The 45,612-nt window shown below is 35.8% G+C and carries 39 protein-coding genes and 26 tRNA genes; 11 read left to right on the top strand and 54 right to left on the bottom strand.

From position 1 onward, the window contains the following. Positions 1–115: 115 nt before the first annotated feature. The 12 genes from NXS11_RS09850 to hemE all read right to left on the bottom strand — a co-directional run bounded on the left by NXS11_RS09850 (position 116) and on the right by hemE (position 5,474). Positions 116–204: transfer RNA gene (locus tag NXS11_RS09850), tRNA-Ser, on the bottom strand. A 50-nt stretch (positions 205–254) separates the two neighbouring features. Continuing rightward, positions 255–326 (bottom strand) — tRNA-Glu (locus tag NXS11_RS09845). 1 nt (position 327) lies between these two features. Continuing rightward, positions 328–402, bottom strand: a tRNA-Asn gene (locus tag NXS11_RS09840). Positions 403–415: 13 nt separating this feature from the next. Continuing rightward, positions 416–486: transfer RNA gene (locus NXS11_RS09835), tRNA-Gly, on the bottom strand. A gap of 14 nt (positions 487–500) precedes the next feature. Next, positions 501–573, bottom strand: a tRNA-His gene (locus NXS11_RS09830). 14 nt (positions 574–587) lie between these two features. Continuing rightward, a tRNA-Phe gene (locus NXS11_RS09825) sits at positions 588–660 on the bottom strand. A 7-nt stretch (positions 661–667) separates the two neighbouring features. Then, a tRNA-Asp gene (locus NXS11_RS09820) sits at positions 668–744 on the bottom strand. Between the two features lie 11 nt (positions 745–755). Continuing rightward, positions 756–829, bottom strand: a tRNA-Met gene (locus NXS11_RS09815). 454 nt (positions 830–1,283) lie between these two features. Further along, positions 1,284–1,856: an RBBP9/YdeN family alpha/beta hydrolase gene (locus tag NXS11_RS09810; protein WP_259200830.1), complete on the bottom strand. Its 573-nt coding sequence runs from the start codon at positions 1,854–1,856 to the stop codon at positions 1,284–1,286. Positions 1,857–2,045: 189 nt separating this feature from the next. Next, complete coding sequence (gene hemY / locus NXS11_RS09805; RefSeq protein WP_259200829.1) at positions 2,046–3,449, bottom strand: protoporphyrinogen oxidase; 1,404 nt, start codon at positions 3,447–3,449, stop codon at positions 2,046–2,048. 15 nt (positions 3,450–3,464) lie between these two features. Then, a complete protein-coding gene (gene hemH / locus NXS11_RS09800) occupies positions 3,465–4,394 on the bottom strand; it encodes a ferrochelatase (RefSeq protein WP_259200828.1) in 930 nt (309 codons plus the stop codon). Between the two features lie 39 nt (positions 4,395–4,433). After that, entirely contained in the window at positions 4,434–5,474 is a 1,041-nt protein-coding gene (gene hemE, locus NXS11_RS09795; RefSeq protein ID WP_259200827.1) for a uroporphyrinogen decarboxylase, read from the bottom strand. A gap of 304 nt (positions 5,475–5,778) precedes the next feature. Here hemE and NXS11_RS09790 point away from each other — a divergent pair, with 304 nt between their 5' ends. Next, complete coding sequence (locus NXS11_RS09790) at positions 5,779–6,300, top strand: antibiotic biosynthesis monooxygenase (RefSeq protein ID WP_259200826.1); 522 nt, start codon at positions 5,779–5,781, stop codon at positions 6,298–6,300. A gap of 58 nt (positions 6,301–6,358) precedes the next feature. On the opposite strand, the gene ecsB is transcribed toward NXS11_RS09790, so the two are convergent. Both ecsB and ecsA read right to left on the bottom strand, forming a co-directional pair. Further along, on the bottom strand, positions 6,359–7,573 hold the full coding sequence (ecsB, locus tag NXS11_RS09785) for an ABC transporter permease EcsB (protein ID WP_259200825.1): 1,215 nt from the start codon (positions 7,571–7,573) through the stop codon (positions 6,359–6,361). After that, positions 7,570–8,304, bottom strand: a complete 735-nt coding sequence (gene ecsA / locus NXS11_RS09780; RefSeq protein WP_259200824.1) for an ABC transporter ATP-binding protein EcsA — start codon at positions 8,302–8,304, stop codon at positions 7,570–7,572. Before ecsA ends, ecsB begins: the two co-directional genes overlap by 4 nt. Before the next feature lie 135 nt (positions 8,305–8,439). Here ecsA and NXS11_RS09775 point away from each other — a divergent pair, with 135 nt between their 5' ends. The 6 genes from NXS11_RS09775 (at position 8,440) to NXS11_RS09750 (ending at position 11,683) form a co-directional block, all read left to right on the top strand. Further along, positions 8,440–8,865 carry an HIT family protein gene (locus NXS11_RS09775; RefSeq protein WP_259200823.1) on the top strand — a complete coding sequence of 142 codons (426 nt, stop codon included), beginning with the start codon at positions 8,440–8,442 and terminating at the stop codon, positions 8,863–8,865. Between the two features lie 72 nt (positions 8,866–8,937). Continuing rightward, positions 8,938–9,294, top strand: a complete 357-nt coding sequence (locus NXS11_RS09770; protein ID WP_259200822.1) for a YtxH domain-containing protein — start codon at positions 8,938–8,940, stop codon at positions 9,292–9,294. A 125-nt stretch (positions 9,295–9,419) separates the two neighbouring features. Then, entirely contained in the window at positions 9,420–9,548 is a 129-nt protein-coding gene (locus NXS11_RS09765; RefSeq protein WP_259200821.1) for a hypothetical protein, read from the top strand. Continuing rightward, positions 9,545–9,949 (top strand): MarR family transcriptional regulator, encoded by a 405-nt coding sequence (locus NXS11_RS09760; protein ID WP_259200820.1) that lies wholly within the window; start codon positions 9,545–9,547, stop codon positions 9,947–9,949. Before NXS11_RS09765 ends, NXS11_RS09760 begins: the two co-directional genes overlap by 4 nt. Before the next feature lie 51 nt (positions 9,950–10,000). Further along, the gene (locus tag NXS11_RS09755; protein ID WP_259200819.1) at positions 10,001–10,567 is read left to right on the top strand and encodes a DUF3267 domain-containing protein; all 567 of its coding nucleotides are present in this window, start codon (positions 10,001–10,003) and stop codon (positions 10,565–10,567) included. 150 nt (positions 10,568–10,717) lie between these two features. Further along, positions 10,718–11,683: a peptidylprolyl isomerase gene (locus NXS11_RS09750; protein ID WP_259200818.1), complete on the top strand. Its 966-nt coding sequence runs from the start codon at positions 10,718–10,720 to the stop codon at positions 11,681–11,683. A gap of 152 nt (positions 11,684–11,835) precedes the next feature. Here the strand turns inward: NXS11_RS09750 and yhaM are convergent, their stop codons facing one another. From yhaM to NXS11_RS09705, 9 genes are all read right to left on the bottom strand, one after another. Continuing rightward, positions 11,836–12,777, bottom strand: a complete 942-nt coding sequence (yhaM, locus tag NXS11_RS09745) for a 3'-5' exoribonuclease YhaM (RefSeq protein ID WP_259200817.1) — start codon at positions 12,775–12,777, stop codon at positions 11,836–11,838. Between the two features lie 22 nt (positions 12,778–12,799). Further along, the gene (locus NXS11_RS09740) at positions 12,800–15,724 is read right to left on the bottom strand and encodes an AAA family ATPase (protein WP_259200816.1); all 2,925 of its coding nucleotides are present in this window, start codon (positions 15,722–15,724) and stop codon (positions 12,800–12,802) included. Further along, positions 15,721–16,914 carry a metallophosphoesterase family protein gene (locus tag NXS11_RS09735; protein WP_259200815.1) on the bottom strand — a complete coding sequence of 398 codons (1,194 nt, stop codon included), beginning with the start codon at positions 16,912–16,914 and terminating at the stop codon, positions 15,721–15,723. The genes NXS11_RS09740 and NXS11_RS09735 overlap by 4 nt, the downstream gene beginning before the upstream one ends. A 195-nt stretch (positions 16,915–17,109) precedes the next feature. Next, positions 17,110–17,454, bottom strand: a complete 345-nt coding sequence (locus tag NXS11_RS09730) for a YlbF/YmcA family competence regulator (protein ID WP_259200813.1) — start codon at positions 17,452–17,454, stop codon at positions 17,110–17,112. Between the two features lie 86 nt (positions 17,455–17,540). Continuing rightward, positions 17,541–18,671, bottom strand: coding sequence for a DUF445 domain-containing protein (locus NXS11_RS09725; protein ID WP_259200831.1), 1,131 nt, complete (start codon positions 18,669–18,671; stop codon positions 17,541–17,543). Positions 18,672–18,863: 192 nt separating this feature from the next. After that, positions 18,864–19,328, bottom strand: a complete 465-nt coding sequence (gene xdrA, locus NXS11_RS09720) for an XRE family transcriptional regulator XdrA (RefSeq protein ID WP_259200811.1) — start codon at positions 19,326–19,328, stop codon at positions 18,864–18,866. A gap of 529 nt (positions 19,329–19,857) precedes the next feature. Next, a complete protein-coding gene (locus tag NXS11_RS09715) occupies positions 19,858–22,128 on the bottom strand; it encodes a bifunctional glycosyltransferase/CDP-glycerol:glycerophosphate glycerophosphotransferase (RefSeq protein WP_259200810.1) in 2,271 nt (756 codons plus the stop codon). Position 22,129: 1 nt separating this feature from the next. Further along, a complete protein-coding gene (locus tag NXS11_RS09710) occupies positions 22,130–23,458 on the bottom strand; it encodes a glycosyltransferase family 2 protein (protein WP_259200809.1) in 1,329 nt (442 codons plus the stop codon). 394 nt (positions 23,459–23,852) lie between these two features. Continuing rightward, positions 23,853–24,722, bottom strand: a complete 870-nt coding sequence (locus NXS11_RS09705; RefSeq protein ID WP_259200808.1) for a cation diffusion facilitator family transporter — start codon at positions 24,720–24,722, stop codon at positions 23,853–23,855. Between the two features lie 269 nt (positions 24,723–24,991). Between NXS11_RS09705 and NXS11_RS09700 the strand changes: the two genes are divergently transcribed. Beyond that, the gene (locus tag NXS11_RS09700; RefSeq protein WP_259200807.1) at positions 24,992–26,278 is read left to right on the top strand and encodes a dicarboxylate/amino acid:cation symporter; all 1,287 of its coding nucleotides are present in this window, start codon (positions 24,992–24,994) and stop codon (positions 26,276–26,278) included. Positions 26,279–26,349: 71 nt separating this feature from the next. Here the strand turns inward: NXS11_RS09700 and NXS11_RS09695 are convergent, their stop codons facing one another. Both NXS11_RS09695 and NXS11_RS09690 read right to left on the bottom strand, forming a co-directional pair. After that, positions 26,350–26,976, bottom strand: coding sequence for a response regulator (locus tag NXS11_RS09695; RefSeq protein ID WP_259200806.1), 627 nt, complete (start codon positions 26,974–26,976; stop codon positions 26,350–26,352). Positions 26,977–26,978: 2 nt separating this feature from the next. Next, positions 26,979–28,103, bottom strand: coding sequence for a GAF domain-containing sensor histidine kinase (locus NXS11_RS09690; RefSeq protein ID WP_259200805.1), 1,125 nt, complete (start codon positions 28,101–28,103; stop codon positions 26,979–26,981). A gap of 122 nt (positions 28,104–28,225) precedes the next feature. On the opposite strand from NXS11_RS09690, the gene NXS11_RS09685 reads away from it, so the two are divergent. After that, positions 28,226–29,053, top strand: a complete 828-nt coding sequence (locus NXS11_RS09685; RefSeq protein ID WP_259200804.1) for an RluA family pseudouridine synthase — start codon at positions 28,226–28,228, stop codon at positions 29,051–29,053. 52 nt (positions 29,054–29,105) lie between these two features. Here NXS11_RS09685 and NXS11_RS09680 read toward each other — a convergent pair whose 3' ends face one another. The 4 genes from NXS11_RS09680 to NXS11_RS09665 all read right to left on the bottom strand — a co-directional run bounded on the left by NXS11_RS09680 (position 29,106) and on the right by NXS11_RS09665 (position 35,254). Beyond that, a complete protein-coding gene (locus NXS11_RS09680; protein WP_259200803.1) occupies positions 29,106–31,274 on the bottom strand; it encodes an RNA degradosome polyphosphate kinase in 2,169 nt (722 codons plus the stop codon). A gap of 171 nt (positions 31,275–31,445) precedes the next feature. Further along, on the bottom strand, positions 31,446–32,978 hold the full coding sequence (gene ppx / locus NXS11_RS09675; protein ID WP_259200802.1) for an exopolyphosphatase: 1,533 nt from the start codon (positions 32,976–32,978) through the stop codon (positions 31,446–31,448). 21 nt (positions 32,979–32,999) lie between these two features. Continuing rightward, entirely contained in the window at positions 33,000–34,385 is a 1,386-nt protein-coding gene (fumC, locus tag NXS11_RS09670) for a class II fumarate hydratase (protein ID WP_259200800.1), read from the bottom strand. Positions 34,386–34,846: 461 nt separating this feature from the next. Continuing rightward, positions 34,847–35,254: a hypothetical protein gene (locus NXS11_RS09665; protein WP_259200799.1), complete on the bottom strand. Its 408-nt coding sequence runs from the start codon at positions 35,252–35,254 to the stop codon at positions 34,847–34,849. Between the two features lie 180 nt (positions 35,255–35,434). On the opposite strand from NXS11_RS09665, the gene NXS11_RS09660 reads away from it, so the two are divergent. Continuing rightward, on the top strand, positions 35,435–35,821 hold the full coding sequence (locus NXS11_RS09660; RefSeq protein ID WP_259200797.1) for a VOC family protein: 387 nt from the start codon (positions 35,435–35,437) through the stop codon (positions 35,819–35,821). A gap of 75 nt (positions 35,822–35,896) precedes the next feature. On the opposite strand, the gene NXS11_RS09655 is transcribed toward NXS11_RS09660, so the two are convergent. From NXS11_RS09655 to NXS11_RS09620, 8 genes are all read right to left on the bottom strand, one after another. Continuing rightward, positions 35,897–36,055, bottom strand: a complete 159-nt coding sequence (locus NXS11_RS09655; RefSeq protein ID WP_259200796.1) for an SAS053 family DNA gyrase inhibitor — start codon at positions 36,053–36,055, stop codon at positions 35,897–35,899. Between the two features lie 18 nt (positions 36,056–36,073). Then, positions 36,074–36,673 carry a 6-phosphogluconolactonase gene (locus NXS11_RS09650; protein WP_259200795.1) on the bottom strand — a complete coding sequence of 200 codons (600 nt, stop codon included), beginning with the start codon at positions 36,671–36,673 and terminating at the stop codon, positions 36,074–36,076. Between the two features lie 23 nt (positions 36,674–36,696). Beyond that, positions 36,697–37,875, bottom strand: coding sequence for an N-acetylglucosamine-6-phosphate deacetylase (nagA, locus tag NXS11_RS09645; protein ID WP_259200793.1), 1,179 nt, complete (start codon positions 37,873–37,875; stop codon positions 36,697–36,699). A gap of 20 nt (positions 37,876–37,895) precedes the next feature. Next, positions 37,896–38,366 carry a tRNA (uridine(34)/cytosine(34)/5-carboxymethylaminomethyluridine(34)-2'-O)-methyltransferase TrmL gene (gene trmL / locus NXS11_RS09640; RefSeq protein WP_259200791.1) on the bottom strand — a complete coding sequence of 157 codons (471 nt, stop codon included), beginning with the start codon at positions 38,364–38,366 and terminating at the stop codon, positions 37,896–37,898. Between the two features lie 2 nt (positions 38,367–38,368). Further along, positions 38,369–39,496, bottom strand: coding sequence for a tRNA epoxyqueuosine(34) reductase QueG (gene queG / locus NXS11_RS09635; RefSeq protein WP_259200788.1), 1,128 nt, complete (start codon positions 39,494–39,496; stop codon positions 38,369–38,371). A 154-nt stretch (positions 39,497–39,650) separates the two neighbouring features. Next, entirely contained in the window at positions 39,651–40,373 is a 723-nt protein-coding gene (locus NXS11_RS09630; protein WP_259200786.1) for an amino acid ABC transporter ATP-binding protein, read from the bottom strand. Continuing rightward, entirely contained in the window at positions 40,366–41,772 is a 1,407-nt protein-coding gene (locus tag NXS11_RS09625; RefSeq protein WP_373319404.1) for an ABC transporter substrate-binding protein/permease, read from the bottom strand. Before NXS11_RS09625 ends, NXS11_RS09630 begins: the two co-directional genes overlap by 8 nt. A 177-nt stretch (positions 41,773–41,949) precedes the next feature. Next, on the bottom strand, positions 41,950–43,008 hold the full coding sequence (locus NXS11_RS09620; RefSeq protein ID WP_259200783.1) for a PTS sugar transporter subunit IIC: 1,059 nt from the start codon (positions 43,006–43,008) through the stop codon (positions 41,950–41,952). A gap of 187 nt (positions 43,009–43,195) precedes the next feature. Here NXS11_RS09620 and NXS11_RS09615 point away from each other — a divergent pair. Then, positions 43,196–43,279 (top strand) — tRNA-Leu (locus NXS11_RS09615). Positions 43,280–44,053: 774 nt separating this feature from the next. Here the strand turns inward: NXS11_RS09615 and NXS11_RS09610 are convergent. From NXS11_RS09610 to NXS11_RS09530, 17 genes are all read right to left on the bottom strand, one after another. Next, positions 44,054–44,127 (bottom strand) — tRNA-Gly (locus NXS11_RS09610). 11 nt (positions 44,128–44,138) lie between these two features. Beyond that, positions 44,139–44,213: transfer RNA gene (locus tag NXS11_RS09605), tRNA-Cys, on the bottom strand. A gap of 7 nt (positions 44,214–44,220) precedes the next feature. Further along, positions 44,221–44,292 (bottom strand) — tRNA-Gln (locus NXS11_RS09600). Positions 44,293–44,309: 17 nt separating this feature from the next. Continuing rightward, positions 44,310–44,382 (bottom strand) — tRNA-His (locus tag NXS11_RS09595). A gap of 2 nt (positions 44,383–44,384) precedes the next feature. After that, a tRNA-Trp gene (locus NXS11_RS09590) sits at positions 44,385–44,458 on the bottom strand. Positions 44,459–44,465: 7 nt separating this feature from the next. Further along, positions 44,466–44,549, bottom strand: a tRNA-Tyr gene (locus tag NXS11_RS09585). A 6-nt stretch (positions 44,550–44,555) separates the two neighbouring features. After that, positions 44,556–44,631: transfer RNA gene (locus NXS11_RS09580), tRNA-Thr, on the bottom strand. A 12-nt stretch (positions 44,632–44,643) separates the two neighbouring features. Further along, positions 44,644–44,719, bottom strand: a tRNA-Phe gene (locus tag NXS11_RS09575). Between the two features lie 7 nt (positions 44,720–44,726). Next, positions 44,727–44,803: transfer RNA gene (locus tag NXS11_RS09570), tRNA-Asp, on the bottom strand. A gap of 12 nt (positions 44,804–44,815) precedes the next feature. Further along, positions 44,816–44,889 (bottom strand) — tRNA-Met (locus NXS11_RS09565). A gap of 20 nt (positions 44,890–44,909) precedes the next feature. Then, positions 44,910–45,002, bottom strand: a tRNA-Ser gene (locus NXS11_RS09560). A gap of 9 nt (positions 45,003–45,011) precedes the next feature. Continuing rightward, positions 45,012–45,085 (bottom strand) — tRNA-Ile (locus tag NXS11_RS09555). Between the two features lie 30 nt (positions 45,086–45,115). Next, positions 45,116–45,189 (bottom strand) — tRNA-Met (locus NXS11_RS09550). A gap of 28 nt (positions 45,190–45,217) precedes the next feature. After that, positions 45,218–45,293, bottom strand: a tRNA-Ala gene (locus NXS11_RS09545). Between the two features lie 21 nt (positions 45,294–45,314). Further along, positions 45,315–45,388 (bottom strand) — tRNA-Pro (locus tag NXS11_RS09540). 13 nt (positions 45,389–45,401) lie between these two features. Beyond that, positions 45,402–45,475 (bottom strand) — tRNA-Arg (locus NXS11_RS09535). An 11-nt stretch (positions 45,476–45,486) separates the two neighbouring features. Then, a tRNA-Leu gene (locus tag NXS11_RS09530) sits at positions 45,487–45,575 on the bottom strand. Positions 45,576–45,612 lie beyond the last annotated feature (37 nt).

Below are 45,612 nucleotides of genomic sequence, written 5' to 3'. Positions count from 1 at the left end.
GTTCCGCTCAAAATACGAGTTCCAGCGAAAAACAACAAAAGACAACAAAATGCCGTCATATCAACGTTTACGTTCACGAGATACAACGGCAGAACAACGAAAAACACCTAAATACCGGAAGATGAGGGATTCGAACCCTCGAGACGCTTATGGCGCCTACACACTTTCCAGGCGTGCTCCTTCGACCAACTCGGACAATCTTCCACTATAAAAAATAATAAAAAATCAGAAGCGATATTTCACTTCTGATTATATGACCCCTACGGGACTCGAACCCGTGTTACCGCCGTGAAAGGGCGGTGTCTTAACCGCTTGACCAAGGGGCCATGGCTCCACAGGTAGGACTCGAACCTACGACCGATCGGTTAACAGCCGATAGCTCTACCACTGAGCTACTGTGGAAAAACAAAAATTAAGCGGGTGATGGGAATCGAACCCACAACATCAGCTTGGAAGGCTGAGGTTTTGCCATTAAACTACACCCGCATTACAACGATATGGGCGGCTGATGGGAATCGAACCCACGAATGTCGGAACCACAATCCGATGCGTTAACCACTTCGCCACAACCGCCGTAATTTTAGAAGTGGTTCAGGACGGAATCGAACCGCCGACACAAGGATTTTCAGTCCTTTGCTCTACCGACTGAGCTACTGAACCATAAAAATGGCGGTCCCGACGGGAATCGAACCCGCGATCTCCTGCGTGACAGGCAGGCGTGTTAAACCGCTCCACTACGGGACCACTTAAAAATATTGCGGGAGGCGGATTTGAACCACCGACCTTCGGGTTATGAGCCCGACGAGCTACCGAACTGCTCCATCCCGCGACAATATTATTTAAAAACAACTACCTATTTATCATATCATCTCTAACAAGATATTGTCAATTGTTTTTTACATTTTTTAATTGATTACTTTAAATTCGTAAAAAACAGTAGTCATCTTTTCGTCACTTAACAATTTGTCCAAACGCTACTAAAATTGAGGACTTTGTTATTATATATTGGCTAAGGTCATTGGTCAACTCTATTTCTATTAAAAATAATATAATAAAACACCTTTATGGTAGATGAAAAATTATTGTCTATAAATAGTCCTTCATTATTGCCTATCCCTCACAGAAATGTAAAAACACTCAAGGCATTTGATGGAGGATAAATAAACCTTGAGTGTTTCGGAATCTTAAACATGATTAGGAGAATATCATTTTTAATCTTGATGGATAACCACCTATCATCATTATATTTAGGCGTACCTAAAAAATCAAGTGATAAGTACTGCTTAGTCAAAATTTCTTAAAACTTTTTGTTTCAACGTTAAAAATGTATCATAGCCATCTACACTACAGAAGTGACCTCCTGTTTCTTCTTCGTATAGTTTACAGCCTAATACTTCACATAGCTTTCTCGTGGCATCTATTGGCACAACATAGTCATCTTTTGCAGCAATACCAAACATATGGATCACTTTATTATTTATTTTGTTAAAATCTAGTTCCCACTTAAAAAAAGAGTCCAATACTTCTTGTGTAGGTAAGCGATCATCTTCTTGCAAATCACCTTTAAACCCTGACACCATTGCAAGACTTCCAACTTTTGGTACATCTAAGTCTTGTATAAATTTCAAAGTTGTTATAACACCTAGACTATGTGCAATGAAAATTGTATCTTTGTTAACGTTTTTAATATTATCTTGCATATATTGAATCCATTCATCCCCATTCGGATGCTCTGTATGAGGTAAATCTAACACTGTGACATCATGTCCTTCAATTTCTAAAGTCTTTTTTAACCATGGAAACCAATGATCACTACTTTTGGCTTGATAACCATGAACAATATATACATTTGTCATAATACTGCCTCCCAATAAACTCTATAGTTCATATCATATCACACTTTAAAGTACCACCCTATATTGATAGATTAAATGTACTTATTTTGTCGAATTTTCTTAATATTTAAACAAAAGTATTCGTCTATTTAAAAAGAGCAACACCTATTCATGAAATTGCTGAATAATGTTACTCTTTGTATGTGTATACTACAAAATACGTGCCAAAAGATTCTCTACAGCTTTGTGTGCTTGACTTATACAATCCGGTAAGCCAACTGCTTCAAATGGAGCACCTGTGATTTGTAGATGCTGGTAGTTATCTAAAATATGTTGTTGGATGCGCTTGATTTTATCGATATGACCCACATGATATTGCGGACTTGCGTATGGCATTTTATTCACAATTGTAAAATCTGGTTCACCTTTGAATGTCATCATTTGTGCTAAATCCCGTCGCGCAATTTTCACAAGATTATCGTCCGTCTGTTCATTTACAATATTATCACCTTGTTTACCAACGTACGCACGTATCAACACTTTACCTTCTGGTGTAGTATGTGGCCATTTCTTTGACGTCCATGTACACGCTGTAATATCAGTGTCGCTCGTTCTAGCAATAACAAAACCTGTCCCATCATACACATTCTCAATGTTTTTCTCATCGAACGCAAACACAATAGTTGCAACGGACGATGCCTCTAGCTGACTAAAATAGTCAAACATTGGGTCTGTGCAAAACCACTCACGAAATACCTGATGAGGCGTTGCAACAATGACACCATCATAAAAAGCTTCTGATTCATCTTCCAACACGACATAATAACCTTTTTGTGTTGACTTTAAATCTTTTACTTTTGTATTATATTGAATCGATACTTCATGCTGAATAAGCCATTGCTCTAGATGAATAATGAAATCATATAAGCCTCGTCGAAATTGCTTGAACTGACCTTGAGCGCTTTCTTGTTTGTAATCTTCTTTTTCTAGGCGCGCTTTTCTAACTTGTTGCATCCCTTTTATAATACTGCCATGCTTTTCTTCTAACGCCTTGAAATGCGGGAATGTACTCATCAAACTTAGCTCATCAATATCTGTACCGTATATCCCACTTAATAAAGGCTCAATCAAATTTTCTAACAGCTCATCACCTAATCTTTTTCTAAAAAAATGCCCCACCGAAATATCACTTTCAGGCATTTCTATCGGCTTCATTGTTAAATCTTTTAATGCACGTAATTTACCCTTCATTGAAATCAATTGTGTCGTCATAAACGGTTTGATATCGGTAGGAACACCTAAAATTGCTCCTCCTGGTATCGGATAAAGATGATCGTTCGCATAAATATACGATTGCCCTGTCTGATTTGTCACAATATCTTCATCGGCTATTCCTATATCCTTTGCAACATCAGTCATAATCGTTTTGCGCCCTAAATACGATTCAGGACCTAATTCAATAACATATCCATCTCGATAAGCGGTTTTAATCTTGCCTCCGGGTACATTTGATGCTTCATAGATTGTAACATCAACATTCGGATATTGTTTTTTTATAAAATATGCACTCGATAAACCAGTAATGCCCGCGCCTACAATCGCTATCTTCGTCATTTTTCTCACGCTTTCTTAAAAAATATTAGAAATTTCGTCAACAATTGCACCAATAAATAGTGGATGCGTATCTGGCATAGGTGGTCGATGATAGACTGCCCCCACTTCATCACAAACTACCTTGCATTCGTAGTCATTGTCATATAACACTTCTAAATGCTCTGCCACAAATCCAACTGGTGTGTAGATAAAATGCTTACTCTCTAATTCACTGTATACATCGCGTGTTAAGTCTTGAACATCCGGCGCTAACCATGGCGTTCCTGTATTCCCCGCTGATTGCCATCCTATCACCACATTGATTGATGGAATGTATTGCGCAATCAATTGAGCTGTTTTTGAAATTTGTTCAGGATAAGGATCCTTACTTTCAACAATCATTTTTTCAGGTAAGCTATGTGCCGAGACTACTAATGTTGTTTTTTCATATTCTTCATAAGGAATATTTTCTAACACTTCATTAATTCGCATTGCCCAGTATTCAATAAATTTAGGCTGTTCAAAATAACTATTCACATGATGTAAAGTGATGCCATAGAGATCTGCTGTTTCTTTTGCACGTTTATTGTAAGAAGCAACAGAAAACCTTGAATAATGGGGTGCTAAAACAACTGTCACCGCCTCTGTAATACCATCTTGATGCATTCGTTCTACTGTATCCTCAATAAATGGATGAATATGTTTTAAACCAATATAAAGTTTGAACTCTATATCATCATACAGACCACTGTCGTTTAGTGCTAAAACAAGCGCTTCTCCTTGGCGTTCCGTTGTTCCTGCTAGAGGAGATAATCCCCCAATCGCCTCATAGCGTTGTGTTAAATCATCCAATTCTTCTTGACTCGGCTTGCGTCCATGTCTGATATCTGTATAGTATGGCTCAATATCACTTTTTTTATAAGGTGTTCCGTATGCCATTACTAACAAACCCATTTTTGTTGTCATTTTTTACCCGTCCTTTATATACACATAATCAATATTTCATTAATGTTTAGTCGTATAGTCGTGAACAAATGCCGCAACTTTACGCAAAGTAGCAGGATCCACTTCAGGAAAAACACCATGCCCTAAATTAAAAATATGCCCCCCTGCATGTGCCATTCCTTGATCTAATATAGGCTTTAAGCGCGCTTCGATAACATCCCATGGTGCCAATAAAATACTTGGATCTAAATTGCCCTGTACGGTCTTAGTGACACCTTGTTTCTCCGCTTCTTGAATAGATGTACGCCAATCCAGTCCTAACACATCTATCGGCAGTTCATTCCAAGCGTCTATGAGATGACTCGCACCCACGCCAAATAGAATGACAGGGACACCTAATGCCTTGATACCCGACGCTAATTTAATCATGCAGGGACGAATATAATAGTAATAATCAGCTGCATTCAATGCCCCCACCCAAGAATCAAATATTTGAATTAATTGTGCACCTGCTTCTACTTGCCCTTTTACATATGTAATAGACATGTCTACAAGCGTGTCCATCAATTTGAACCATGTCGCTTCATCTCTATACATCATGGCCTTCGTCAAGTTGTAATTCTTAGAAGGCCCACCTTCTATCATATAACTTGCTAAAGTAAATGGCGCACCCGTAAATCCGATTAATGGAACATTTAGCTGTTCTTGTGTTAACAATTTAATTGTATCCAGCACATATGGAACATCTCGCTGAGGATCAATTTGACCTAAAGCGGTTACATCAGAATATTGACGAATTGGATTAGAAATAACAGGACCAATGCCTGACTTAATCTCAACATCTACACCAATTCCTTTTAACGGTGTCATGATATCCTTGTACAGCACAGCAGCATCTGTTTGGTATTGATCAACTGGTAACTTTGTGACATATGCACACAGTTCAGGTTGATGTGTTATTTCAAATAAAGAATATTTTTCTTTCAGCTTTCGATATTCTGGTTGAGAACGACCTGCTTGGCGCATAAACCACACAGGTGTATGTGTACATTTTTCCCCTTTAATCGCTCTCAAAATTGTGTCATTAAACGTATTATTCATGTGATTCTCCTTCATTGCAATCATTCTTTCCAAATATAGCACACTCACATTAAAGAACTCTGTGAAAAGCACCATTTTCACAAAAAATTAAAAAATTAGGTGTTGCGTCAACATTAATTGTGTTAATACATGCTGTGTTACCTTAAAATACGATACATTATTCAGTATATCATGCAGTCAAAATTTCAGCCTAAATAAGGGTTTAAAAAGATTGGTTTCTCTAAATAATTTAAGTTTCATTAAAAAAGGTATATGATATGATTAGAAAATGAGGATTCAATCCTTTTATTAAGGAGGAAAATAAATGAACTTTTATATTACTTATGGGACTTTGGGATTTTTAAAACAAATTCAAGACGCTCACCAAGAGAGAGACTTACATATCTTTTCAGGTGATAATCAATCAATTATTTTTGAAGAAACGCGTTCAAACACTGTTTTTCAACAACCTAATCAATACCGAGCATTGACGCGCATAGGTACCATTCAAGACACTGACTTCCAAGTATTGATTACAATTCCAACGACAGAAGACCATAAATATCAACTAGAAAATCAATTAGAAAATTTTATTCCAACATTAAATGAAAATGATGGCTTACACAGTTATCGTTTATTAAAATCAACACGCCAAAATGTCTATAAAGTATTACTTGGTTTTGACTCACGAAACAGCTATGACAATTATAAAAAGTCCTCCGCCTTTCGTGAAAACCTATCACAAGAGGCCACAAAGGCATTAGCAGGCGCTTCAGCCGTTCATTCATCTTACCTAGAAAAATATTTTTATCCAATTGATGAAACGATTGACACAGAAGAAGTGTAATATCTAAATCATAAAATCCTCTCTTTAAGCGTTAACTTTCAGAGAGGATTTTATTTGCTTAATCACGCAAAAGCGCTTCTTTATATTTCAATTTCTTTATAGTACGACGAATTGTAAAAAACGCTACAGCAAAGAAACATATGATTAAAAAGCCATGTGAAAAGTTAAAAGTTAAATATACAATGCTAAATAAAACACTAATGATTGTCGCTATTATATTAAGAAATTGCTTGTAGCCTTGAATCACTAATTCTTCAGATGCCGGCCATACTTGAGGCCACAAACCATAAGCTTCTTGTGTGTAAAACTGTGCCATTTGCAAAATTAATATATACATTGCTAAACTGCCAATGACAGCACTTATATATGGCTGGCTTAACCATATCATCAATAATACACTAATCAGCACCAATCGCATTGTAAGGTTGAATGCATCTTTGCCACGCAGAAAGTTACGCTTAAATAAATAAGGATACATTGTACCTTCATTAAACGATTTAGGTGTCGTTAATAAAAAGTCTAAATAACGTCTACGCACTGCACCTTCTTGTAAACCTTTAACATCTGTAAACATGCTTACGTATTTGTAATAATTGGCTTGCTGTTGACGTGCTTGCTTTATCAAGAATGCCCATGGTAAACGCTGCTGTTCGGACAATTTTCTCAAAAACAAGTAAAGTATCACTAATACGCAGATACTTCCAAAACTATGCATGTTTTGTGAAGATAGCATCACATAATAGCCAGATAAGTTAATCACAAACAAGACAACATTTAGTGACCATGTTTCTAAACCGAATTTAAACCAATGCCATTTAATCAATAACCCTAGCAATGGAAAAATAACAGCAAACACCGTCACAGTTATAAAAACAGTCGTTTTATTTGGTGCTAACGCATGAACTAAAGGATAAGCAATAACCAACAAGATAACTTGTAGTGGCATGCGTGTATAGTAACTTACCCAAATGCTTTGTCGAATATATGTTTTCATCTGTAATTCATACGGTAATAAAAATAAACTATCTGCTTCTTCTAAATACGTCTTTAGTGGAAAGTTAGAACTGATTGCTAAAATAGCACCAACAGCTAAAAAATAATCAATCCCCTGTGGAATATTACGCAACCATTCACCATAACCAAGAATAAAAGCCCCAATCAATATCACTAAAAATACAGTGAAATGACCATTAAAAATAAACTTGTTGTAGTACTGCTTTTCTTTGCGTTTAGCACGATGCCTATTTATAAAAAGTTGTTTAGCCGTCATCATCGACCGACTCCTTGTGTTGCATGAATATATATATCATCCAACATGGCATTCGGCATATCAAACTGCTTTCTCAATGCTTCTAGATCTCCAAGTCCAACTATTTCTCCTTGATCCAGAATAATGAAACGATCACAATAACGTTCAGCAGTTGCTAAAATATGCGTGCTCATCAAAACAATACGTCCTTCTCTTTTCTTGGCATCCATAAGATCCAACATTGATTGTATACCAAGTGGATCTAAGCCCAAAAACGGTTCATCAATAATATATAAGTCAGGGTCTACGATAAATGCACAAATAATCATCACTTTTTGTTTCATCCCTTTAGAGAAGTGACTCGGAAAGACTTCCAATTGAGTCTCTAATCGAAACGTTTCTAACAAAGGCTGTGCACGCTTCATCGCTGTCTCCTGATCAATACCATACGCCATTGCAGTCATATAAATATGTTCTTTTAGTGTAAGTGTTTCGTATATAACTGGCGATTCAGGTATATATGATAAATGCTTTCTATATGCATGTACATCTTCATTGATATCGATACCAGAAATTGACATCTTACCTGCTGTAGGTGTTAACAAACCTAAAATATGTTTAATTGTTGTACTTTTTCCTGCACCATTCAACCCAATTAATCCGACAATCTCACCCGGTTCGAGTGCAAAAGTAACATTTTTAATAACAGGTTTCCTACCATAACCACCTGTCAAATTCTCAACTTGTACAGTCATTCAATCTGCACCTCCATAAACAATATTGTACCAAATAGATATATGTTTATGCCATTCACGAGATAATCATTGTCTAGTTACACGTATCCTGCCACATGATATAATGATATTAAATGACAGAAGGGAGCGAATTTTATGTCTGAAACTATTTTTTCTAAAATCATTGCTGGAGAAATACCGAGTTATAAAGTTTATGAAAATGATTATGTCTATGCATTCTTAGATATTTCACAAGTATCTAAAGGTCATACGTTACTTATCCCTAAAAAAGCATCAGCCAATATTTTTGAAACAGATGCAGAAACAATGAAACACATTGGCGAAGCATTACCAATTGTTGCAAATGCAATCAAAACTGCCTTTAATCCTGATGGGCTTAATATTATTCAAAATAATGGGACGTATGCCTCACAATCTGTGTTCCATATTCATTTCCATCTAATTCCTCGTTATAAAAACGATATTGATGGATTCGACTATAAATGGGAAACACACGAAAATGAAATCAATGATGCAAAAAAGGCAGAAATCGCACAACAAATCGCGTCACATATTCAATAGAACATCAAATACTCTCACTTCAAAATGAGTATAATAAAAACGACAAGAATTAAATTGAGGAGGACTTTTTTTATGAATGCTGCAAAAATAACACTTGGCTTGGCAGTAGGTGTTGCAACAGGTGTTAGCCTTGTTCTGATGGAACGTCAGAATCAAACACTACAAGCACAAAACACTAACAAAAAATTACCAAGCGATATTTCAAATGAAGTAGACACTATTCAATCTCAAATTCATCAAATAAAAGACCATGCCCTAACAATTAAAAAAGATGGGACTGATTTTGCTAAATCAATTAGCGGAGAAATAAAAACTTCAATTGGTGAATTCAAAGCAGATATTACACCAAATATCCAAAGATTGCAGAAATATCTAGAAAATATCCAAAATCGTGGCGAAGAAATCACAAATTTTCCAACTAAAAAGTAATTTTTTAATATAAAAATTAAAGATATTTGATATTTTTAGTGAGTAATATACAATAATCAGATATACTATTATTAAGCATGATACATAAGTATCATGCTTTTATACAGTTGAAAGGAGATAGTCGCATGACCGATAAACAGAACCAAATTGAGAGTATGTTATACACGCATAAAGCCGCTATGCTAGCAAAAGTTATCTGGAAAAGTGCAGAAAATGACTGGCAAGCGTGGCTTAAAAATCCGGCATCACAATGAATGAACATTTGATTCTAATGACTATTTATGCATTTAAAAAAGTAACTATTTCTGATATTTCTCGTTACGGAGTGATACATGTATCAACTGCTTACAACTTTGCAAAACGTCTTGAGTCACAGGAATTACTTAAATTAGAAAAAGATACGAACGATAAACGTAATACTTTCATCGTTTTAACTGAAGAAGGTCATTCACTTGTAGAAAACATTTTCAATCAATACGATATAACAAATAATAGTATATATCGTGCTGCTCAAGATTATTATGAACAAATGTTTCATTTCCCAAGCTTTAGTGATGAACATTATCTCGTCTCACAATTACAAGGTAAAATGTTCTTAGATGGTATTAATCAATGTCACGATCACTTAAGAAAAAATTTACTTGACGCTGACTAGATTGAAGTAGATAATACGTAATATCAAACATCGCATTAAAGGAGTTTTTTGATGCTAAACTGTTCAAGATCAATCGATATTCATTCTCGATTTGGTATCCCACGTATTGCATTTATTAGCGTCGTTACTGTAATTATCACATTTCTGATTAGCTTTGAAGTATTTCGCTATTATTCAAATGTGCCATTTACCGACAAAAATTTTTTAATATTTATTGTCTTAATTTTGTGTTTATATCCATTACACAAACTCATTCATGTTTTGACCGTGTTGCCTTATTTACGTCATATCAAGATTTATAAGTTAATGCCTAAGAGCTGGGTACCTATATATAACATATTTTTAGATAAACCCGTGCGTAAGTATTACTTTTGTATATGTTTGATTGCACCATTGGTTACGATATCAACCATATGCATCTTGATTGCTAGTGCTTATCCACACTATGGTCATTACTTTATGTTTTTAATGGCACTCAATGCTGGATTTTCTGTGATGGATTTGCTTTATTTGAAAGTTATCTTCTTTTACAAACGTGGACAATTTGTAGAAGAACATATGAATGGATTCGTCCTCTTAGAAAAAAATTGTAAACCAGACCATATCTCTATTGGCTAACCTTTCGAGGCTTAGCCAATTTTTTTACTTCCATTGTTAATTTAGACGATTCGTCTCATACATTAGTCGTAGTTGCTAGGTATTTCGTTGGTTCAATAACACGATTGTGGTATATTATGTTTGTTACTTTTATGTAAAGGAGATTCCAATATGAAAACTAGCTTACAAAAATTGATTATCCCCTTATCTGCGAGTGCTTTACTGCTAGGTGCCTGTGGAAATAATGCGCCCTCTTCAAAAGATGAAACACTCATTTCTTCAAAAGCTGGAAATATTAAAGTTGAAGATGTCATGAAAGATATAGGAAGTAATCAAATCGCAAGTAGTTCCTTCAAGCTCTTACTAGGTAAAATCTTAGAAGATAAATACGGCGACAAAGTTGATGATAAAAAAATCAATAAAGAAATTGATAGTCAGATTGAAAAATATGGTGGTAAAGAGCAATTTGAAAGCTTACTCAAGCAACAAAATATCACTATGGACGAATATAAAGAGCAACGTAAACTAATCGAATATCAAAAACAATTATTAAATGAGAAAGTTAAAATTACAGATAAAGAAATTAAAGAACAGACGAAAAAAGCTTCTCATATTTTGATTAAAGTTAAACAAAATGATGACGATAAAGAAGGACTTTCCGACAAAGAAGCGAAAAAGAAAATTGAAGAAATAAAAAAACAACTTGATAAAAATCCAAATGACTTCGATAAAATCGCTAAAAAAGAGTCTATGGATTCAAGTAGCGAACAAAATGGTAGCCTTGGTTATGTTGTAAAAGGGCAAATGGTGGAAAAATTTGAAAAAGCACTCTTCAAATTAAAAGAAGGCGAAATTTCTGATATTGTAAAGACAGAATACGGTTATCACATCATTCGTGCTGATAAACAAACTGACTTCAATAAAGAAAAATCAAAGCTCAAAACAAAAATCATCCAAAATAAATTACAAGAAAATCCTAAAATTCTTACAGATGCCTATAAAGAATTGTTAGATGAATACAAAGTTGATTATAAAGATCGTGACATTAAAAATGCGATTGAAAACTCTATCTTAAACCCTGAAGCCCTTCAAAAAGCTTCTCAAAGTTCTCAAAGCACTCAAAATTTAGGCATTTAATCTATTAAAACAGCTGGAAAATAGAAAAGTGAGAAAAAGTTGTAAAAAGCAGGAGTGAAAATACGCTTTTTCACCCCTGCTCATACTTGTTGGGGAGAGACAAGAATCCTTTTAGAAAAATGAGATTCCTGTCCCTCCCCATGTTTTTTGGCTTAATCAAGCTTTTCTGGCTTATAAAAACGTCTGTTTTCTAAACCTCTGATTTTACCCGTCATCGTACCTTTCTCTGTCTGCTTTAATGCTTTGTCAAACATATTCATACGTGCATCGATATTATCGATAAAATGTAAGATTTCTGCTTCTTTAACTTGAGGTAACTTAGGTGATCCAAACTCTAACTTGCCGTGGTGCGCTAAAATTAAATGGCGCAACAACATCACTTCTTCACCTTCAATATTCAACTGACGTGCTGCCTCAGCAATCTCGTCACTTGCAATTGAAATATGACCTAATAAATTTCCTTCCAACGTATAAGTCGTAGCAACAGGTCCTGATAGCTCCACCACTTTGCCAATATCATGCAAAATAATACCACTATACAATAAGCTTTTGTTAATACTTGGGTATATTTCACACAGACTTTGAGCAACTTCTAGCATGGTAACAACATGATAGCTTAGCCCTCCCACAAAGTTGTGATGCATTGAACTCGCTGCAGGATAAACGAAAAATGCTTGCTCATATTTACTTAAAAGATGGCGTGTAATTCTTTGCAAATTTGCATTTTCAATTTCAAAAATATAGTCTCTCAACTTACTTTTAATCGTTTCTGAAGAGATCGGTGCACGTTCAATGAAATCACCAATGTTAACGCCATCTGATTCGGTCGCTACTCTGTATTGCGTCATTTTCAATTGTCGATTATTGCGATAGTTAATCACATCTCCTTTGACATGAATCACTAATTCAGGCTTTAAAATTTGCAGATCGTCTTTAGTTACAGTCCAAAACTTAGCTTCTATCTCACCGCTTTGATCTTGTAGCTTCAACGTCATATAATCTTTCCCTTGATTCGTTACACCTTGCGTCACTTGATGTACTAAAAAGAAGTGATCCACCTTATCTCCGGGCTTTAACGTCTCTACATGTCTCATCGTACAGCACCTTTCTTTAATATTATTTCTCTAATTTTTGTAACGTAACACTTTGTTTAGCTGACAGTGTCGTATCTTGATTACATGTGAAATACAATATTTGATAGTTTTCTGGCATTGATTTTAAATAATTCATCATACGTTTTTTACGCAATGCATCAAAGTGAACAAATGCATCATCAATGATAATTGGCAGTGAATAGTATGGCTTTAAGATTTTAATCAAACTAATGCGCAATGCAAAATAAAGCAATTCTTTCGTTGACTGACTTAACTCTACGGGATGATACATTTGACCATCTTTATGACGTACCATCACCTTTTCATTTTCATATGTCACTTGTACATAATCACCATTTGTTAACTGTTCATAGATTTGAGTCGCTTCTTGTACAACTTGAGGTAAACGCTTATCTTTAATCTGTTTAATATGTGCATCTACCAAAGCTTCTAGATAACTCAATGCTGCCCAATCTTCTGCTAGTTCATTCAGCTGAGTGCGCACGAGCTGATACTCGTGTTTTAGACGTCTCAATGTATCATCTGTTTCCATATGATTAATTTGTGCGGTCAAACCACTCACTTCACTTTGTAATGTTAGGAAACGTTCATTGTATTCATCAATCTGCGCTTCTAATTTTTGATATTCAGATTCTAATTGCACAGTTGTTTTTTCACTTAACTTAGAACTTTCTTCATAACCATAATCTTGATTTTCCAAAAACTGTGTCAAGTCATTAAAACGCGATAAAGACTGTTGATACTTTTTGAAATACTCATGATGCTTATAATAACTTTCTTCATCAATCGCTCCAATAAAGTCAAACAACTTCTTAATAACTGCTCGGTTGTCATTCAGTCTTTCATTTAAATGTTTCACTTCATTCGTAATCAATTGTAATTGCTCATCATTACGCTCATATTTTATCGTATCAGATTGAGCATGTTTTAACCATTCGCGCACGTCATGAAATAATGATATACGGTTAAAATGTGGTATGTGCGTCGTTAATTCTTGCTCTGCCTGTTCATAAAATGCCGTAAGCTTACTTTCTAAAGAAGATTGCTTCGCTTGCAGTTGTGTTAATCTAACATCTAGTCCCTTAATAGATTGAATCGTTTGTACCACATCTGTTAACAATTCATCTGACATTTTTGATGAAACATGTAAATCTTGACGAAGCTTATCAACTTTACCCTCATCTTCATGATACCGTGCTTCAGCAGCTGCCAACTGTTCTTGTAAGTGCTGTTGTTTTTGAGCTGAAATTGCTAAATTTTGCTTCCGTTGCGCAATTTGATCTCTCAATTGGTATTGATCCGACAAATCAAAGTTTAAGTCGTATGTTTCTTCTAACGCATTCACTTCAGATTCTAACTGCTCAATCTCTTCTGAAAAGCGTTCATTATGTCCCACTTCTTTAGTTTTCACCACAAAAGTAGCGATAATAAATAAACATGCCAATACAGTAAAAATGCTTCCATAAACAATTGTCTGTGACATAAATGCATATACAGCTACACCCGCTGATGCAAGCGCCATGATGATAAAAATGATACGCAACATATTTTGACGCTGTTGCTTTTGTTGCTGCTCAACCTCAAACGCCTCTTTCATTTTAACAAAAAGATTGCGTTTTTCATTCAACTCTAGCAAGCGTTTTTCATATACTTTTTTCTGTTCAAACGTTTCATTCGGAACTAAGCGTGCATTGAGCTGTTCTAATTCTGTTTCATGTGCTTGATGTTCAATCATATGCTCATCTAACAAATTGTGATATTGTTTCATATATTGCGCATTTTCACGTTTATCTTTCAATACATCACTTGTATAACTCTTTTGTGCATCGGAAGCGTCCACATTGTCATGCACCGTCTCCCAACCAATATTAGATTTCAAACCTTCAAGTTCACGTGTGACATCGTCAATATCACGCTCAACTTGCTTCAAATCATGCACTTGCTGTTTGATCTCTTCTTCTTGCTTAGCGATTGATTCAACCTTATTGACAATCTCTTTGTGAGGTACATCAAGCTTGTCATTTTCATTCTGCAACTGTTTAACCTTTTCTTCACGCAAACCAATATCTCTTTCAAGTTGTTGTGTTTGAATTTTGGCAGCTTCATAGCGATCAATACCTTGTTCAGGAAAAGTAATCGGTTCAATATTTAAGTCTGATTCCAATGCTTTCCACTCTTGTACTTGATCATGGAACGCCAACTCTTTTTGCTTATCCTCAAAAAATCCTGTAAGATGATCTAGATTTTGCTTCGTTGTTTCTAAATGTGCTGCTGTCTTCCCTCTCGTTTCTACCAATCGCTGATAAGTCTCAACTTGTGTAGAAGCATCACGAATTTGAAGCTCAATCTCTTTCAGCCTAGCAACTTTTTGATTAATCTCTGGCTGGTGTCCTGCTTTTTTATATAATGTTTGCTTTTTCTTATTGATTAAGTCACGCATTCCTATAAATTCTGTTGATCCTAAGGCACCTGCTTGCATTAAAAAGTTCTGAAGCTGGGTTTCTGACATATGTTTATGAATGTCTTGTAAGCCTAGTACATTGAATGAAAAAATATCTTGATACGTTTTTTTATTGATAAAATTGAGATGTTCTTTCAGCCATGCTTCATCTTTAATCGCACCGTTCGGCAAATAGACCTTAACGTCACCTTGCGCACTTCCTTTGACACGTTCAACATCTACTTCCGTATTGTCATCCATTATGAGGGTCACACGCCCACCATATTGATTTCCCATACGTGGCTCTAAACGTGGTTCATTTTCTTTTTTGGTAGGAAAACCAAATAAAATTGAATGGATGAATGCTTGTAACGTAGATTTTCCAGCCTCGTTCTCACCATATATTTGTGTGATATGCTGATTAAAAATAACTTTACGTTGAACAAATTGACCATAACCATAAATTTCAACTGATTTAATCTTCATCGTCTATTCGCTCCTTTCAACTCAGCATTAATCATTGCTTCTGCACGTTCCACCAAGGCTTGACGATCATGTTCTAGATAATGATCTAAGTATTTCGAGGCTTTCGGATTCATATATAAATCTTGTAATGCCTCTTCATAAATCTCATCTTGTGCTAATAATTCTGGCGCAAATTCTTTAAAAATAGATTGAGATTCCAAGTCGGTATAATAGATTTCTAATTCGTCAATTAACACAAAATGCTGTTCATTCTCTTCATAATCCAATATCATCGCTTTAACTTGTTCTAATACTTGTGGATTAATACGCTCATCACCAGAAACATTTAAGCGTAAACGATAAAATGCACGCCCGAGCCCTCGAACCTTCATCTTAAACGATTGAATCGCATCATAAAGTGCTTGTTGGGTAATCTGACTCACATCAATTTCAGCTGTTTCAAAACGTATAAATTGCGTCGGAACAAAACGCGTTGTCAATTTAACGTGATCTCCTTCAACGATCAAGCATCCTTTTTCACCTTGTTCTTTAAAATGACGCCCTTGAATGTTGCCAGGATAATGAATTTCTGGTAAGTCACTAAGCTGTTGGCGTTTATGAATATGTCCAAGCGCCCAATAATGATATAACTTATTATTTAAATCCTCTAAACGAAACTCCGTATAACGATCAGAAGCACCAGATTTGCTGTATGTGCCATGAAGAACACCGATATGTACAATATTGCGATCCTCATTCGTTGGATAATCATCAATTTTGTTCTCATAGCTTGCTGCAGTTTCATAACTAAATCCATGAAGATGAACTGTATCACCCGTTTTTGTGATTGCTTGATACGTTTCTACAGAATTTGAGAAAACCGTTACATTCTCTGGCCAATCATTTGTAATACGTTCCGATAATGGATCATGGTTACCATGTACGATATACACGAAGATTTGCTCTTTTTGTAATCGTTTAAACTCTTCTTTAAGAAACACTTCTGCTTTAAACGTTCTATTACGTTGATCAAATAAATCTCCGCTAATAATCATGAAGTCTACATTTTCACGTAACGCCACATCTATAATCTGCTTGAAGCTCTCATATGCACTATTCTCAACATCTCTTAAAATATTAGGACTGAGATGTTGTTTTGACATAAATGGACTATCAAGGTGTAAGTCTGCACAATGCAAAAATTTAACCATCACTGTTAGCTCCTTTTCCAGAAATTTAGTCTGCAATCATACAATAAAATCTTTGTTATGTATCTTTCTATTTTAGCATAATTCATATGTAAATGATGTTACAAATCCAAATACAATGCTCCCTTCAAAGTTATGGGCACTGCCATTCTTTAAAGGGAGCATTACATTGTGAGACTATATTAAAACATGACTTAATTAGTCTTGATAAATTTCATCTAAAGGTTTAACAATGATTTGATTGATTTCTTGGAATACTTGACTCATTTTTTGTTCAGCATTCATCAATTCAGCAATGTTGCTATCTTTTTCAATTTCTTGTGCTTGTTCTTGTGCTTTCTTGATTTCTTCTTCAGTTAACTGTTCGCCTTGCATTTGTTTTTGTTGGAATTTCAATTGTGTTTCACGGAATTCATCAAACAATTTTTTAGATTCTGCATTAGCATTTACTTTAGCATACGCATCTTTAATTGCTTTGTACTCATCACTTTCACGTAAAGCTTGTTCTAATTTGTTTGCATAATCATATAAATTTACAGCCATGATCATCGCTCCTTTTAATAGTCAATGTTAAGCCGGCATAGCCATGCCAACTTCTTTCCTTGCTTACGATACCATACTTTTAGAGATTATACAAAGATTGCAATAACTCCTTGTAAGATTCCAATTAATCCACCTAAAATAAACCCTAACAGCATAATTAATTTAAGTTCTTTGTTCGCAATTTCAAAAATAAGTTGTTCAATATAATCTAGTTCAAAACGATTAATTTGTTCTTCAATCAGACCACGAATATTAACTTGGCGCATGATAGATGATAATCTATTTGCCAACACATTAAGTATAAGTTGAGTAATTTTATCAATTCCTTCCTTATCCAAGTGTTCAAACAATTGAGGTGCCAGTCTGTGTAAAGGTTGATGCGCACGCTGCGACAACTTCAATTGATCTAATAGATAATCTGCCACTTGCCCACGTAAGTTTTCGATTTGATCGACTCCTACCAAAGTCTCTAATGTCATATTTTTAAACTTAACGTATTCTTGCTGTATTTGTGTAGCTAATATATTTTGTGCACGCTCATGATGTGTGAGACGAATTAACTCTTTCTGTATCCGTTCTGCCATTGCCTCAGTTGTCATGAACATTTGAAGCATTGAGACAATACCACCCTTTTCCACAAAGAATGTACTAACCATCTCCACAATATCTTGATAACCTTTGTCAGATTGCAAATAAGTACGTGCCTTCTCCAATAACATGCCGTCTAATTCTGCTACTTTTCGATCCAGTACAGTTATAATCTCTGCCGGTACTAATTCATCGAGCATATCCGTACGATGTGCTTCATACTTCTTTTGAAGCGTATCCGTTACAAACGTCCTAATCCATTCATTACTCGTGTTGACCACATCAATATTAAAATGTTCAGCCAGCTTTTGTATCGTCATATCATCTTGCTTTAAACGAATAACTTGATTTGTGACTGTCTGTTTAATTGTTTGCTGCATTTCAGGTGCATTCAATTTTTCACGCATCAGTGACTCTGTTAGCAAATGATCTTCAACCACTTGACCAATCTTAGTCGCAATCTCTTCTCTTCGTTTGGGAATTAACCCTGGGGTAAATGGAACACGTCTTCCAAATACATAATATGTTTTAAACGGATGGAATAACATTTTTACCGCAATCATATTGGTGACACCACCAATTACGGCACCGATAACCATCATAAAAAGTACTACAAGTAGTGCTTGCATCACATTTCGCCTCTCAGTCTATTAATCTTCCTCGATAATTATTCCACAAATTTCAATATTTAATCCAAGTTTCACATACAAACTTAATAAACATATATAAAAACGCAATATCAATTATATCGTTGCCTATTTTATTCTCCAAATAAAAAGGCTGCAACACATCATGTCACAGCACTTCCCATTTTTATTGTATTATGCACGAACAAGGTCTTCTTTCGCATAGCGTTGGAAGAATGTCTCTGCTTCTCTTAGTTTTGGTGAACCGAATAAAGGTTGCTTATTACCATCTAGCACACGATAAAGCTCGCTTACCTTATTAGCTTGTAAAATAAAGTTCCCTTTTGAAGCCAAAGTTTCCCAATAAATATCACTTACTGTTGAATATTTTGGATATGCCGCTTGATTTCGTGAAACTGTTTGTACAATTTCCAATGGATCACAACCAAATGTGCTATTCAAAACTTCAGAATCTCTAAACAATGCACAGATTGATACACATGTTGTCCAGTTGGGTAATACACGTTCTTTTTCAATTTGTACCAAAGTCTTTTTTGAAAGTCCAATTGTTTGGGCCATAGTATCTTGTGTATATCCCGCTTCAATACGAACCATCTTAAATTTTGCTTGAATTAAATCTGTAAAACTTTGTCTATCCATTTATTATTACGACCTTTCCTAAATAAAATTTTATCCGCACACAAGAAATTGAAAATCTACACATTTCTTGAAACACAAATTACATATTAATACATAAAGATGCAAATGAAAAGAGGCATTAGCATTATTTTTTCAAAACTTTAAAAGGCGAAATAGTCGAAAAAATCTAATATGCCATTTATTTCTTGCCTTAGTCTCTCTTGTTGTTTCTTTACTTTTTTTATGATTTAATACACCGATATTATTCTAGCATATTAGCCATGAATGTGCTATGAAAATATAATAAATGCTGAAAATTAGAACTAAGTAAAAAGGAAATATCAAGGCTTTGTGCCAAAACAAGTATCAAGTATTAAAAATTCTGCCTTCAAATTTTGTGAATTAAACCTTCCTACACAAAACATACTTTTATATGTTAATAGTATTTACACGTTCTCACTCGATCATCATATTTACAGTCATAATTGTTAAACATTAAAAAAAGGAAAATTAAGTAGCGCATAAATATCGCACTACTTAATTCTTCTTATTATTCATTTGAATTTTTTTCTATTAGATGCGCAATACGTTCATTAGCTTTTTCAATTTGTTCTATCCGATATTTTTCAGGTACTTTGAAGCTTTCAAATGTATTTGCTTTTATCTTTTTAGCCAAAGCTATTTCATCATTAGCAGTTAATTTTTGAATATCTTTATACATATCAGGATATAATCCTCTAGTTATATTAAATTTTGACAGATCCTTTAACAAGAAATAAAATGGCTTATTAATATGGATTGCATCAAAATAAATAGATGAGTAGTCTGTTACAATCAAATCAGATATAGCGATTAACTCTTGTGTCTCAACTCTGTCATTAACCGTATATACCTGTGAAATCCCAGTATTCCAAGAAGGTTGTGTGTCCATTGAGTGTGCTTTATTAATAATGCAATACTCATCTCCTAAATGGCTTAAAAGCTTTTTAAACTGCATGATATATTGCTTATCTTTTTTACTTTCAGGTTTTTTGTAATTATAGTCTCTCCACGTTGGCGCATAAAGAATAACTTTTTTGTTTAATGGAATATTATTCTTTATTTTAAGTTGTTCAATTAACAACTTATTTTTTTGATTCTCTTTTAACCACTGATTTCTCGGATACCCTGTCGTCACAAGGTTACTTTCTGCCACATCAAATGAAGTTTGAAACTTTTGTTTGGCAATCTCTGAATCCGCAATGAGATAATCCCAACGTGAAATATCATTCTTCATTTTTACCTTATGTCCCATGTTTAAGCTCAGCATAGTCGACTCATTAGAATCAAATAACATTTTCTTAAATGGTGTCCCATGCCACAATTGAATCCATGTTTGACCTTCTTTTTTTCTAAAAGCTGCTGGAATCCATGACTCAGCAATCACTACTTTAGCTGTATAAAAATAATCGAAAAACTGCTTACTTCTTGGTGCGATTCGATATTCCTCTGGCACTCTTATATCAAAAGTTACAAACTTTAAGTTTTCCGGGCTATAATGACTCATTAAATAATCAAATAAATACTTGGAATTTCCACGGTATTCATAATCGAACCCTAGCATAATAATATTACGAGGGTTGATAGTCAAATCAAGATAATTTTGAATTTCTTTTGCTTTTTTGTCATTTCTTCTTGCATGAACTTTACGCCTTGCGTTATAAATCAATGGTTTTAAATAGTAATTGTTATTAATTCTATTCTTCAATTTCTTTCTTCTGTTAGCTTTTTCAATTTCTCTCGTTTGATAAAAATTGATTTTATTTTTTCTATGCAATCTGAATAATTTTTTCATTTTTGTAACTTCTAAATTCTTTATGACACCTTTAGAAAAAGCGTACTGATATATTGGTATAACACCATGCGGAACCTTGATATTCGGGTTGTATGCATTAATAATCTTCATTATATCTCTAATAAATGCATTTCTCATTTTATTATTGTTCGGCAAACGTCTATCAGCATACATCAAGGCACGATATATAAAGTATTTGTTGACTTGATATGGCGTATACGGATCACGATATCCATCCAACATTTTAGCAGATGCATTTTCAACAGCCCTCAAGAATGAGTCTCTATGTTTAGTTCCCAAATAATCTGTCTTAGTTGTAGACTGACCGTGCACTCTAACTTTATACAAGATATTAGATATAACCGGAACTCGATACGCCTTTAATGCGCATGCAACATAAAATTCCAGATCTTCATAAATATAGCCTTCACCATAACGAATATGATGCTTCTGTAAGAATTCTTTTTTATAAAGTTTATTCACAGTAAAATAAGACGCACATGAGAGTAACATTTCTACGGTATTACGATATAATGCAAGTTTGAGATTATATCGTTCTTTATTAACATACTTTACTTGTCCAGTTTCAGGATAGTAGTATGCCCATTCAAATATGACAAAGTCGTTTTCTTTTGTACCACTTAACCTTTTATATGCAATTTCCAAAGTTTGCTTTTCAATAAAATCATCAGAATCTAAAAATAAGATGGCTTCTCCTCTAGCCATATCGATTCCCATATTTCGTCTAGCACCCTGTCCCTTATTTTCACCATCATCTAACACACTATAGTGAATATGTTTTTGGGTACTTTTAGCAATAAAATTGTTAATTAATTGAACAGATTGATCCTCTGAACCATCATTAATCAATAGAACCTCAAAATCGTCTTTGAATGTTTGATTTTCTACAGACTCTAATGTTTCAATAATGTATTCTTCGGCGTTAAATACAGGAATTACAACTGTAACTTTTATCTCTTTCTCCAATTTACTTCCTCCGGTGCTTTATTAATTTTTGCACATTTTTAACTACCCTACTTAAAATAGACGGGTTATAAATTTCATATTCAATTTCATTTTTAACAATTGTCATTTTACTTCTGATAAACAAATAAATCAATGGCAATTTTATTTTATAAATGTTTTTGCTAAAATCATTTGTAGGTTTACCTAGAATATTAAGCCTTCTAGTTTTCACTAAAGTAGCAAGTTTTAAATGATTACCAAAACAATTTAAATATACTTTTGAATCAATTGGTATCGTAGCGGTTGGATCAGAAAATGAAAATTTAATATTTCTTGTCAAGATGTTAAATGTGTGGATATGTATTTTAAAATTGTGCACTAATCTGCTTCTTTCAACTGATTTGCCTTTAAGATTTAACATATAATTAATATAAACATGATGGGTCCTTAAATTGTAAATTATCTCACTACTGATATTGCTAAATAAACGTTGAGAAGCTAATTCAAATCTGTCGACATTGAAATATGGATTTTCGATAATTCTTTCTTGATTGTGTTCTTTTAAATATTCACTATAATGAGTTGCAATAAGAAATTGAACATATGGAATGGTGTGATTAAATTTTTCATTTGATTTTCTGATTAAAAACATATAATTATTTTCAATCAGTGGTATGTAGCGCTCTTCTAAAAACCAAGCTGATTTACTCAATGAATTAGGGTTTTCACTATTATAAAAATATGCCGTATCACTTATCAGACCATATTTTTCAATATCTATTAAAATATTGTTAATGAATTTAGCATCCTCCCAAAATGTTAAATTCTCATCAAATCTATACTGTTGATTATCGAAAAGTCGTTTTCTAAATGCCATTCCGCCAATATGAAACTGTATATACTGATAATCATTATGTATGTCAACTATTTGTTTACCCGCATGAAATCTATAGTTCAAGCTGTGCTGCTGAAATATTCCATTTTTAGTACGTATAAGCGGCGTTGCAACTATATCAATATCTGCGTATGTATTAAAATAGTTATCAATCTTCAAAAAGAAATTCTTTGCTACCTTATCAGAATCATCTATAAATACAACATACTGTGCATATTGGCTCATAGCTTCAATACCTTGATTTCTAGCAGCACTTATTCCCTGATTACTTTGTTTTAATATCTTAAACCGTTTATCCTTTTTATATGGCTCAAGTAAAATAGCTGTATCATCTATACTTCCATCATCAACAACAATTATTTCAAAACGAAATCCTTCAAGACCCCGCTTAATATTCTCTAGTGTATTTAATATTTCTTTACTTCCATTGTATGTCGAGACTATAACTGAAAACATATTGTCACTCCTAATATCTAAATCTGTATTGGCTAGTGATATGTTGTACTATCAAAATCTCTTTAATGATTAATCTAATAAGGGAGAATTATTACTAAATATTAATTATAATATATAGAGATAGTTATTTAAAAGTATTCAAAAAAGCTTATTTTTATATTATACTATCAGTTCTTTTATTGGTAAATAGCAATAACCGATAGCAGAATTAATAATATTACAATCCTTTTTCAACAACATAATTATTAGATAAAAACAATGATTTTCATTTAAAATAATTAAAATGTAAAACGTATTATTATGTCCATCATCCTCATCAAAAAAACTGTATTTCTTATGACATAATCATTCAGTCTTAAGAAATACAGTTTTCATATGTAGCTAATCATTATTATTAGAATTCAAATGGTTCTATATGCACAATCGTTTCAACTTCTCCCAGACTCTCTTTCAATTTAGTTTCTACTTGATCTGAGATTTTATGGCTTTCAATAACTGTAAGGTTTGGGTTAACTGCAATTGTCACATCAATAAATGAAATCATACCGTGACTGCGTGCTTTAATATCTCTAATTTCATGAATATCACTGATTGAAGCAATGCATTCATAAATGTAAGAAAGCTCTTCTTCATCATAGCCGTCTGTTAATGTAATAGCTGTTTCTTTAAAAATGTCAATACTTGTTTTCATAATTAAGAGACCAATCACAATGGCTGACAGTGTGTCCAGCATAGGTACACCTAGATAAACACCCATAATACCTATAACAGTCCCTAAAGAAACAAGCGCATCGGAAAGATTATCATAACTTGCAGCTTTTAATGCACTACTTTTCACTTTACGTGCTAAGTTGCGATTATAGAGAAAAACAATAAACATTATAAAACTTGACACTAAACCGACAACAATAGCTGATTGACTCGGTTGATGAAAGTTCCCTTTATAGAAATGCTGCACGCCTGTCACAATCACTTGGATACTCACTGCAAACATAATAAAAGATGCGATAAGTGCTGCAATAAATTCTGATCTGTAATGACCATATGGATGATTCTTATCAACCGGCTTCATAGAAATATGTAATGCGATTAAAATGGCTATCGAACTGATAACATCAGTGGCGTTATTAATACCATCTGCCATCAAACCACGACTATCAGCTAACCAACCATACAACACCTTTAAAATTGTTAATAATGTATATGTAATAATACTAAGCCATGCCCCTTTTTTAGCTTGTATTATTTTATTATCCAATTGCATGAATTGTCACCTCAAATATAAGTGATGAAATGAATGTAAATAAGTTATACCATTTTACTATTATTTTATGAAAAAGTAAAAAAGCGATTAAAAATTACATTACAAGATTACCAATATTCAGATTATAATTGCTTTAAGGCTGATTTCTACAAACGAGATCATCCATAAAGAATGAGAACACATGTTTTATAAAAAATATCAAAGTTATGGGGCAAACATTGATATTTGTTACTAAACGGAATTGTGTTATTTATGAAGGGGATGAAAATATGAAATTCAAAGGGCTAACAGTTAAAATAATCGTCGCACTTATATTGGGGATCACAATTGGTTCCATCTTTAATTTTTATGAAGGCGCAAAATTTGTTACCTTCGCAGACCAATATATCTTTAACGTTATCGGTCAAATCTTTTTAAACTTAATATTTATGCTTGTTGTACCAGTTGTTTTTGTATCGATTGTACTAGGTGTCATTGGTGTAGGTGATCCTAAACTACTGGGCGGTATTGGACTGAAAACGATGGTCTTTTTCCTATCAACAACCGCTTTAGCTATCATATTGGCAACGTGTTTAGCATTAATCGTAAAACCAGGGGCTGGGCATTCAGATTTATTAAAAAGCGATGAAGTAACATCTTATCAAAAAAAATTGACAGAACAAAAAGAAGCTGAAGATTCACCTATGAACCAAACTTTTGATCAAACGGTGATTGATTTCTTCCCTAAAAATGCTGTTCAAGCAATGACTGAAGGAAACATGCTTCAAATTATTACATTCGCGATATTCATTGGTGTCGGTATTATGATGGTTGGTGAAAAAGCAAAGGTTGTACATAAATTTTTCGATCAATTCAATGAAGTTCTGATGTATATCATATCAATGATTATGAATAAATTTGCACCTATCGGAACTTTTGGGCTTGTTGCACACGCATTTACTGGTGCTGGATTTGGTGCCATTCGACAATTAGGTTTATATTTCATCGTCGTTCTCGCAGCACTTTTTATACACTTCTTTGTTGTATACGGAGGCGCTGTGAAGTTCTTAGCCAAACGCAGTCCAATGGAATTTTTTAAAGGATTTTTCCCAGCGATTACTGTAGGATTTGGTGGATCAAGTTCCAATGCGGCTTTACCCGTTTCAATGGAATGTACGAAAAAAATGGGTGTTAAACCTGAAATCGCCTCATTCGTTCAGCCACTAGGTGCAACAATTAACATGGATGGTACTGCCATCATGCAAGGTGTTGCAACAATCTTTATCGCACAGTTAATGGGTGCTGATTTAACAATTGTTCAACTCATCACTGTTGTATTAGTCGCTGTTATCGCATCAGTTGGGACTGCCGGTGTTCCAGGTGTAGGTCTTATCATGTTAGCAATGGTCTTAACAGCTGTTGATTTGAATCCAGCTGCAATTGGTATCATTCTTGGTATTGACCGACTACTTGATATGTCGCGTACAGCTGTTAACATTACAGGTGATGCAGCTTGTGCCTTAATCCTATCAGAACGTGAAGGTCGCAAACTTAAAGGCCATATGCACGCTGAATAAAACTCAATATCAATTGAACAACAATCCCTGATGACATTTTTTAGTCCTATGTCATCAGGGATTGTTTCGTATTATATCAAGTGATTAGCCAGCGCATATAACGCTGCTTGTGTACGATCTGTTACTTCCAACTTCGCCAAAATGTGACTGACATGTGTTTTTATCGTTTTTTCAGATACAAATAACGTATCCGCGATTTCTTTATTCGTCTTACCTTTTGCCATTTCTTTAAGCACTTCTGCTTCACGTTTCGATAATTTGTTTTGAATATGTGGCTTATTATTTACAATTTCCATAACTTGTTGCGCTTCTTTATGGACAACCGTCTCACCGTTAAGGACCTTTTGAATCGATTCAATAAGACGCTCCGGTTCAACATCTTTCATCTCATAGCCATCAGCGCCTTCATGCATAGCTGAAATTACATGTTCTTCATCAACATAACTTGTTAACACTAAGACCTTGATTGTTGGATACTGACGTTTTAAATGCTGTATTAGCGTAATCCCATTCATTTCAGGCATAACCAAATCAACGAGCACTAAGTCTGGCTGACATATTTCCTGAGCCAATGCATCTAACAATACACGTCCTGAGCTGAAACTCCCTACTACTTCTATTAACTCACACGTTGACAGTAAAAACTCTAAGCCTTGTCTAACAATATAATGATCATCCACAAGCGCAACTTTCGCCATTTCTAATCCCCCCTATTACTACGTCTGTACGGCACCTCAATATGCAAGGACGTCCCATCAACTGATTGTATGGTTAACTTGCCATTCAACAAATGTACACGTTGTTTGATGTTTAACAATCCATGACTGTCACGCGCGTCTATTGCTTGCATATCAAAACCAATCCCGTTATCTCGAATAGTCATTTCAAACTTCTCAGCATCTTGAGAAAAGGATACGAAGACCTCATGAGTGCCCGCATGTTTTTTTGTATTATTCATGGCTTCTTGAATAATACGATACACATTTGTCTCAATCTTATTTTCCAAGTCAATCAAGCCTGAAATCGACACATGTACTTGAATATCGATTAATGCAGCATATTGTTTTAGAGCATGAACCAGTCCTTTCTCTAAGCCGACTGGTTTGAGTTGCCATATCAATGCACGCATTTCGTTCACAGCGTTTTGGCTTGTCACTTCTATCTGTGAAAATGCACGCTTAGAAATATCATCTTGTGCCATTTGTCCCGCAGCATGTGCCGTTAATTTTAATGAGAATAGCATCTGGTTCACTGAATCATGCAAATCACGAGCTAAGCGATTACGCTCATTGATTCTTGCCGCTTCTTTTTCTTGATTAGTCAAATCGATTCGTTTGATTGCCGAGCCGATTTGGAATGCAACAGACTCCAATAACTCAAGATCCTCATCACTATAATGTTGCGTATACGGCGTAGCAACATTTAACAAACCAAATTGTTCACTTCCTGATTTCAATGGAACCGTCGCATGGTGCGTAATATTTTCAGTTTCCGTTTCATATTCACGACTCGCCAAGTTAATTCGTGAACAACTGATAATATTAGAAGCTTTCGTCAACTTTTTATTATGATAGGATTGGACACACCAACATGTCCCTTCAGTCATATATTTACAATGATTATTCATCAGACCTTTTGGCAAACTGCGATGTGCCTCCAAAGTATGTGCGCCTGTCTCATCAATGAAGAAAATCCAACCTGTCGTGAAATCGCTGCCTTCAATTAAATAATCCAGTGCACCATTCATCATCGACTGAATTTCTGTTTCTTCATTCAAAAACTCAGCAATTTCTTTCAATAAGGCTAAACGTGTTGGTCTCTCCATGAACTCATCTCCTTATCATTATCACTTGTATTATACATGTTCTTATTTATTGTGAAAAATATCTGGACTAAATACAGTACATTGTATTTTATGGTATGATAGAAAGACTTAAGGAGGCTATTATGAAGATTTTAATCCCTCAACAATTTAATGACATGACTTTAAGAGCTATGTTTCAAGCTTTAAAATTACCCAAAAAAGAATTACATCAACTTAATATGTCGAAAGAAATTACAGTAAATGGTGATGCCGCAACATTAAATACACAGATTCATACTGGTGATACAGTGTTATTGCCTGATTCTGGCGCTGAAAGTCAATATTTACCAAGCTATCGTTATGCTAATATCGTTTATGAAGATGATTACCTTGCGATTGTCCTCAAGCCTAAAGGTGTTAAAACGCATCCAAATGACTTGAAAGAAAGCAACACTTTGATGAATCACGTCATCTATACATTGAATTGTCCTTACGTAGAACCCATTCATCGTCTCGATCAAGAAACAGTTGGCTTACTTATTGTGGCAAAAAATCCACTGGTTAAAAAAATATTAGACCGCATGTTAGAAGATAACGAAATCCACCGAATCTATCGTGCACAAGTCAAAAGTTTGTTGCCTATTAAGCCACAAACGATTGATATGCCTATTGGAAAAGATAAATTCCATCCAAATAAGCGACGTGTATCTCCTACAGGTCAGCGTGCTGTGACACACATCCTCAAGTCAGAAATGTTAAAAGAGGGTGTATGTCAACTATACGTTAAACTTGATACTGGCCGTACCCATCAAATACGTGTACATCTTGCTGAGATAGGTCATCCAGTTCTTGGTGATCCGCTGTATAGTGATGCAACTTTACGACAATTAAAATTAGAAAGTTATCAAATTGAATTCGTACATCCATTCACGCAAGAAGCCATATCTGTATCGCTCGACGATGTAAAATAGTAAAAAAAGTTCGCCTATGTGTTCCTTCACATAAGCGAACTTTTTTAGCTAATTAACGTTTGAGTTTGTTGCGAAACCGACGCACCCAACTAGATGCAGCACGTACAGGTTGACCTGTCTCAATAATATTCTCTTTTTTCAATTGAATACCATATTCCACTGCTTCATTCATTAAATATTCTTGTGCATTTAATGGCTCCAAATCATTTTCAACGTAATGATAGACACCATAACGATCTTGATAACGTCCCTTTTGATTGTCTGAAAGCTGCAAATTCATGTAATCCACTAAACGATTAGCAATATCCTTATTTAACACTGGGAATAAAATTTCTACACGCTTAATCATATTGCGTGTCATCATATCCGCAGAAGATAAATAAATGCGCGCATCGCCATTGTTATGGAAATAGTAGATACGTGAATGCTCTAATAAACGACCGACAATACTCACAACTTCAATATTTTCACTTACACCAGGAATCCCCGGTTTCAAACAGCAAATACCTCTGATGATTAACTGTACTTTTACGCCAGCCTGAGATGCTTCGAACAACTTCATAATAAGTGCTTTATCAGTCAATGAGTTCATTTTCATCATCATCTTACCATTGCCATGTTTCTTGTGACTTTCAATCTCTTCATCAATCCGTTCGATAAACAAATCTCGAATTTCATATGGTGCAACGATTAATTCTTGATAATCTGGTTTGATAGAATAACCGCTCAAATAATTAAAGAAACTCATCGCATCTTGTGCAATTTTCTTATTGGTTGTGATAATTCCCATGTCAGTATATAGTTTGGCTGTTTTGTCATTATAATTACCCGTGCCTAAATGAACGAACGGCACGAGTTCGCCATTGATACGCTTAACAACCAATGTGATTTTACTATGTGTTTTTAAGTGCGTCATACCATACATTACATGACAACCTGCTTCTTCTAACATACGTGCCCAATGGACATTGTTTTCTTCATCAAAACGTGCTTTTAACTCAACTAACACTGTTACTTGCTTACCATTTTCCGCCGCATTTTTTAATGCCTCAATAATCGGCGAATCACTACTTACACGATAAAGTGTTTGTTTAATCGCCATCGTATTCGGATCTTCAGAAGCTTCCCTAATAAAGTCTACAATCGGATCGAATGATTCATATGGATGATGAAAGAAAATATCACGCTTTAATGCAAGGCCATATACATTGCGATCACCTAATGATTGTGGGACTTGTGGTGTATAACGTGGGTATTTCAAGTCTTTTAGCTTATTCGATAAATGTCCCACAAGTTCAAAGACCATGGTTAAATCTAACGGACCATCTGTATAATAAACATCTTCGGGCGTTAGCTCTAAAGTATCGATTAGCCAATCAATTTCCAAATCTTGTTGGCCACGGTTATCTATTTCTAGACGAACAGCTGCCCCACTTTTACGTTCTTTCAAAAAGCGTTCAATTTCAATCAATAAGTCCTCTGCACCATCTTCATGAATCATCAAATCAGCATTGCGCGTTATTCTAAATGTATAGGTATTTAAGATTTCATAACCTCTAAACAAATACCCCATAAAATATGAAATAATATCTTCAATCAAAATAATGTAATGTTTATTGCCATCATTAATTGTTGTGAAACGATCTAGCAATGTTGGAATTTGAACTATCGCAGAATTCACTTCATTGCCTGTATCGATATCCACAAAAATATTTAATGTTTTATTGTTGAGCTTAGGAAATGGGCGATACGCATCAATACCTAATGGTGTCAAAGTCGGTAAAATTTCATTCAAAAAGATAGTTTTTAGACGTTCTCTTAAAGCTTCATCTAACGCATCTGGCTTCGTTAAATATACATCGTACGTCTTCAATTCTTCCATGAGTTCATTAAAGCGATGATATTGGAATGAAACATTTTTACGGTTCTTTCTTTCAATCGCTTGTAATTGTTCGGAAGGTGTCAATTGCGACTTATTTTCTGGTTTATCGTAGCCCATTTTGACTTGGTCTTTTAAGCCAGCGACACGTACCATGAAAAATTCATCTAAATTAGAACTGCCGATTGCAATAAAATTGAGTCGTTCTAACAAGGGATTGGTTTTATCACATGCTTCTTGAAGTACTCGATAATTGAAATCAAGCCAGCTTACTTCTCGATTGTTATAAAAACTAGGGTCATTAATATCAAATTTCACTTTATTGTTTGTCACTTTTATCATCCACCTTATTCTATATACCTGCTACTTAGGTGTGATACCAATTAAGACCTCCGTTAACGTTTGAATCGCACCAAAACAGCGTTGTATATACACTTACGATTCCAATGTCAATCTCTTTTCTCTCGGCAGTCTTTACATAATCACTTTCAATTACACCTTAATATGCAAAAACTATTTTTTGATAAATTGAATACTAAGTTTAGCCTTCAATATTTTTTCAATGTGCTTTTTCTGACGGTTTGACTGATACTGCTCAGCGATGGGTTCCCCTTGATAATACACATTCAATTGGTATTGTTCGACATCGGAGTCAGTGATTAGTGCTACTTGGTTGACTGTATTCGTGTTTGATATATTGAGCGCATTGACAAACTTGAGAATACCGCCCAATGCTTGAATATCACTGAGTTCTTTATCTGAAAACCATTGTGTCTCATCGCTATATTGCTTTAATAATGACTTATTTTTAAAGCTTGTAAGCAGCGCTAACCTTACACGTTCTTTATGTGTCAAACCATTGATACTAGAGTTAGCAATAATATAATACGTATGTTGTGAACTGGAGTCAGAGTCGATAAACTTACCTAAATAATAGAGATAGGCTGCTTGTAAAAAGCGTTGTTGCACTTCTTCATCGACCTTTAACTTATCTTGTTCTGTCAATTGCGTTAACAAAGTTTCTGCAAGTTTTTGACGTTGTTTGGCACCTGTTGGTTCAATTCTATATTCATTCGCCAAATGACGTAGCGCATCGCTTTGGACATTTTCCTTTCTGAACTCGCCGCGATGTGTCTTAGCAATTTGATGCATCATAAAACCTTCACGAATACCTTTACGTGAAAATGTAAAAGATTCCGCTTGTATCAGATTAAATAGCACATTAAACACAACGACAGCAGGTATGATGATATCCATACGATCTCGACTCAAGCCATCTAAGTTCACTAACTCATCTCTAGAATTCGCCTTCAATGTTTCATAGACCGTTGTTAAATCATCATGTGTCATCGAATAGCTGTGGACACCCGCAATTGGATATTGTCGTAACGCTTGGTGAATGCGCGCACAGTTTCGAGCAGAACCACCGATACCGATTAATGGTACACCTTTATTTGCAATCCAATCTAACTTGCTGAATGACTTTTTCAGAAACTTCTCCAACTTCTTAAGTGCTTCCTTGTCATTATGTTGTTTCCCATCAAAAAACATGCGTGTAAGCGTAACAACACCGAATGGAAAACTGACAGCCTGCTTAATTTTTTTATTTTTGAAATACGTCAATTCTGTAGAACCACCACCAATATCAACGGTAATACCATTTTGAATATCTGTCGTGTGTGTAACGGCATATGCGCCATAGAACGCCTCATCTTCTTCAGGTATCAAGATGATATCAATTCCGACTTCTTTTTTTACACGTCGCACAATGGTCTGTTGATTTTGGGACTGACGAATGGCTGCAGTTGCAATCGGATACAATGCTGACACTTTGAATGCTTCAGCAACCTTTTTGAAACTCTGTAAAGCTGTGACTAAAACGTCTACGCCCTCTTCAAGCATATTTCCTGCCTCATCTAAATATTGACTTAGTCGTGCAGGGGTTTTGATATTTTGAATCTCATTCAAGCCTGTATCGTGATCAAATTCAACGATTACTAGACGAATGGTGTTAGATCCAATGTCTATTAAAGCATTGCGTTCCATACGTACAAGTTGCCTCCTCGATTATTTAGGATGAACCATATCAGCTGGACGAATCCATTGTTCAAACTGTTCTTCTGTTAGGTGCCCTGATTGAATCGCCGCTTCTTTCAATGTTAATCCTTCTCTATGTGCTTTTTTAGCGATTGATGCTGCGTTTTCATAACCGATATGTGGGTTTAATGCTGTCACTAACATCAATGATTGGTTTAAATAATTATCGATATGTGCCTCGATTGGTTCAATGCCTACTGCACAGTTTTCATTAAATGTATTCATACCATCCGCTAATAAATAAATTGATTGTAATGTATTATGCAAAATTACTGGTTTAAATACATTCAATTCAAAGTTACCTTGTGAACTAGAAATGCCAATGACCGTATCATTTCCCATAACTTGTACAGCAACCATTGTTAACATTTCACATTGCGTTGGATTTACTTTACCCGGCATGATAGATGAACCTGGCTCGTTTTCTGGAATTGAAATTTCAGCTAATCCAGCACGTGGACCAGATGCTAACCATCTTACATCATTAGCAATTTTCATCAAATCGCCAGCAAGCGCTTTCAAGCTGCCATGTAACTGTACAACTTCATCATGCGCAGTCAATGCATGGAATTTATTAGGTGAAGAGACAAACGGATAACCTGTATTTTCCGAAATATGCGCTGCTACTTTATCACCGAACTCAGGATGCGCGTTAATACCTGTACCAACTGCAGTCCCACCAATTGCTAAATTCAAAATGTGCTTTTTAGAATCTGCAAGCAATTGTTCGCAAACATCTAACATATAGCGCCAGCCACTGATTTCTTGACCCAGTGTAATCGGTGTTGCGTCTTGTAAGTGTGTACGACCGATTTTGATGATATCTTGATATGCCTGCTCCTTATTGTAGAAAGTATCACGTAATCCTTTTAATGCAGGCACTAACTTTTGTTCAATTTCATGATAGAGTGCTACATGCATCGCTGTTGGGAATGTATCGTTAGAACTTTGAGACTTATTCACATCATCGTTTGGATGAATTTTCTCATCACTTCCTTGTTCTGCCAAATACTCATTCGCAACAAAACTTACTACTTCATTGACATTCATGTTACTTTGTGTGCCACTTCCTGTTTGCCATACAACCAATGGGAAATGTTCATCGAGTTCCCCAGCTAAAATACGGTCACATGCATGCACAATGGCATCTTTTTTGGCATCGCTCAACTTGCCTAACTCATTGTTTGCAAGTGCAGCAGCACGTTTTAATTGTGCAAAACCGTACACAACTTCAATCGGCATTTTTTCTTTACCAACTGGGAAGTTTTGCTTACTACGTTGTGTTTGTGCTCCCCAATATTTATCTGCTGGTACTTCGATTTCTCCAAATGTATCATGCTCAATTCTTACTGACATATTTACTCGACCCCTTTATTGTTTTTGTTTCACCTCTACACCTAAATTATAGCATTAAACGAAATATTCGTTCAATTACATCTCGCTACTCAAGTGTAAAAAATTGTGCATAATTAAAACTGTCCTGTATCAAGCTAGGACATATTTTATTTATATGCCAGGCAACTGATGTCAGTGTTTAAAAATCAGGTCTCTCATTAGAACTTGAGCGCAGAACAGCAATCCCATTTTTCTAACAAGATTCCATTGTCTATCCTAGCAAGTCTGATATAGTAGGAAAAAGTTTAAAGCATGTATTTTCACTTCAGTTATCTACTATCAGATTTAATAAAATAAAGTGCCCTTTACAGAGTGCTAAGATTCTACTTGTGTCTTAAAGAAACTCAATTCATCAGCTCATCTAAAAACGCACAAAAGCATAACTAGAAACTTGTCATAAGCCTTCTAGTTATGCTTTAAACTCAATGTATTGTTCTATATCGTTGTTTTACTGCTTGAATCACTGCAATAGCTGTTAAAATATATAAAATCATACCCAGTGCTAATAACAATGGGCTCAGCTGTATCAATAATGACCAAATACCGTCAAGACCAGCATAAAAGCTGTCCAAGTAAATATATAGCCCAATTGTTATTGCGATACAACAGATTACACTGATAATAACACCTTTTTGATTGCTCTGAATAAATGTCTCAGCTGTTACACAATCATCCACAAGTCCTTTAGACAAGTTCATCTGTAACTGCACAACTTTAAATAATACAGGCAAATAAAGTGTTCCCAATGCTAATGGAAATCCTTTAATAGAAAGTAAATTCACAATTGTAGAAATGACGAGTAAAGACACCCAATATCGATATAATTTCATTTTTGTCACCTTGATATAGTTTGTAAAGTCCTCATTATTTTATCATATTCATGTCATATACACAGCGACAATTTACAACCATTTTTATATAACACGTCACATCAACATACAAAAACTTTTACGATAGTTCATTCTTGGGTTAGAATAAAACTATTCACATTCACTAGGAGGTTCATACTAATGCACATTCGTAATATTGACCACCTTGTATTGACAGTAGAAGATGTTCAACAGACTGTGAAATTTTATCATGATGTATTGGGAATGGAAATTATTCATTTTGAGCACAACCGCACGGCACTAAAATTTGGACCACAAAAAATTAATATTCATCAAGTAGACAAAGTCATCACACCTAATGCTGGAATGGCTACACCGGGATCTGCTGATTTATGTCTGATTACTGTAGAACCTATCGACGAGGTAATCTTACATCTTCAACAAAAGCATATCAATATTGAGTTGGGACCTGTTGAAAGAACCGGCGCACTAGGCAAAATAATATCAATTTATGTGAGAGATCCTGACAACAACTTAATTGAACTAGCCCACTATACTAACACGTAATATATACAATTTGTACACACAAGTAGAAAGCTAGCAGGCCTTTTAATAAAATACACTGCTAGCTTTCTACGTACGTTATTTACCTGATTTACGATCACTACGCACCGATTCTTCATGCGATTGATCATACTTTTGTTCATCATTCTCCTCAGAGATTTGTTCCATCTCTTTGCCCAATTCTACAACTTCCTCAAAGCTCTCAACCATGCCATTATCACTATTTTGTTTGTTCATCACAAGTCCTCCTTAGTATTAAGCATACAGTTCCGTAAAATAACTTCTTACATCTTCAGGTAGTCCTTGCGCTGCTGCTTCATCTAACACGACATTAACCATGCGATGGGATTTCAAACTTGACGGCACAAATGTCGTGCTACCATTCTCTTCGTATAATTTGCGTACAACTTCAGCTTTCTCACTACCTGTTAATACGAGAATAATCTCACGTGCTATCAATACACCATCATTCATCGGGATACCCATACTTCCTTCTCGATCAATCGTCACAACTTGCATTGTTAGCTTACCTTTGTTTTCTTTCGTTTTCGCATGACGCTTAATAAATGCTTCAATCTTCTCATCTGTTGGAATTTGGTGAATTTGTTTTTCTGGAACACCTAAATTTTTATAAAAAACTGCATTGTTGTCGTAATCCAAAATATGAATTTGACTAAAATCTACTGGATTATTAGATACATTTTGTTGTAAAGCTGCATTAATAGGTGCTTGATCGTGTTGCAAATGCACACCTGCAATCGTTGTTGAATTATTGTTGAATTGCTTTCTTAAAATATCCGCAACAAAAGTCGCTACCGTATCTTGATCTTTAAAAATTTTAAAATTCATCGCCATCGTTACCCACTCCTTAATTGTGTTTACTCGTTATTGTTATTATTCACTACATACCCTGCTTTGATTGTCGTTAAAACCTCTATATCATCATTTAAAATAACAATATCTGCATCTTTACCTTCTGTCAAACTTCCTTTATGTGACAAAACATTTAAAGCCTTAGCTTGATTATAACTTGTCACACGCCATAATTCTTCTAGAGGCGCATGCGTATAATTTAATAAGTTGCGCAAACCATCATTCATTTTTAAAATACTGCCAGCTAGCGCACCACTGGCGAGCCTTGCTTCTTTACCTTTTACAATGACATTCTGACCGCCTAAATCATACTCACCATCTTGCAACCCTTTAGCACGCATAGCATCTGTAATCAAATATAAGGCATGATTTCCTTTCATGCGATATGCCACGTCAACAGCTGCTGGATGCGCATGAATCCCATCAACAATAATTTCCGTATGAAGAAATGGATTCGTCCACGCTGCACCAAAGACGCCCGGTTCTCGATGTGCAAATGATGTTGCAGCATTGTAGAGATGTGTCACATGTTTCGCACCATGAGCCACCGCTTCAGTCGCTTGTTCAAATGTGGCAACCGTATGTCCCATTGAAAAGATGATTTCATTACCCAAGGTTGCCAATGTTTCTTGTGCACCTTCTACCTCTGGTGCATACGTCATAATTTTAATTAGCTGATTCGCTGACTTTTGAAAAGCTTGAACTTGTTGGACAGAAGGACGCTGTACAAAGGCTGGATTTTGTGCGCCCACTTTATGTTCAGAAATAAAAGGCCCTTCTAGATGTACCCCTAATATTTCAGCAGCTGGCTTAAATGGTGTTGCCTGTGCTTGTTCAACATATGTAGCCACTGTCTCGAGCGCTGAATGTATAGCTGTATTCGATTGTGTCATCGTTGTTGCAAGATAGCTTGTTGTCCCTTCACTTAACAAGCCTTCTGATAATGCAGCAAGTCCTTCAACAGATGCATCCATCACATCGTGTCCATAACCTCCATGAATGTGAATGTCAATAAACCCAGGTAAGATGTGTTGTCCAGATGCATCAATCACTTGTAATGAACCTTGATATGGAAAATGTTTAATCTGGTGGATGCGTTGATCTTTCACAACAATATGACCATCCCTTACAACACCATCTTCCGTATAAATATAACCACCTTGTATTACATACATTTTTGTCATAACTATCCCTTCTTTTTGAATTATTGTAATCCTGGATAACCTTGTTGACGCAATGCTTCATATACTAACATAGCAGCTGTATTCGATAAGTTAAGTGAACGCACGTTGTCATTCATTGGTATACGCAATGCTGTGTTTTCGTATTTATCTTTCACCCAACTTGGTAATCCTGTTGTCTCTTTACCGAATATAAAATAATGATTTATTTCTCTATCTGAAAAATCTAAATCTGTATGTGCTCTTGAACCAAACTTGGTTAATAAATAATACGTGCCGTCCGTCTGTTCAAAAAATTCTTCAATACTATCATGATAAGTAATATCGACAAACTTCCAATAATCTAGACCCGCACGGCGTAACATTTTATCATCCGTGCGAAATCCTAATGGACGAATCAAATGCAACTTGGTATCTGTTGCTGCACAAGTACGTGCAATATTGCCTGTATTGGCTGGTATCTCAGGTTGATATAACACAACATGAATTGTCATAATTATAGTCTCCTCATTTCTAATCCCTTTTTCATTTCTATTTGTACTTCTTCAATTTCTGAATCATAGCGTGACAAAATATAAGCTTCTGCCTCATCTTCCAAAATCTGTCCAATAGCCCAATAGGCTGTAGCGCGTATCATGGGTCGCGCGTCATTCTCTGCTACTGCTTTCAATTCGGGAACCGCTTCTTTTTCTTTAAAATGAGCAAGCGCTAAAATCGCATTGCGTTGAATTGGCTTTTTCCCTCGCCATGCACCAGCTAAGTGACCATATGTTTCCTTAAATGCTTTGTTGCTCATCTGCAATAATGGGATAAGACGTGGCTTCAAAATTTCAGGTTCTAAAACAATGTCATCATGTTGCGTATTAATCCCTCTATTTTTAGGACACACCTGCTGACACGTATCACACCCATAAAGACGATTGCCAATTTTATAACGGTATTGATCAGGCATGTAACCCTTCGTCTGCGTTAAAAAACTGACGCATTTTTGACTATTCAATTGACCATCGCCGACTAACGCCCCTGTCGGACAACGCTCCACGCATATCGTACAAGACCCACAGCTATCCATAATTGGATCATCTGGTGGAAATGGAATACTTACTAACATTTCCCCAAGATACGTCCAAGTGCCTAAGTCAGGGTTAATCACGAAGCCATTACGTCCTGTGTAACCCAAGCCAGCACGTTCTGCTACTGCGCGATCAGATAACACACCCGTATCTACCATCGACATCATTTCTACCTCTGGCACACGTGATTTGATATATTCTCCCAATGCTTCCAGTCGCTTGCGCATAATGCTATGATAATCTTGGCCCCAAGATGCACGTGCAAAAATCCCTCTTCGTTCTCCACGCTTGCTTTTCGGCACATTCGGCAAACGATTCGGGTACCCAACTGCAATAGCAATAATCGACCTAGCAGATGACATCGATAACTTCGGATTCGTTCTCATCTCAATATCTGTAGGTTCAAAACCAGATGCATAACCATTCGCATGATAGTCAATCAACTTTTGCTTGAGCTCATCAAATGGATCAGCAGTTGTAAAACCAATACTGTCAATCCCTATTGTATGGGCATATGCAATAATATCTGACTTCAATTGAGCAACGTCCATATTCGTCACCTCTCAAAAGTTACCTTACTATTTTAACATATTTCACGTCATCAACACCTGCAACTTGTATATGATATTCAATTTATTTACAGGCAACAAAAAAATCTCAAGCAGGCTTATTTTATATCACCATACTTGAGACTTCTCTATTTCCTTATAGCACACGACTCAAGAAATTCTGAGTACGTTGGTGCTGTGGGTTTTCAAAAAGATTTTGTGGCGTATCATCTTCAACAACAACACCATCTGCCATAAACACAACCCTGTCACTTACATTTTTCGCAAAGCCCATTTCATGTGTTACAACAATCATTGTCATCCCTTCTTTGGCAAGATCTGTCATAACAGTCAACACTTCACCAACAACCTCTGGATCCAGTGCTGAAGTTGGCTCATCAAACAGCAAAACACTCGGATTCATTGCCAATGCACGTGCAATTGCCACCCTCTGTTTTTGTCCGCCCGATAATTGACTCGGAAACGCATCAGCCCGATCTTTCAAACCTACTTTATCTAACAGTTCAAGCGCTTGTTCTCGCAATACAGCTTGATTTGCTTTTTTCAATAATGTAGGTGCTAGAATGATATTGTCAATCACTTTTTTATGTGGAAACAAATTGAAATTCTGAAACACCATTCCCATTTTTTGTCTTAACTGATCGACATTTGTTTCTTTAGCTGTTAGATCTTTACCTTCAAAAATGACATGTCCTTTTGTCGGTGTTTCTAACAAATTCATACATCTCAACAATGTACTTTTTCCACTACCTGAAGGACCGATGATTGCTACCCCTTCACCTTTTGCTACTTCTAAATTAATCCCTGTCAATACTTCATTTTTACCAAAAGACTTGTGTAAATTATCAATTTTAATCACTGACACTCAATCTCCCTTCAAAGTAACTCATTAAACGAGAAAGTAAGAATGTTAATACAAAATACAATACTGCTGCAATTAACAGCGGTGTAAATGGGTCAAAAGATGCCCCCTGAACTACTTGTGAATTAAACATAATCTCGCTCACACCTATTACTGAAACAATGGATGATTCTTTAATTACTGTTACGAACTCATTACCTAATGCCGGTAAAATATTTTTAATCGCTTGCGGCATGATGACTGACTTCATAGTTTGCCCATAACTCAAACCTAGACTTCTCGCAGCTTCCATCTGTCCTTTATCAACCGCATTGATACCAGCACGAATAATTTCAGCAATATAAGCTGAACAGTTAATAACGAGTGCAATGGTACCACAAATAAAAGCTGATATATCGAGACCTAGTACTGCGGTAGTTCCAAAATATACTAAGAAAACTTGTACTAAGAGTGGTGTTCCTCTTAAAAATTCAATATATACAGATGCTAGCCATTTCAATGGTTTAATCGTGCTGATTTTCATCAATGCAAACAATGCGCCAAATACAGCACCCAATAAAACACCAATGATAGAAATAAGTATTGTGTTTTTTAATCCTGTGATAAAGAACGTACCATATTTACTGAAAAAGCTACCATCATCTTTCATCGCTTGTGCAGCCTTTTCTGCATACTTATCAATTAACTTTTTATCATTTACTTCAGCAATAGTTTTATTCACTTTATCCAAAAGTTCTGGTGATTCTTTCGGCACTGCAACAGCTGTTTGTTTTTCAGAATTTGCAAATGATACTTTTGATAATGCAAGGTCACTATTTTGCTTTAAATACGCATCAGCAACAGCACTATCCATCACAACACCATCAATCTTGTTACTCTTTAATGATAAGATAACTTCTGGCAAACGCGTTAAAGATTGCACATCTGCATCTTTAATTTCTGTTTGTGCGAGCTCTTCTTGCGTTGTTTGCTTTTGAGCACCTATGCGTTTACCTGTTAAATCTTCTAACGTTTGATATTTATCTTTATCTTGTTTTCTAACTACAACAGTCTGTTTAACGGCCATGTAAGAATCGGAAAAATCCACTTCTTTTTCACGTTCTGACGTAGGTGTCATACCAGAAATAATCACATCAATCTTTCCGGTTTTTAAAGCACCTAATAAGCTGTCAAATTGCATATTAATGATTGTTAATTTGAGGCCATTATCTTTAGCAATTTTTTTAGCTAATTCAATATCTATACCTGCATAATCTCGTTTTCCGTTAATTGTGCGTTCAAATTCCATCGGCGCATAATCAGCAGACAGACCCACACGCAATTCTCCTCGCTCTTTTATCTTTTCCCATTTTTCATCTGCGGCATAAACTTTGCCTGATAATGGTAAAGTGGTCATCAAAATAGCTAAAATGAAAACGATGCACCCTATCTTTTGTATATACTTCATTAAGCAACCCCCTTTTACGATATTCATCATTATACATATAAGTGCAAATTTATGCAATAGTGTTTTAAAAAATCGTTATTGCTTTACAAAAAAACAATAACGATAAAAACAAGTCATCATATATAACTATTGTTTCGGTAATTCAAAGCGATAAATATCATCTGAATAACTTGGTAAAATACGCTTACAGATTTGATGAACAAAAAATGCCATTGTGAACGGGATAATAAAATATGCAAATGCAAGTATTAAAATATTCATTAGCGGATCACCATCCATACGGTTAAATGCATTAATTGGACCCACTAAACCTGTATAACCAAATCCCGCTGACATCGGTGTTCCTTCAATTCCTACAAAGTATGCAAGTAAACCACCAATCGTACCATTAATAATCAGTGGCACCATAATAATCGGATGTTTTAAATACACTGGAATCATCATTTTAGCCGCACCAACTAATAATACAATATTAACACCTGCTTTATTCACTGTTAATGACCCAAACAAGAACGTAACACAGGCTGCTACAATCCCCATATTACCAGCACCGCTACCTAAACCAGTTAATGAAATAGCTGTTGCAATCGCTACCACTGAAATAGGCGTCACCATTAGCAATGCAAAAGTAATTGTAATTAATATACTCATCAACATTGGATTTAACTCAGTAAACGAATGAATAATAGTTCCCAGTGTACTCGTTACTTTTCGTACATAAGGTAATATCAATAGACCGAGATAACCTGAAATAATTGGAATCACCACTGGCAAAATAATCAGTTCTAATGAGCCAAACTTACCTCGTAATAACATAAACAAGGCACATGCAAAAGTAACAATAATCATCACATTAATAATGTCCCCTATACCTTGTAACATGATTGCCCCATTATCAAAAACAATTGCCCCTGAACCTAACATTGCTGAAGTTCCCACAAAAACAGAACCTGGTCCTGAAAACTTAAACATATGTGCTGCTACAACACCAATGATAAATGCCATAAATGATTGAATAACAATGACCAATTGATAGATCATTTCTAATACTTCATTACCATCTTTAAAAAATTTTAACAATTCCCCCAATAATGCATTCGGTAGTAACGCAATAACAACGCCCGCCCCGACAGCATTCAGTATGTTGTTGAAAAACTGCTTTCCACTACTATCTGCCTTTCCCACTTGAAACCCTCCTTAAATATAATATGTTTATCATAATATAAAACCAAGGTTGTCACAATAAACAATCTATCAATTTTATGCCCATACACCCAAAAATAATTTATTTAAAAATTATTGACGAAACAATATGAACGTACTATAATACATATATGTGATTTTGTTAGTCAATCATATCACTTGCTATTAAGCCGATGTGGCGGAATTGGCAGACGCGCGGGACTCAAAATCCCGTGTCCATTAGGACGTGTCGGTTCGACCCCGACCATCGGTACTATTTCAAATGATGTCTTCTTTCAGTGAGAAGTCATCATTTTTTTATTTTGAAAAAAGATAAGACTGTAGATATGTGACAAGGTAATCCTATTGAAGGTTTAACTAATAATGGTTTAACAGCCTCTTACATACCTATTAACTGTACTCGACGATACGCAACAATCAGCGCATTGTCTTTTTCAGGACGTACTTGTGTGAGCTTATCTTGAATAACGCGTTTCACACGATTAGAGATAAAGCAATGTTCATCAACAACACTTGTTTAGTCTGTAAATGTTTTTTGACAGCACTGGCACTTAAAGCGCCATTTCGCTAGGTTAAAGTATACATTTGATTCTTATGACTTCTGTTAAGTGAATAAGATAAAGTACCGTAGACAATGGCAAAAAGCTGACAACAGACTTACACTTCTTCATCAATATGATCTATTTGAATATTTTCATCTTTAATTTTGAGTCATTTTAAGATATCATGTCACATTGGCGCATCATGTCTCCTTTCATTTGAGTTTGGTTACTTAAAATGATAGAGGCATGAGCGCTTTTGCATGCTAAAAAGCAAAGGGCAGAATGGCTCATTCATGCCATATCCCACCATAAAAGATGTAGAACCAAAACGTATAAAAGCACAAAAAAACCGTCCATGATACAACAATTAATATTGCTGTATTGGTTCGGATATAGAAAAATATGGAGCGGAAGATAGGACTTTCACCTATACCTTTTTCCGGGAAGGAAAATATTCTAAAATTGAAATACTCCCGCATATAATATGGAGCGGAAAACAGGACTTACACCTGTACCTCTTTCCGGGAAGGAAAGTGTTCTAAAATTAAACTATTCCCGCATAGGTAAACATGGAGGCGGCAACCGGATTTGAACCGGTGAATAGGGGTTTTGCAGACCCCGGCCTTACCACTTGGCTATGCCGCCAAAGGAACTGGGCTAGCTGGATTCGAACCAGCGAGTGACGGAGTCAAAGTCCGTTGCCTTACCGCTTGGCTATAGCCCATTAATTATAACTTTAAGGGCGGCTGATGGGAATCGAACCCACGAATGTCGGAACCACAATCCGATGCGTTAACCACTTCGCCACAGCCGCCATGGCAGGGGCAGTAGGAATCGAACCCACATCAAAGGTTTTGGAGACCTCTATTCTACCGTTGAACTATGCCCCTATTAGGATGGTGGAGGGGGGCAGATTCGAACTGCCGAACCCGAAGGAGCGGATTTACAGTCCGCCGCGTTTAGCCACTTCGCTACCCCTCCAAAAGATGGTGCCGGCCAGAGGACTTGAACCCCCAACCTACTGATTACAAGTCAGTTGCTCTACCAATTGAGCTAGGCCGGCTAAAAATAAAAATGGTGGTTCAGGACGGAATCGAACCGCCGACACAAGGATTTTCAGTCCTTTGCTCTACCGACTGAGCTACTGAACCATAAAAATGGCGGTCCCGACGGGAATCGAACCCGCGATCTCCTGCGTGACAGGCAGGCGTGTTAAACCGCTCCACTACGGGACCACTAAAAATATATTGCGGGAGGCGGATTTGAACCACCGACCTTCGGGTTATGAGCCCGACGAGCTACCGAACTGCTCCATCCCGCGCTAATAGAAACTATAACAAATGGCGGAGGAAGAGGGATTCGAACCCCCGCGAGCCGTTAAGCCCCTGTCGGTTTTCAAGACCGATCCCTTCAGCCAGACTTGGGTATTCCTCCATAATTATATGGACCTTGCAGGACTCGAACCTGCGACCGAACGGTTATGAGCCGTTAGCTCTAACCAACTGAGCTAAAGGTCCTAATAATAATTTCTATCAACTAATAATTAGTGGCGGCGGAGGGGATCGAACCCCCGACCTCACGGGTATGAACCGTACGCTCTAGCCAGCTGAGCTACGCCGCCATATATAGTTGTATTGTATTAAATTAAATGGTGGAGACTAGCGGGATCGAACCGCTGACCTCCTGCGTGCAAAGCAGGCGCTCTCCCAGCTGAGCTAAGCCCCCATAAACTATTTATTAAGTAAGTCGGGAAGACAGGATTTGAACCTGCGACCCCTTGGTCCCAAACCAAGTGCTCTACCAAGCTGAGCTACTTCCCGAAAAGAATTGTAGCGCGCCCGATAGGAGTCGAACCCATAACCTCTTGATCCGTAGTCAAACGCTCTATCCAGTTGAGCTACGGGCGCATATTCTGAAATGGTGCCGAGGACCGGAATCGAACCGGTACGGTAATCACTTACCGCAGGATTTTAAGTCCTGTGCGTCTGCCAGTTCCGCCACCCCGGCAAAATAATGGAGCAGAAGACGGGATTCGAACCCGCGA

This window comes from Staphylococcus americanisciuri (assembly GCF_024814435.1).
Classification (GTDB): domain Bacteria; phylum Bacillota; class Bacilli; order Staphylococcales; family Staphylococcaceae; genus Staphylococcus; species Staphylococcus americanisciuri.
This window is presented reverse-complemented; position numbering and strand designations above follow the sequence as displayed.

Excerpts from the sequence above, each read along its gene's own strand:
- yhaM (WP_259200817.1), bottom strand. The coding sequence starts at position 12,777 with ATGAGACATGTAGAGACGTTAAAGCCCGGAGATAAGGTGGATCACTTC.
- NXS11_RS09650 (WP_259200795.1), bottom strand. The coding sequence starts at position 36,673 with ATGGCGATGAATTTTAAAATTTTTAAAGATCAAGATACGGTAGCGACT.
- hemE (WP_259200827.1), bottom strand. The coding sequence starts at position 5,474 with ATGAATAATACGTTTAATGACACAATTTTGAGAGCGATTAAAGGGGAA.
- ecsB (WP_259200825.1), bottom strand. The coding sequence starts at position 7,573 with ATGATGACGGCTAAACAACTTTTTATAAATAGGCATCGTGCTAAACGC.
- NXS11_RS09660 (WP_259200797.1), top strand. The coding sequence starts at position 35,435 with ATGCACATTCGTAATATTGACCACCTTGTATTGACAGTAGAAGATGTT.
- NXS11_RS09710 (WP_259200809.1), bottom strand. The coding sequence starts at position 23,458 with ATGTTTTCAGTTATAGTCTCGACATACAATGGAAGTAAAGAAATATTA.
- trmL (WP_259200791.1), bottom strand. The coding sequence starts at position 38,366 with ATGACAATTCATGTTGTGTTATATCAACCTGAGATACCAGCCAATACA.
- NXS11_RS09655 (WP_259200796.1), bottom strand. The coding sequence starts at position 36,055 with ATGAACAAACAAAATAGTGATAATGGCATGGTTGAGAGCTTTGAGGAA.
- NXS11_RS09730 (WP_259200813.1), bottom strand. The coding sequence starts at position 17,454 with ATGGCTGTAAATTTATATGATTATGCAAACAAATTAGAACAAGCTTTA.
- hemY (WP_259200829.1), bottom strand. The coding sequence starts at position 3,449 with ATGACGAAGATAGCGATTGTAGGCGCGGGCATTACTGGTTTATCGAGT.
- NXS11_RS09765 (WP_259200821.1), top strand. The coding sequence starts at position 9,420 with ATGACCGATAAACAGAACCAAATTGAGAGTATGTTATACACGCATAAA.
- NXS11_RS09680 (WP_259200803.1), bottom strand. The coding sequence starts at position 31,274 with ATGATAAAAGTGACAAACAATAAAGTGAAATTTGATATTAATGACCCT.
- ecsA (WP_259200824.1), bottom strand. The coding sequence starts at position 8,304 with ATGACTGTACAAGTTGAGAATTTGACAGGTGGTTATGGTAGGAAACCT.
- NXS11_RS09775 (WP_259200823.1), top strand. The coding sequence starts at position 8,440 with ATGTCTGAAACTATTTTTTCTAAAATCATTGCTGGAGAAATACCGAGT.
- NXS11_RS09735 (WP_259200815.1), bottom strand. The coding sequence starts at position 16,914 with ATGGTTAAATTTTTGCATTGTGCAGACTTACACCTTGATAGTCCATTT.
- NXS11_RS09695 (WP_259200806.1), bottom strand. The coding sequence starts at position 26,976 with ATGGCGAAAGTTGCGCTTGTGGATGATCATTATATTGTTAGACAAGGC.
- NXS11_RS09700 (WP_259200807.1), top strand. The coding sequence starts at position 24,992 with ATGAAATTCAAAGGGCTAACAGTTAAAATAATCGTCGCACTTATATTG.
- NXS11_RS09760 (WP_259200820.1), top strand. The coding sequence starts at position 9,545 with ATGAATGAACATTTGATTCTAATGACTATTTATGCATTTAAAAAAGTA.
- NXS11_RS09810 (WP_259200830.1), bottom strand. The coding sequence starts at position 1,856 with ATGACAAATGTATATATTGTTCATGGTTATCAAGCCAAAAGTAGTGAT.
- fumC (WP_259200800.1), bottom strand. The coding sequence starts at position 34,385 with ATGTCAGTAAGAATTGAGCATGATACATTTGGAGAAATCGAAGTACCA.
- nagA (WP_259200793.1), bottom strand. The coding sequence starts at position 37,875 with ATGACAAAAATGTATGTAATACAAGGTGGTTATATTTATACGGAAGAT.
- queG (WP_259200788.1), bottom strand. The coding sequence starts at position 39,496 with ATGGACGTTGCTCAATTGAAGTCAGATATTATTGCATATGCCCATACA.
- NXS11_RS09755 (WP_259200819.1), top strand. The coding sequence starts at position 10,001 with ATGCTAAACTGTTCAAGATCAATCGATATTCATTCTCGATTTGGTATC.
- hemH (WP_259200828.1), bottom strand. The coding sequence starts at position 4,394 with ATGACAACAAAAATGGGTTTGTTAGTAATGGCATACGGAACACCTTAT.
- NXS11_RS09725 (WP_259200831.1), bottom strand. The coding sequence starts at position 18,671 with ATGCAAGCACTACTTGTAGTACTTTTTATGATGGTTATCGGTGCCGTA.
- xdrA (WP_259200811.1), bottom strand. The coding sequence starts at position 19,328 with ATGGATAGACAAAGTTTTACAGATTTAATTCAAGCAAAATTTAAGATG.
- NXS11_RS09790 (WP_259200826.1), top strand. The coding sequence starts at position 5,779 with ATGAACTTTTATATTACTTATGGGACTTTGGGATTTTTAAAACAAATT.
- NXS11_RS09705 (WP_259200808.1), bottom strand. The coding sequence starts at position 24,722 with ATGCAATTGGATAATAAAATAATACAAGCTAAAAAAGGGGCATGGCTT.
- ppx (WP_259200802.1), bottom strand. The coding sequence starts at position 32,978 with ATGGAACGCAATGCTTTAATAGACATTGGATCTAACACCATTCGTCTA.
- NXS11_RS09750 (WP_259200818.1), top strand. The coding sequence starts at position 10,718 with ATGAAAACTAGCTTACAAAAATTGATTATCCCCTTATCTGCGAGTGCT.
- NXS11_RS09690 (WP_259200805.1), bottom strand. The coding sequence starts at position 28,103 with ATGGAGAGACCAACACGTTTAGCCTTATTGAAAGAAATTGCTGAGTTT.
- NXS11_RS09665 (WP_259200799.1), bottom strand. The coding sequence starts at position 35,254 with ATGAAATTATATCGATATTGGGTGTCTTTACTCGTCATTTCTACAATT.
- NXS11_RS09625 (WP_373319404.1), bottom strand. The coding sequence starts at position 41,772 with ATGACCACTTTACCATTATCAGGCAAAGTTTATGCCGCAGATGAAAAA.
- NXS11_RS09685 (WP_259200804.1), top strand. The coding sequence starts at position 28,226 with ATGAAGATTTTAATCCCTCAACAATTTAATGACATGACTTTAAGAGCT.
- NXS11_RS09740 (WP_259200816.1), bottom strand. The coding sequence starts at position 15,724 with ATGAAGATTAAATCAGTTGAAATTTATGGTTATGGTCAATTTGTTCAA.
- NXS11_RS09770 (WP_259200822.1), top strand. The coding sequence starts at position 8,938 with ATGAATGCTGCAAAAATAACACTTGGCTTGGCAGTAGGTGTTGCAACA.